Genomic DNA, 55,444 nt, shown 5'->3' on the forward strand with positions numbered 1-55,444 from the left:
CCCACAACGCCCCCTTTGACGTGAGCTTCATGGACTATGAGTTCAGCAAGCTCGGTCTGAACTTCAAGACGGCGGATATCTGCGGCATCACGGATACCCTGGCGATGGCGCGGGATCTCTTCCCGGGCAAGCGCAACAACCTGGACGTGTTGTGCGATCGCTACGGCATCGACAACTCTCACCGTACCCTGCACGGCGCCTTGCTCGATGCGGAGATCCTGGCGGACGTCTACCTCCTGATGACGGGTGGCCAGACCAAACTCAATCTGGCGAGCGAAACCAGCGAGAGCGAGACCAGCCAGGATACCGGCATTCGTCGTCTGGAGAGCAATCGCCCGCCGCTCAGGGTGGTGCGCGCCAGCGACGAGGTGGCGGCTGTCCATGAAGCGAGGCTGGATCTGGTACAGAAAAAAGGAGGTGCCTGCCTGTGGCGGCAATGAGATCGCTTTGGGGGCTGCTGCTGCTGGCCTCCCTCCCGGCCGCGGCCAACGAGGTGTTTGCGCCTTCCGACATTCCTCTGCTCGACAACCGCTTTCGCATCGATTACGGCGTGAAGGAGATCACCTTCATCATCAAGCGCAAGCCGGGGACGCCCTCGGTGATCCTGGTGCGACCCGATGGCAGCAAGCTCTATGTGGGCAAGGTCAAGCCGCCCGACGTGGGCTGGTTGCCCCTCAAGGATCAGGATCTCATCACCATCCGCGACCCCATGCCCGGCCCCTGGCAGGCGATCGGAGAGGTGGACCCCGACAATCGGGTGCGCCTGCTCACCGACATCCAGGTCGAGAGCGAGCCGCTGCCGGCCCGCCTCTATCAGGGTGAGCGTGTCAAACTGCAATCCCGTCTGCTGATCGATGGCGCGGCGCCTGGGGCGGGTTACTACCTCACCGATCTGGGCATGACCGTCAAGCTGCAGCAGTTCAACGATGCCAGCCAGAGCGGCGATCCCGTGTTCGAGGAGACCCTGGGACGCTACATGGATGATGGCAAGGGGGTGGACGAAGTGCCGGGGGACGGTATCTTGACCGCCGAGGCGGTACTGGACGTCCCTGCGGGAAAATACCGAGCCCTCTTCAGCACCGGCAATGAGGTCTTCTCACGAGCCCAGTCACAGCAGGTGCTGCTCTACCCCTGGCCGGTCAGCTATTCCCTGAATCCCCCCTCCGGGGAGGGGGGAGCCAAGCTCTCTCTGGTCATCGATGTGGATGAACTGGATCCCGCCTCCGTGGTCATCCAGGGCAAGGCCATCGACGGCAGCGGCAGTAGCATGACGTTCAACGAGGTGGCGACAGCGCCGCGTTTTGGCGTGGATCTCTCCGCCCTCAAGGCGGCAGGGCAGTACAAGGTGGAGGCCACCCTCTTTGGAACAACCCGGCTCGGTCGCGAGGTGCAACTGCAATTGCCGGCCAAGTCGTTCACCATAGCACCGCCTCCCCCCCCTCCCGCACCCTCTGCGGCCATGCCTGCATCCGCCGCCACCCCCGACCGGTTCGAGGAGCGGGAGAGTCCGGTCTGGCTGCCCTGGGCGCTGGGGGGAGGTGGCGTGTTGCTGCTCTTGCTGGGGGCCGGTGGTTTCATTCTGCTGCAAAAGCGCCGCACCCTGCACAAGGCGATGGCGGCGCAGAAGGCGCAACTTGAAGAGACGCCAGCAACCCCCAAACTGGATCTCAATCTGCCGGAGCAATAATTCCGCGCACATTGCAAAGAAGCCGCCCAATGGGCGGCTTCTTCATGGTGGCAAGTGGATGGGGTGAACTCGATATCAGTGAGCGCCGATATAGATGTCTTTGTACTGCTCGCGAATATCGAGGAACTTCTCCAGATTGGCCAGCATCAGGTCCACCAGGAGGGGGTCGAAGTGCTCTCCTTTCTCCTCCTTGATCAGCGCCAGCACCTGATCCAGCGGCCAGGCCTGCTTGTAGCAACGATCCGAGCCCAGGGCATCGAACACATCCGCCAGGGCGACGATGCGTCCTTCAAGCGGAATGTCCTCTCCCTTCAATCCGCGGGGATAGCCGCTGCCATTCCACTTCTCGTGATGGTTGCCCGCGATGGTGGCGCCTATCTGGAACAGGGCCAGGTCACTGCCGGAGAGCATGTCCTGCCCAAGCTGGGCGTGGGTTTTCATGATCTCCCACTCCTCGGGAGTGAGTTTGCCCGGTTTGTGCAAGATGGCGTCCGGGATCCCCACCTTGCCGATGTCGTGCAGGGGAGAGGCACGCTTGATGAGCTCGCACCTGTCCTCATTCATGCCGAGCAGCTTGCAGAACAATTCGGTGTAGAGGGCCACCCGCTTGACGTGCAAGCCGGACTCTTTCGAGCGGCTCTCCACCAGTTCGCCGATGCGATAGATGATCTCTCGCTGGTTGTCACCGATCACCTCGTTGAGCCGGATATTCTCCAGCGCCACTATGATGTTTTCGGTGAACAGGCTCAGCAGCCCGGTATCCATCTGGCTGAGCGGGCGAGTGGTCTCGATGTGGAACAGCAGGTGATGACGGGCATTCTGGCAATAGAGCACCATCTGGTTGCCATCGTAGACATTGGCTCCCTTGGCCATGGCACAGCGCAGGATTTCCGGCGCATCGACGAGGCGCAGCATGGGACCATCGCTGAGCAGAGGCTCGAGCACCTGATCCCGCACCTCATACGCCAGGTGCTTCACATCGTAAATCTGGGACTCTTCCAGATTGAGCAGGGCGCTGAGCTGGGTCTGGGCTCCTTCGACGAACTGGCGCAGGGCACGCTGCTCGAAGATCCCCTTGGACGCCTCAATGACCTTCTCCAGTCCCTGTCGATTGCTCTCAAGGGTTCGGATGTCCCGGTAAGAGCGCAGGCTGGCGCGCAGCAGGGTGCGCAGTTTCTGGGAGGTAAGCTCGGTCTTGTCCTTGTAGTCGTTGATATCGTAGTTGGTCACCACGTCATCTTCCGGGGCCTGACCGGGCTGACCGGTTCGCAGCACGATGCGCACCATCTTGTTTTGCAGCTCGTCGCGCACGAACTTGACCACCTCGAGACCGGCATGGTCGACCTCCATGACGACGTCGAGCAGCAGCAGGGCGACATCCGGGGTGAGGGCGAGCAAGGCTTTGGCTTCAGCCGCAGAGTAGGCGTGCAGAAAATCGATCGGCTTGCCGTCGAATTCAAACTTGTTCAGGGTGATTTTGGTGATGCGATGCACTTCGGGTTCATCGTCCACTATCATCACCTTCCAGCCGGCGGGACGCGGTGCTGATTGGGGAAGATCTTCATCATCAATAATCAGGATTTGATCATCCATTATGCAATCCTGTGTGTGATCCTGTGCTTACCTTAACCGCTTCATTCAATATAGGAAACGGATTGATATCCAAAATATGATCCAGTCGGTTTCTCTTTCTTCGTATCGAATGCCATCCACCAGCCCTTTCATGAAAAACGCCTCCACAAGGGAGGCGTTCTGGCATCAGAGGCATCAAGCTGCCCTGTGATAGGCGGAGGCTTCAAACAGTGCCTTGTTGGCCACCAGGTCGACGGGATCGAAATCATCGACGTTGATGGTGCGAAGACGACTCTCCTCGGCACGCCGCAGCAGATCCGCTTCGACCTGGTTGATGACACCGAGGTTCAGGCCTGCCTCTGCCACCTTGTCGAGCTGGGTGAAGGGGCGTTTGCTCCCTTCGGCCTTGCACACCTTGTCAAACAGCGGCTCTGCGGTCAGCACATCGTCCAGCGCCTGTTCCAGCAGCCCGAAGGGGTTGCCCTCCTCGCGCGTCAGATATTGACCCTCGGCCAGACGGCTGCGAGTGGCACTTGGCACCTGGAGCAGGCGGGCCACCTGGCTGTCGAGCTTGTCGGAGGGACGCTTCAGGTCGCGACCAAGGGGCAGCACGATGGCGCGCAGGGCCAGACCAATCCAGAGGTTCGGGAAGTTGCGCAGCAACTCGTCGATCGCTTCCTGAGCCTTGAACAGGGCGTCTTGCAGTGCCCAGTGCAGCAGCGGCAGGTCGGCCTGCTGGCGTCCTTCATCCTGATAGCGCTTGAGGGCGCTGGAGGCCAGATAGAGCTGGCTCAGCACATCGCCAAGGCGGGCAGAGACCCGCTCTTTGCGCTTGAGCTCGCCACCCAGGGTGCCCATCGCCATGTCTGACAGGAAGGCCAGGTTGGCGGAGAGGCGAGAGAGCTGCTGATAGTAGCCCTTGGTCTGATCCTTGTAGGGCGCGGCGGCGAAGCGGGCACCGGTCAGCCCCAGCCAGAAGCTGCGCACCAGGTTGCTGATGGCAAAGCCCACGTGGCTGAACATCGCCTTGTCGAAATCTTTCAGCGCCTGCTCTTTGTCGGGGTGGCTGGCGGCCAGCATCTCCGGCAACACGTAGGGGTGGCAACGGATGGCTCCCTGGCCGTAAATGATCATGCTGCGGGTCAGGATATTGGCTCCTTCGACGGTCACGGCGATGGGCGCACCCTGATAACCACGGGCCAGATAGTTGTTAGGCCCCATGCAGATGGCCTTGCCGCCATGGATGTCCATTGCATCGATGATGCACTTCTGGGCGCGGTCGGTGAGGTGGTACTTGACGATGGCGGAGATGACCGAGGGTTTTTCACCGAGATCGATGCCGGTGACCGTCAGTTTGGCGGCGGCGCCCATGATGTAGGCGTTGCCACCCAGGCGTGCCAGCGGCTCTTCAATCCCTTCCATCTTGCCAATCGGCAGCTTGAACTGGCGACGGATGCGGCTGTAGGCACCGGTGGCCAGGGCCAGCATCTTGACGCCGCCCGTGCTGTTGGAAGGCAGGGTGATGCCGCGACCGACGGAGAGACACTCCACCAGCATACGCCAGCCCTGACCGGCCATGGCCGGACCGCCGATGATGAAGTCGAGCGGGACGAACACGTCCTTGCCGCGGGTCGGGCCGTTCTGGAACGGCACGTTGAGCGGGAAGTGGCGACGGCCGATGTCGACCCCCTTGATGTGGGTCGGAATGAGGGCGCAGGTGATGCCGAGCTCTTCTTCCTCACCCAGCAGGTGGTCAGGGTCACGCAGCTTGAAGGCGAGGCCGAGTACGGTGGCGATGGGAGCCAGGGTAATGTAGCGCTTGTTCCAGGTCAGGCGCATGCCGAGCACTTCTTCCCCTTCCCACTCGCCTTTGCAGACGATGCCGAAGTCGGGAATCGAGCCCGCATCAGAACCCGCTTCCGGGCTGGTCAGGGCGAAACAGGGGATCTCCTTGCCGACAGCCAGACGGGGCAGGTAGTAATCCTTCTGCTCGTCAGTACCGTAGTGTTGCAGCAATTCACCCGGCCCTAAGGAGTTGGGAACGCCGACGGTGGAGGCGAGCACGGCGCTGGCGCCGCACAGCTTTTGCAGCACGCAGGACTGGGCGTAGGCGGAGAACTCCAGCCCGCCATATTTCTTCTTGATGATCATGGCGAAGAACTTGTTGTCCTTCAGGTATTGCCACACCTCGGGAGAGAGATCGGCACGCTCGTGGGTCACTTCCCAGTCGTTGACCATGCGGCACACTTCTTCAACCGGACCGTCCATGAAGGCCTGCTCTTCGGCAGACAGCGTGCTGACCGGAATGGCGTGCAGCTTCTTCCAGTCCGGGTTGCCGGCAAACAGATCCGCTTCCCACCAGGTCGTCCCCGCTTCGATGGCTTCCTTCTCGGTTCGGGACATCTCCGGCATGATGGACTTGTAGATCTTGAACAGCGGCTTGGTCAGCTGGTTGCGGCGAAACTCCACCAGATTGAGGGGCAGGGCTATCACCGCGAACAGCGCCCACACCAGCAGGGGCACATGGCCATAGAAGGTGCCGGCGACCAGGGCGGCGGCCGTGGCAAGCGTGGCGGTGAACAGGGACGCACGGCGATAGGCCATGGCGCCGATCACCAGGATCACCCCGAGCAGAGTGAGGGTCGTCGTCATTGTTTGCTCCTTGCATGAATTGCCGAGGTTGGGAAATTGGCGTTAACTGATCCAGAGGTCTGACCTGTTGGATGTGGCCCCTGTTGTAATTCATACGCACAAACTTATCAAGCTGTTTACAAGCCTGTTACCTTGGCTCTGTGATCGGCATAACGCGCTACCCGCCCCATCTTGGCGGGCGGGGGGCGACGATTGGACTGGCTTGTGCGACAATGCCGCCACCCTATGTTGGACGACGAGATTTCAAGAACCATGTACCAAGAACTGATCCGCAACGAGTTGACCGAGGCTGCCAGCGTGCTTCAGGCGTTCCTGGCAGATGAGCAAAATCTGAAAAACATCGAGGCGGCGGCCAGGCTGCTCGCCGACTCCTTCAAGCAGGAAGGCAAGGTACTCTCCTGCGGCAACGGCGGCTCCCACTGCGATGCCATGCACTTTGCCGAGGAGCTGACCGGTCGGTACCGCGAGAACCGCCCAGGCTATGCCGGCATCGCCATCTCCGATCCCAGCCACCTCTCCTGCGTCTCCAACGACTTTGGCTATGACTATGTCTTCTCCCGCTATGTGGAGGCCGTCGGCCGCCGTGGTGACGTGCTGCTCGGCATCTCCACCAGCGGCAACTCCGGCAACATCCTCAAAGCCATCGAGGCGGCCCGTGCCAAAGGGATGAAGGTGATTGCCCTGACCGGCAAGGACGGCGGCAAGATGGCTGGTCTGGCCGATGTGGAGATCCGTGTGCCGCACTTCGGTTATGCCGACCGCATCCAGGAAGTGCACATCAAGGTGATCCACATCCTGATCCAGCTGGTTGAAAAAGAGATGGCCAAGTAATCAACGATCCGGGATTGAGAGGGGGTGATGGGCGACCATCCCGGCCCTCTCATCCAGCAGTGACGGTTGATTGACGAAACCAGAGTCAAGACATTCAGGGAGTGGATGGTATATGTGCGAACTGCTCGGCATGAGTGCCAATGTGCCGACCGACATCTGCTTCAGCTTTACCGGGCTGATGCTGCGGGGAGGCAAGACAGGTCCCCACAAGGATGGCTGGGGGATCACCTTCTATGAGGGGCGGGGTTTTCGCACCTTCAAGGATCCCGAACCCAGTGCCCAGTCTCCCATCGCCAAGCTGGTCCAGGCACTGCCCATCAAGAGCCGTGCCGTGGTCAGCCATATCCGGCAGGCGAACCGGGGGTGTGTCTCCCTGGAAAACACCCACCCCTTTACCCGCGAACTGTGGGGCCGTTACTGGACCTTTGCCCACAATGGCCAGTTGACCGGTTACAAGAAGCTGCCGACCGGGCGCCACCGTCCGGTCGGCGACACCGACAGCGAGCACGCCTTCTGCTGGCTGCTCGACAGGCTGGAGCACAAGTACCCCAAACGGCCGGCAAATTTCCCCGCCATGTTCCGTTACCTCGCGACCCTGTGCGACGAGCTGCGCGGGCTCGGGGTGTTCAACATGCTGCTGTCGGACGGAGAGTTCGTGATGACCTATTGCAGCAACAACCTTTACTGGTTGACGCGCAGGGCTCCCTTTGGCGAAGCCCGTCTGCTGGATGAGGATGTGGCCATCGACTTTCAGAGTGAAACCACGCCGAACGATGTGGTGACCCTGATCGCCACCCGGCCGCTCACCGGCAACGAGAATTGGGTGAAGATGGTGCCCGGGGAGTTCTGCCTGTTCAGGCTGGGTGAGCTGGAATATGGCAATGCAGCCAACTTGTTGAACCAGAAATAAAAAATACCAGGGTAGATGTCTACCCTGGTTCTTCGCAGCAGCCATACAGGCAAAAAGGGATGAGAGAGGTGTTGCTGAGCCGCATCATTCTCATGGGTTGCATTGTTACTTTAATGTTAATTTTGTGACAACCTTTATCTCTCTCCATTCTGACTGACATACCGATAACTTGAAGCTGCTCACATTCTGGTGTCGCAAGAGCATCCGGAGCGATACGGGCATGCCCGAAGGACGGGTGACAGCGGGGCTGTGGGTCCGCTATATTGTGGTCTGTTTGAATACCATCATAGGGAAGAGAAGATGGAGTGGCTGGATCAGAAAGTGCTACGACAACTGGCAGATGATATCGGTCACGAGATGATGCCAGTCGTCATCTCGGTGTTTGTCGAAGAGGTAGGCGAGCAGTTGGCCCAATTAAGACCGCTTTTTGAGCAGCGGGACTGGTCAGCCCTGGCGCGTCTTGCCCACAGCATGAAGTCGTCCTGTGGCAGCTATGGCGCCAAACCCAGCTATCAGCAGGTGATGGATCTGGAGTCCGCCTGTCGCCGGGAAGATGAGCAAGAGGCCGGCAGACTGCTGGCTGAGCTGGAGCACTCCCTGCCCCAGGTCTTCACCCATCTGGCCCAGTTTCACTGAGCCAGAAGGGCATCAGCCCGCCATGTCGCGTTCGCCAAGCCTGCTCAGGATCACTGTGTCGAGTGCCAGCCGCAGCTTGAGGCGGTCGTGGCGGTGGGGGAGGGCTGCTTCACCCAGCTCGGCCCGAACGAGGCAGTGCTGCAGCTCGGGTACCTGGGGGCCCTCGGGAGCCAGAATAGCATCGATCCGGCCGTTGCCTATCCGCTCTTCCAGCCAACGATGCTGACTGGGCAGTGACAACTGGCCTGCCGGACCCTCTTCGTCCACCAGATTGTTGATGAACACGACGATGGCGCGGCTGCTGCGGATCGCCTCCGCAATCTCGCGCAGTAGCAGAGGAGGCATGATGGAGGTGAGGAAGCTGCCCGGCCCCAGGATGATCATGTCGGCCTGGCTCAGCGCCTCGACCGCTTCGCGCGTGGCGGGCACGACCGGTTTCAGGCTCAGGGCCCGTGGCGGCGTGGTGAGCTGATCGATGGAGACCTCCCCCAGGATCTGATCGCCACAGACGGTGTGGGCGCACAGATCGGTGGGGTGCTCGGACATGGGCAGCAGATTGGGCTCAATTTCCAGCATGTCGCTGATGAGCCGGATGGCATCCAGGGGGCGCACGCAGAGGTTGTCGAGGGCCAGCAGCATCAGGTTGCCGAGGTTGTGGCCCGCCAGCTCGCCGCGGCCGGTAAAGCGGTGCTCGAACAGCTGGCTACCGATGCTGGGTGTGGTCACCAGCTGGTTGAGGCAGTTGCGCAGATCCCCCCAGGCGATGCACTCCTGGCTTTTGCGCAGGCGTCCGGTGGAGCCGCCATCATCCGTGGTGGTGACGATGCCCGTCAGCCGGGATCCCAAGAACGACAGGGAAGAGAGCACCCGGCCCATACCGTGCCCGCCGCCGATGGCGACAACCCGGTCGAAGTCATTGATATTTTTCTGCCACATGCAGTGATCCCGTGGGAGGCCAGTGAGCACCATTCTAGTCTCCATGGCCAGGTAATTGTTTGATAAGGGTATGATTTTTGCTTGATGCCAGCATTCCGTACCCCTAGGAGACGATGTTGAACTTCCTGACGGCTCACTCGCTTGCCGAGACGACCCCACTGGCCGCCCAACAAGTTACAGAGCGGTTGCATGCCCAGTCATCCCATGTTCCATCGCTGTTGCTGGTCTATTTTACCCAAGCACACGAGGCGGCGGAACTGCGCCGTGCGCTCAAGGCACGTTTTCCCGATACCCGGCTGATCGGTTGCAGCTCCTGCGGCGGTATCCTGACCCAGGATGGCCATCATGGTCGGCATGGCTGGAGCCTGTCGGTCGCCGCCCTTTATGATGACAAGGGGGCCTATGGCGTGGCTGGCCAGATGGGGGATCAACCGGATGTGCGGGCATTGCTGCGCCGCGCCATCGCCGATGGTGGCCGACCGGGAGAGCTGCCGCAGCTCGTGTTGCTGCACACCAGCCCGGGGCTGGAGGAGATTGTGCTCGCGGGGATCGACGCCGAGTTTGGCGCGACCGTTCCCGTCGTCGGCGGGTCGGCGGCAGACGACGGCGTGGCCGGGCAGTGGCAGCTGTGCTGGGACGAAGGGGAGGGATCACAAGGGTGCGTGTTGGCGGTGCTTTACCCCGATTGCCAACTGGCGTTCCAGTTTCATTCAGGCTATGTACCCACCGAGTGTCGCGGCATCATTACCGGGATAGACGGGCGGGAGGTGCTGACGATCGATCACGAGCCGGCGGCCCGGGTCTATGGTCGCTGGACCGAGCGTGCGACGCCCTGGCCGGTGGGCCCCATCCTCAGGGAGACGACGCTCTCGCCACTGGCCCGTCAGGTCGGCATGCTCGATGACCTGCCCTACTACAAGCTCTCCCATCCCGAGGCGGTGACGGCGCGGGAGGGGCTGCGCCTCTTTACCGAGACCCGACTGGGAGAGCGGCTGCTGCTCATGTACAGCAGCCAGGAAGGGTTGTTGCAGCGTAGCCTGAATGCGGTGAATATCGAGCCTGAATATGGCATGGCGAGCAATATGCGCCCCTTTGGCGCCCTGGTGGTGTTTTGTGCCGGTTGTCGGCTGGCACTGGGGGACAGGCTGGGGGACATCGTCAGTCAATTCAGTCAGAGGCTGGGTGAGATCCCCTTCATCACGCCCTTTACCTTCGGTGAACAGGGACGATTACCCCATGGTGAGCTGGCGCACGGCAACCTCATGGTGTCGAGCGTAATCTTCCTCGAGAGCTGACACTGTGCTGGATTCAAGATGATAGGCAATAGCGAACTCGAAACCCTGGGCGACAAACTGCAAACCACGCTGGTGGAGCTGATGCGTTGCCGGGAGCGGGAGGCCAGATATCGGGAGGAGTCTCAAGCCCTGCTGTGCGGGGTGGCGACCCTGGCACAGGCCCAGAGTCTGGAGCAGGTACTGGAGAGTCTCATTCTTGCTCTCAAGCCCTTTATCGGATTCGAGCAGGCGGATGTGGTTGCCTGGGAGGCCGTAGGGGGCAGCACCCATCTGAGCACCCAGCCGGACGAGGTAGGCCGGACCTGGTCGCTGACACCGCTCTTCTCCAGGGCCATCGAGGGGGAGACCCTGGTCATCTATGATCCCGCCCAACTGCCTGAGCTGGCGCCGCTGGCGGGGGCGCCGGGCTGGGCCAGCGTCATGATGACAGGCTTGCAGGGACCGGGGTTTTCCGGTGTGCTCATCTGCCGGCACGGCGTGGCGGGCACCTTCGATCTCAAGAGCAAGGCGGCGATGCAGCGTTGTCGCCCGCTCATCTCCCAGGCCCTGGTCAACATCGCCTATCGGGCTCGCCTGCAAGAACAGGTTGACCTCAAGACCCTGGCCCTGCAGGCCAGCGAACAGCGTTTTCGCAGTTTTGCCGCCATGGCCTCCGATTGGTTCTGGGAGACCGATCCCCAGCACAGGCTCAGCTATGTCTCTGCCCCTGGCTATCAGGGGGAAGTGCTGGCCCGCCAGACGGGGAGAAGCCTCTATGATTTTGCCCACGACAAGCAGGACCCGGCCTGGAGCCACTACCGGCACCTGATCGCCCACAATCTGCCGGTGCGGGGAATGCGGGCCCAGGTGATGCTGGCGGGCGGGCCTTGCTGGATGGAGATCAATGCGGAGCCTTGCCATGATGCCGGTGGCCGCTTCCTCGGCTATCGGGGCACGGCGCGGGAGATAGGCAGCCAGATCCGCCGCGAGCAGGAGCTGGCGCGGGCGCGGGACGATGCCGAGACGGCCAACCGTGCCAAATCCCAGTTCCTCGCCATGATGACCCACGAGATCCGCTCTCCCATGAACGCCGTGCTGGGGATGCTGGATCTGCTGCAGCACGGCCGGCTCGACACTCCGCAACAGACCCTCATCGGCCATGCCACCCACTCTGCGCATCTGTTGCAGACCATCATCGACGATGTGCTCGATTTCTCGAAAATAGAGTCACATACCCTGACGCTGCACTGTGAACCCTTTCAGCCAGCCGAGCTGTGCCGTGCCCTGGTGGAGCCCTTGCAGGCACAGGCCAGTGCCAAGGGCATCACACTGCACTGGCATCTGGATGAGACGCTCCCTGAACGCCTTCAAGGGGATGCCGTCCGCCTCTCCCAGGTGATAGGCAACCTGCTTGGCAATGCCGTGAAGTTCACCTCCGCTGGCAGCGTGCGTCTGGCGTTGACCTGGGAGGAGGAAAAGCTGGGGGTCATGGTCAGCGACACGGGGATCGGCATCTCCACCGAGGATCAGGCGTTGCTGTTCGAACCCTTCTATCAGGTCGACAGTTCGGCAACCCGCCGCTTCTCCGGCTCGGGGCTCGGGCTGGCCATCTGCAGGCGGCTGGTGCAGCTGATGGGGGGAGATATTTGCGTGCAGAGCACGCCTGGGCTGGGAAGCTGCTTCTGGTTCGAGCTGCCCGGGATGGCCTCTCCCTGTGCTCCGGCCACCGCCCCCGGCAGTGAAGAGTGCGCCAGACTGGAGCTGGATGTGCTGGTGGTGGAAGACAGTCCGGTCAATCAGCTGGTGGTATCCCTGATGCTGCAGAAGCTGGTGTGCAGGGTGAGGCTGGCAGGCAATGGTCTGGAGGCCCTGGCACAAGTGGCGAAGCAGCAGCCGGACCTTGTCCTGATGGATATGCGCATGCCGCAGATGGATGGGCTGGAGGCGACCAGGCGCCTGCGGGACATGGGGTGCGAGGTGCCCATCGTCGCGTTGACGGCCAATGCCATGATGGAGGACAGGGCCCGCTGCCTTGCCCAGGGCATGAACGATTTTCTGGCCAAACCCATCAGTCTTGCCAGGCTGCGAAGCTGCCTGCTCCGCCATTGCAGGTGATGCCGGCCGATTTTGGGTAAAAAAAATGGTCAACCTGGTGGTTGACCAATTCTTCAGCAAATACTGAAGAGAGCACGGGATAAATCGGGTTGTACGGTTTTATATGAAAAAGTCGTGCCAACTTTTCAAAACCTGTTATTTGCGGCCTGTAGCTGAATTGTGTGTTATTTATCGCTACCGTGATTGCAAAATGCAATTCTCATTTTTTCATTATAAGAATGCAGTGCCGAGAATTCGCGTTTTGCAAACCAACCGTTGACTCACTCTTTGACTCACTGTGCGATCAGTCGGCGCAAGAACTGGCGCGCCGCTTCACTGTTCTGTTTGGCAATCAACATCTGTTTTTCATAGATCGGCATGGGCAGGATCTCGAGCCAGCGTTGGCAGAGCCAGGCTGCATCGTCGAACTGCTTGTCCGGGTAGAGCTCATCCAGTTCCGGGTATTGTGCAAAGACCTCTCTCAATCGGCTGACCAGCTGGTTGTCGCTGACATCAGAATCCGCACTCGGCCAGTTGGGCAGTGGCTCGACCTGGGCGTGCCTGAGGCCTGCGTCATCCGTTTCCATCTCGTGGATGCAGAAGCGTTCAAGGCCGAGCACGGTGACCCCGAGCAAACCGTCGTTGAGGGTATAAAAATCAGTCACCTTGACGCGGGTTCCGACCGGGAGAATCCGTCCGCAGGTACCCGTGCTGGTAGTCTCTTCCATCACGATGCCAAAACCCCGATCCTCGAGGAAGGACTCCTTGAGCATCTGCAGGTGGCGCGGCTCGAACAGGCGAAGGGGGAGCTTGCCGCCGGGCAGAATATGGGACGGCAAGGGGAACAGTGCCAGTTGTTGAAGTTTCATGTTCCATCCTCCTAATCAGTCATTGCTGAATGTGACAATGCAGTGACCGTGCCAGAGAGAGGTGGCGTGGCGAAGGGGTGAGCTATTTCCCGTGGTTATTTTTAATATCCATTTAAAATCAATCTATTGTGATTTGATGTCGCGAATGCAAGCAAGGTAGTGCGAAAGGGATTCAGGTGAGGTGTTAGGGCGCCGAACATACCCCGTGTGCAGAATGAGTCTATTTTCGCATATTGCAAATTTGATTCATGCAAAATGCCTGTTACAGACCCATTCAGCGATTGGGGGCAAAGGCCAGGGGATCAGGTGGTCAATTCGGTGTGCTGTGTCATGCCGTCCAGCATCAGGGCGGCTATCTCGTCATACATCTGCGACCAGGCCTGTGCCAGTGCCGGGGTAAAACCACTGCCGAGACGCCGTGCCAGTACCTGGGTCAGCGCCTGTTTGAGCAGCGCAAACTGGTGGGGTTGAACGTTGAATCGCTGGTGACGCCTGCCGAGATCGCGAATGATGAAACCCAGTGCATCCAGCTGGGAGAGGCTGGTGATGACGGTGTTCAGGGTGTCCGACACCTTGGCAACGGGCAGCTCCTGATGTGGGGGAAAGAGGGCCCTGAGTTCGGGGGACAATCTGAACAGCTCTTCATACACCTCCTGGACATAGCTGTTGTTCAGGGCACTCACCCTGCCCCAGGCTTTCTGGACCAGCTCTATCTGCTCAAAGGTCATGTCGATGTTTCCTTCCCGTGCGATGTCATGAAAATAATAATCCATCTACTCAATAGAGCACCGGGTTCCGCGCCATTTGGGGAAAAGGAGAGGGGGGCAGCAAGGAGGCACGGATGGTGACCCCTTGCTGGCAGGAGGCCGGGACCTCAGTTGCGCTGTTCCAGGTACATGACGGCTGCTTCGACGCGGCTTTGGGCCTCGAGCTTTTTCAGCAGGCTCTTGACGTGGACCTTGACGGTTCCCTCGGAGATATGGAGCACGGAGGCGACCTGCTTGTTGGACAACCCCTTGGCGATTTCACGCATGATCTGCATCTCGCGTCGGGTCAGGCTCTCCAGCTTCTGCTGCAGGTGGTCCAGCTCGTAGATGTTCTCGAGATAGGGACGTAGCGGCTCGCTCAGGATCTGCTTGCCGGTCATCACGTCAGCCAGCTGGGCCAGCAGCATGTCAGGCTCGGTGTCCTTGAGCAGATAGCCGTCCGCGCCTGCCTTGAGCAGGGCAACCACATCCTGGCGGGCGTCAGAGACGGTCAGGATCACCACGCGGGAAGTCACCTCTTCGGCCCGCAGCGCCTTGAGGGTATCGAGACCTGACAACCCCTTCATGTTGAGGTCGAGCAGGATGAGGTCCGGTTCGGACTCCTTGGCCATGGCCACGGCGTCGGTGCCGTTGGAAGCCTCGCCAACCACGTCGATGTTATCTTCCAACTCCAGCAGTTGCACAATTCCCTTGCGCATCAGGGGGTGGTCATCCACGACCAGAACACTGTATTTCATCTCGTCCATCAGGCGTCTCTTGTTAGGCTGGTGGGAAAGGTCAGGTGTATGCGGGTGCCCCCGGAGGGCGGTTCACTGATGGTCAACTGGCCGCGCAATTTGTTGGCGCGTTCATTCATGATGCTGAGACCGTAGTGATTCACCGCCGAGCTTGCGCCCCTTATTCCAACACCATCGTCTGCAATCTGAACCTGGATGTTACCATCAGCCAGGGTCTCACAGCTAACGTCAATGTGCCGCGCGCTGGCATGCTTGATGGCATTGAGCACTGCCTCACGGATCAGCTGCAGGATGTGGATGTGCTGCCCCGCTTCCAGGTCGGTGTCCGTCAGTCCGTACTGGAGCCTGATGTCGGAGTGCGTCTGGGGTTTGAGCTGCTCGAGCATGACCGCGATGGCTTCACCCAGGTTGGCATCGCCGATGCTGAGGCGGAAGGTGCCGAGCAGTTCGCGCAACTGGGTATAGGCATTGCTGAGTCCCTCGTCGATCTGCTCCATGGCTGCCTCGGTCTTGGCCCTGTCCCCCTTGGCGAAGGAGCGCTTGAGCAGCGTGGCCTGGATCTTCAGGTAAGAGAGGGCCTGGGCGAGGGAGTCGTGCAGTTCACGGGCGATGACGGCGCGCTCTTCCATCAGCAGCAGGCGCTGGTGCTGCAGCAGGGTCTGATCCTTGTGCAGCACCTGGGCCAGCAACATGGAGAAGTTCTTCATCAGCCGCTCGTCGATGGGGTGGTCGCTTATCATGTCGAGCCGGCCGTACTCCTCGTCATCCATCTGCAGGTAGAAGCTCACCACGGCGTCCAGATCCCCCGGCCACCCCTTGCGACCTGTGATGTAGACCGGCATCGCATTGTGCTCGAAGCGGGTGAGGCGGATGTACTCGATGTGCTGGTGGGCGGCGGCCCGCTCCAGCAGCTTTTGCAGGGTGCGGCGGCTGAGGGGCGCCGCGTGCAGTTTCTGGGCGGTGGAATAGAGGAAGGAGAGGGTGTCGTTGGCCTGTTGCAGCTTGGCCGTTTTCTCCTCCACCTTGCTCTCCAGCTCCCGGTAGAGTTTGCCAAGCTCGTCGGCCATGGTCGCGAACGCTCCCGACAGCTCTCCCAGCTCGTTCTCACAGTGGGGGGGCAGGGTGAGATCGAATTCCTGACGCTGGATCTGGCGTGCGCAATAGACCAGCTGATTGAGGGGCGCCACCACCTGCTGGCGGGTGAAGCGCACCGTGCACCAGGCGATGGTGATGATGGCGAGCAGCCCTAGCCCCTCGGCCAGGGCCAGCATGCGCACCTTGAACTCCACGTGGTACTGCATCTGGTTGACGAAGTCATCGATGGCGGCGACGAACTGTTCCGTATTATCGGTATAACGGCTGGGAGTGGCATTCTCGATGTGTTCGCGCATCACTTGCCATTGCAAGAGGACTTCACCATAGGTGCGGCGCAGGGAGGCGGGCGTGATCCAGCGCTGGGTCTCCTGCAGCTCGGGGGCATGAAGGGTCTGTTCAAACTGGGCGAGCCGACCGAGGACGACCTGCTCCTTCTCGATTTCATAGGCCATGCGGTAGGCTTGCATGCGCAGGGATCCCGACAGGTTGATGGCCTTGGCATCGGGAACCGAATAGAAGAGGGTGACCATGGCCACCACGGCGATCAGGCTGGCCATGAACAGGATCAGCACCATGGAGCGACCGATGGCGCTGCTGACCGACTGCACTCTGAACCATTTTCCCATGCCGACCGGCTCCCTTTTCACCCACAAAGACCCCACAAAGTAGCATGGGAGTGTACTCCAAGTTGTGCTAGCATCGAAAAACTAGATGAACTCCGAGCGATTTTGCCTAAGTCATTGAGATAGGGGGAGATCGCCGTCAGCCGATGTTCGAGCTGAAAGGGTCAGGAAAGAAATGCCCTGGCCTCCCGTATTTGGAAAGGTGTTTATGTTGCCACTTGAAGATGGTTTTTCCCGTCGCTTTTACTATTTGCGTCTGTCGGTCACCGACGTCTGCAATTTCCGCTGTACCTACTGTCTGCCGGACGGCTATCACCCGCCGAAAGGAGATGGTGAGGGGCGCCAGTCCTTCCTTTCCCTGGAGGAGATCCGTCGCGTCGTCTCCGGGTTTGCGGCCATGGGGACGCGCAAGGTGCGTCTGACCGGAGGCGAGCCCTCCCTGCGTCGCGACTTCACGGCCATCATCGAGACCGTGGCCAATACCCCCGGCATCGAGAAGGTGGCCATGACCACCAACGGGTATCGCCTCAAGGAGCGTGCCCGCGAGTGGTTCGATGCGGGGCTGACGGCCCTGAACGTCAGCGTCGACAGCCTGGATCCCCGTCAGTTCCACCAGATCACTGGCGAGAACAAGCTGGCGGAGGTGATGGCGGGGATAGACGCCGCCCTGAGTGCCGGTTTTCGGTCGGTCAAAATCAACGCCGTGCTGCTCAAGGGGCTCAATGATCATCAGCTCGAGACATTCCTCGCCTGGATCCGCGACAAACCCATCGAGCTGCGTTTCATCGAACTGATGCAGACCGGCGAGATGGACGCCCTGTTTCGCGATCACCATACCAGCGGTGAACTCATCAAGCAGCGCCTGCAAGAGAGCGGCTGGGTGCAGCAGCTGCGCGGCCTCGATGATGGCCCTGCCCAGGTGTTCACGCATCCGGACTCGAGGGGCGGGGTGGGGCTCATCATGCCCTACAGCAAGGATTTTTGCGCCGGTTGCAACCGGCTGCGGGTCTCCTCCAAGGGCAAGCTGCACCTGTGTCTCTTTGGCGACAACGGGGTGGAACTGCGGGATCTGCTCACCGATGACAGCCAGCAGGAGGCGCTGCAATGGCGTATTCGCCAGGCGCTGACCGGCAAGGCCGCCACCCATCGCCTCCATGAAGGCAATGCAGGCATGACCCCCCACCTGGCCTCCATCGGCGGCTGACAGCCGCCGTGCACCTCAAATAACCTTCGATTAATTATCAATCCTCACATAGGGGTAATTTACCTTGCCCCTGCTGTGTCTAATTGCGCCAAGGGTTTGATCCAGCGCAAGAATCCCCCCTGTTTATCTCCCTGGTGGTATATCCCCTGACTTGTCAGGGCCGCAATATACACCCACGCTTATAATTGGTATTGAAAATGCCAGTCACGGGATCCGCGCGGGGGCATCCGTCCCCGAAAAGAGGAGTCGATATGACCGACGGGGTCAACTTGTCACGCAGAGGCCTGTTTCGGGGACGCCTGAGCGCCCCCAAGGCCGGGATCCAGTTGCCCTGGTCCGTCTCCTGGGACGAGTTCGTGGCTGGCTGCACCCGCTGCGGCGACTGTCTGGCGGCCTGCCCGGAGCAGATCCTGATCAAGGGGGACGGGGGCTTCCCCACGGTGGATTTTCACCGCGGCGAGTGCACCTTCTGCACCGAGTGCGTCAGCGCCTGCCAGGCGCCGGTGTTCAAGCCGACAACCCAGACACCCTGGGAGTATGTGGCCCATATCGAGGCGGGCTGTCTGGCCACTGCCCAGGTGTTCTGCCAGCGCTGTCAGGACAGCTGCGAGCAGCAGGCCATCCGCTTTTCCCCCCAGCTGGGCCGCGTACCCACCCCCAGCATCCATGCCGAGTCGTGCAACGGCTGCGGGGCCTGCGTGGCGGATTGCCCGGTGGGCAGCATCAGCATCGGTCTGTCTCGTGGCGAGGCTTCGCGATGACCCAAGAGACGAACAAGTTGGAAAACGGTGATATGACGCGAGAAGAGTTCCATGTATCCAGCCTGGTGGTGCTGACCCAGCCCGATCTGCGCCACGCCCTGGCAGAGCGGATTGCGACCCTGGACGGGGCCGAGATCCACGCCGTCAGCGAGGAGGGCAAGCTGGTGGTGACCCTGGAGGGGCCGAGCCAGCGCCCCATCATGGCGGCCATCGACACCATTCAGGGGTTGCCCGGGGTGCTCTCTGCGGCCCTGATCTACCACCAGTTCGATGAAATGGACGCCGAAGATGGGGAATAAGGCGTCATGTGGCAGAAGCGCAAGAGTCGTTCGCTGACCGCCACGGGTAATACACGGGATGCCGGGTCTGTTGTCTGCGTTCGATGAACGAAAAGCCCAGAGCAAAGGAATAAAGCGCCATGGAGCTGAGCCAGCGCGGCTCGTCACAATGGCTGTCATTGATGTGATTAAGCAATGCGAGGATATGTCATGAAGCTGAGTCGACGCGACTTTATGAAGGCCAATGCGGTGGCGGCAGCCGCTGCCGTGGCCGGTGTCAGTGCCCCCACTCTGGCGGCGAACCTGATCACCAGTACCGACAAGACCGCCATCACCTGGGACAAGGCGCCGTGCCGCTTCTGCGGGACCGGCTGCTCCGTGCTGGTGGGCTCCCAGGCTGGCCGCGTCGTGGCGACCCAGGGGGATCCCGATGCACCGGTCAACCGTGGCCTGAACTGCATCAAGGGCTACTTCCTCTCCAAGATCATGTACGGGGAGGATCGCCTGACCCAGCCCATGCTGCGCATGACGAACGGCAAGTTCGACAAGAACGGCAACTTCGCCCCCATCAGCTGGGATCAGGCCTTCGACATCATGGCCGAGAAGTTCAAGGCGACCCTGAAAGAGAAGGGCCCGACCGCCGTCGGCATGTTCGGCTCCGGCCAGTGGACCGTCTGGGAAGGCTATGCCGCCGCCAAGCTGATGAAGGCAGGCCTGCGCTCCAACAACCTGGATCCCAATGCCCGTCACTGCATGGCCTCCGCGGTAGTGGGCTTCATGCGTACCTTCGGCATGGATGAACCCATGGGCTGCTACGACGACATCGAGCAGGCCGACGCCTTCGTGCTGTGGGGCTCCAACATGGCCGAAATGCACCCCATCCTCTGGTCACGCATCTCCGATCGCCGTCTGTCCCACCAGGATGTGCAGGTGCACGTGCTCTCCACCTTCGAGCACCGCAGCTTCGAGCTGGCGGACAACGGGCTGGTGTTCACCCCCCAGACCGATTTGGCGATCCTCAACTACATCGCCAACTACATCATCCAGAACGACAAGGTGAACTGGGAGTTCGTCAACAAGCACACCCAGTTCCGCAAAGGGGTGACCGACATCGGTTACGGCCTGCGTCCCACCAACCCGCTGCAGCAAAAGGCCAAGAACCCGGACAGCGGCGACTCCACCCCCATGAGCTTCGAGGACTTCGCCAAGTTCGTGGCGGATTACGATCTGGAGTCCGTCTCCAAGCTCTCCGGCGTGCCCAAGGACAAGCTTGAGAAGCTGGCCCAGATCTATGCGGATCCGGACAAGAAGGTGGTCTCCTACTGGACCATGGGGTTCAACCAGCACACCCGTGGCGTCTGGGCCAACAACCTCTGCTACAACATCCACCTGCTGACCGGCAAGATCTCCCAGCCGGGCTCCGGCCCCTTCTCCCTGACCGGCCAGCCCTCCGCCTGTGGTACCGCCCGTGAAGTGGGTACCTTCGCCCACCGTCTGCCGGCGGACATGGTGGTCACGGATCCCAAACACCGCGCCATCGCCGAGAAGATCTGGAAGCTGCCGGAAGGCACCATCCCGGAGCAGGTGGGCTACCACGCCGTGCTGCAAAACCGCATGCTGAAAGACGGCAAGCTCAACGCCTACTGGGTGATGTGCAACAACAACATGCAGGCCGGCCCGAACATGAACGAAGAGGCGCTGCCCGGTTATCGCAACCCGGCCAACTTCATCGTGGTCTCCGACCCTTATCCGACCGTGACCGCCCAGGCGGCCGACCTCATCCTGCCCACCGCCATGTGGGTGGAGAAAGAGGGGGCCTACGGCAACGCCGAACGTCGCACCCAGTTCTGGCACCAGCAGGTGAAGGCACCGGAAGGCGCCAAGTCCGACCTGTGGCAGCTGATGGAATTCTCCAAGCGCTTCACCGTGGAAGAGGTGTGGCCGGCTGAGTTGATTGCCAAGATGCCGGAAGTGAAGGGCAAGACCCTGTTCGACGTGCTCTATGCCAACGGCCAGGTGAACCAGTTCCCGAAAGAGCAGAGCAAGGGGGCCCTGAACGACGAGGCCGAGCACTTTGGCTTCTACGTCCAGAAGGGGCTGTTCGAGGAGTACGCCTCCTTCGGTCGCGGCCATGGCCACGACCTGGCGCCGTTCGATCAGTATCACGAGGCCCGTGGCCTGCGCTGGCCGGTGGTGGACGGCAAGGAGACCCTGTGGCGCTATCGCGAAGGGTTCGACCCTTACGTGAAAGCGGGCGAAGGGGTGCGCTTCTACGGCAAACCCGACGGCAAGGCGGTGATCTTCGCGCTGCCCTATGAACCCGCCGCCGAGGCACCGGACAAAGAGTACGACATGTGGCTCTCCACCGGTCGCGTGCTGGAGCACTGGCACACCGGCACCATGACCCGCCGTGTCCCCGAGCTCTATCGCGCCTTCCCGGATGCGGTGCTCTTCATGCACCCGGAAGATGCCAAGGCCCGTGGCGTGCGCCGTGGCGAAGAGGTGATCGTCTCCTCCCGCCGGGGCGAGGTGAAGACCCGGGTCGAGACCCGCGGCCGCAACCGTCCGCCCAAGGGATTGGTGTTCATGCCCTTCTTCGACGCGAGCCAGCTGGTCAACAAGCTGACCCTGGACGCCACCGATCCGCTCTCCAAAGAGACGGATTACAAGAAGTGCGCCGTCAAGGTCGTCAAGGCATAAGGCGGGGGAGCGCGAGATGAGTCGTAGTCGGCGCCAGTTTCTGGCCGACATGGCCAAGGGGGCCTGCGGTGTGGGCCTGCTTGGTGTGGGGCTCGGCGGAGTGGCGCGCCAGCAGGTGCAGGCTTTGCCTGCCCAGGCGCTGCGCCCGCCGGCCGCCCTCGACGAGGCCGAGTTTCTCGGCGCCTGCGTGCGCTGCGGGCTCTGTGTCGAGGCATGCCCCTACGACACCCTCAAGCTCGCCCGGCTGTTTGAACCCGTGACCACCGGCACCCCCTACTTCAAGGCGCGCGCCGTCCCGTGCGAGATGTGTGACGACATCCCCTGCGTGGCGGCCTGCCCGAGCGGGGCGCTGGATCGGGCCATGACCGATATCGATCAGGCGCGGATGGGGGTGGCGGTGCTCATCGATCACGAGACCTGCCTCAACTACCTGGGGCTGCGCTGCGACGTTTGCTACCGGGTCTGCCCCCTCATCGACAAGGCCATTACCTTGGAGCTGCAGCACAACCCGCGCACAGGCAAGCACGCCATGTTCCTGCCCACGGTGCATAGCGATCTCTGCACCGGCTGCGGCAAGTGCGAGCACGCCTGCGTGCTGGAGGAGGCGGCCATCAAGGTGGTGCCTCGCCAGCTTGCCAAGGGGGAGCTGGGTCACCACTACCGGCTCGGGTGGGAAGAGAAGGAGAAGGCGGGCAAGTCCCTCATCGGCGACAGGCTCACTCTGCCGACCCGCAAACCGGAGGGTCTATGAGTCGGTATCCGGGAGCCGAGGCCACAGCCAGGCTGGGGTGGTGGCGTGCCCACCGCTTCCTGCTGCTGCGCCGGCTCTGCCAGTTCGGGGTGCTGGGGCTGTTCCTGCTGGGGCCGCTCGCGGGCATCTGGATCCTCAAGGGCAACCTCTCCAGCTCCCTGCTGCTGGAGACGGTGCCCCTCACGGATCCCCTGACCCTGTTGCAGTCGGTGGCGGCGGGCCAGTGGCCCATCCCCACCCTGTGGCTCGGGGCCGGGCTGGTGCTCGCGGGTTACTGGCTGGTCGGGGGGCGGGTGTTCTGCTCCTGGGTCTGTCCGGTCAACCTGGTCACCGATGCCGCCGCCTGGCTCAGGGGGCGGCTCGGGCTCAAGGGCAATGGTCAGTTCAACCGCGCTACCCGCTACTGGCTGCTGGCCATGGTGCTGGTGGCGCCGGCCATCACAGGCGTGCTGGTGTGGGAGCTGGTCAATCCGGTGTCGCTCACCCTGCGGGGCCTGCTGTTTGGCATGGGGGCGGGCTGGGGCCTGCTGGCGGTGCTGTTCCTGTTCGACCTTTTTGTGGTGGAGCGGGGCTGGTGCGGCCACCTCTGTCCGGTGGGGGCCTTCTATGCCCTGGTCAACCGGGTCGGGTTCATCAAGATTGCAGCCTCGGGGCGCGAGCGGTGCAGCAACTGCATGGATTGTTATGCGGTCTGCCCGGAACGTCCCATCCTGCGCGGCCCCGTTCACGGTGCCAGGCGTGGTCACGGGCCCTTGATTGCGGCTCAGGAGTGTACCAACTGCGGCCGTTGCATCGATGTCTGCGCGGAGCAAGTTTTTGAAATCACTGTAGGTTTTGCCGTCAAGGCAGAGAAAACGTCGGAGAACACATAATGAAGAAGCTGATTGGAGCAATGCTGGCCTGCCTGATGGCGGGTTCCTTGATGGCGGCCGTCCCCGAGATCACCAACAGCACGGGGGGCATCAAGTCGGAGCGGGGAAGCACGGATCTGGTGACGGATGCCGACGCGGCCCCTCTGAAGAACTTTCGCAAGGATGGCGACCTCTACGATCGCCAGTACATGCACCAGCCCCCGCTGATCCCCCACGACACCCGCAACTATGAAGTGGACAACAAGGTCAACAAGTGCCTGGCCTGTCACAGCTTCAAGAACGCCAGTGCCATGAAGGCCCCCAAGATAAGCCCCACCCACTTCGAGACCCGCGACGGCATGACCCTGGGCGAAGTCTCTCCGCGCCGCTACTTCTGTCTGCAGTGCCACGTGCCGCAAGCGGACGCCAAGCCGCTGGTGAACAATACCTTCAAACCGGTTGAAGCGCTGAACTGAGGAGCCCATAGATGAAATTACCCGGCTTTGTGAAGCGTCTGTGGACCACCTTCAAGTCACCGTCGAAGGCGGCCCTCTGGGTCATCCTGCTGATGGGCTTCTTCGGTGGCGTCATCTTCTGGGGCGGGTTCAACACCGCCATGGAAGCGTCCAACACCGAGGCCTTCTGCACCGGTTGCCACGAGATGAAGGACAACGTGTTCGTGGAGTACCGCGACACCATCCACTACGCCAACCGCTCCGGCGTGCGGGCCAGCTGCCCGGATTGCCACGTACCCCACGAGTGGACCTACAAGATCATCCGCAAGGTGCAGGCCTCCAAGGAGCTGTGGGGCATGATCACCGGCAAGGTGGATACCCGCGAGAAGTTTGAATCCCACCGGCGGGAGATGGCCGAGCGGGAGTGGCAGCGGATGAAGGAGACGGATTCGCGCGAGTGCCGCAACTGCCACAACTTCGAGTACATGGACTTCTCCCTGCAAGGGCGTCGGGCCGCCCAGATGCACTCCACCAACCTGGCAAGCGGGGCCAACACCTGCATCGACTGCCACAAGGGGATTGCGCACCAACTGCCTGACATGAAAGGGGTGCCAGGCTTCTGATGGGAAGGCCGCCGGATCCTCGGGATCCGGCGGCCTTCGAGATTAATGGGCAATGACGCCCCCCAGCCAGACATCTTTTGATAGAATCCCTTCCCGGCAACGCGGCGCCCACCGGCTCCTTTCATGGCTGGCACCACGGTGCGGCGCGTTCACCTCATCCTCTCGTGGTCAATGATTGACAGGAATGGCCCCAATGGCACCCAAACACAGCGAATTCATCCCTCTCAAGATCGCCGTCCTGACGGTTTCCGACAGTCGCACCGCTGCCGATGACAGCTCGGGGGACTATCTGGTCGAGGCCCTGACCCAGACCGGCCACGTGCTGGCCGATCGGGCGCTCTGTCCAGACAACCTGTTTCGCATCCGCGCCCAGGTGAGCGACTGGATTGCCGACGAGGGAGTCCAGGTGGTGCTCATCAACGGCGGCACCGGCTTCAACGAGCAGAACCGGGTGCCCGAGGCGGTCGGCGTGCTGTTCGAGCGCACGGTGCAGGGTTTTGGCGAGATGTTCCGCCAGCTCTCGTTTGCCGAGATAAAAGGCTCCGCCATGCAGAGCCGTGCCCTGGCCGGGCTCGCCAATCGCACCCTGATCTGCTGCCTGCCCGGCTCCACCGGCGCCTGCCGCCTGGGCTGGGAACAGCTTATCCGGGATCAGCTCGACGCCCGTACCCGGCCGTGCAACTTCGTGACCCATCTGTGATCCCGGGAGTAAACCCGGATCATCCATCTTATTTTTCGATAGGGGCATAGATGAACCTGACCCATCTCAACCAGAGCGGCGAGGCCCACATGGTGGATGTCACCGACAAGCAGGTGACCGAACGCGAGGCCCGCGCCGAGGCTTTCGTGACCATGGCCCCCGAGACCCTGGCGTTGATCCTGAGCGGTCAGCACCACAAGGGGGACGTGTTCGCCACCGCCCGCATCGCCGGCATCATGGCGGCCAAGAAGACCGCCGACCTCATTCCCCTGTGCCATCCCCTGGCCCTGACCCGGGTGGAGGTAGAGATAGCCCCCCAGGCGGCGCACAATCGGGTCCATATCCGCACCCTGTGCAAGCTCTCGGGCAAGACCGGGGTGGAGATGGAGGCGCTCACCGCCGCCTCGGTGGCGGCCCTGACCATCTACGACATGTGCAAGGCGGTGCAAAAGGACATGGTGATCGAGCAGGTGCGGCTGGTGGAGAAAAAGGGCGGCAAGTCCGGTCATTTCCAGCTGGGTGCGACCAAAGGAGAGCAGGCATGATCAAGGTTCTGTTTTTTGCGCAGGTGCGTGAGCTGGTCGGCTGCGACGAGCTGAGCCTGCCTTGCGACTACGCCAGTGCCGATGCCCTTCGCGCCGCCTTGAGCGAGCGGGGTGACAAGTGGGCGCTGGCGCTCGAATCCGGCAAGCTCCTGGTGGCGGTCAACCAGACCCTGGTGCCGCTGGATACCCCCCTCCATGACGGGGATGAGGTCGCCTTCTTCCCGCCGGTGACCGGAGGTTGAGCCATGAGCGACGTAGCCATCACAGATCGCATTCTGGTGCAGCGGGATGACTTCTCGCTGGCGGACGAATATGCCCGCCTTGCTGCCCGGCAGGACACAGGCGCGATTGTCAGCTTTGTCGGCAAGGTGCGCGACTTCAATCAGGGGGAGCATGTGAAGGGGCTGGCCCTCGAACACTACCCCGGCATGACCGAGAAGGCGCTGACGAACATAGTGGCCGAGGCCCGCAGCCGCTGGCCCCTGCAGGAGTGTACCCTCATTCACCGCATCGGCGAGCTGCTGCTCGGGGATCAGATCGTGCTGGTGGTGGTGAGCAGCGCCCACCGCGAGGCGGCTTTCGAGGCCTGCCACTTCATCATGGATTTCTTGAAGACCCGGGCGCCGTTCTGGAAAAAAGAGCTGACCGCCGACGGGGTGCAACGCTGGGTCGAGGCCAGGGCGAGCGATGACGCCGCCCTGGCCCGCTGGCAACAAGGGGAGTGAGCCTCGGGCTCGCGTCAATCGATCCGGCTGTGCCGGAACATAAGGAGCAAAGGAATGAAGAGATGGGTATCCGTGTTGTTGCTGGGGACCGGCGCCATGTACAGCGGGACTGTGCTGGCTGACGAGGTCAAGGTGGCGGTGGCGGCCAACTTCAAGGGCACCATAGAGCGCATCGGCAAGGAGTTCACCGCCAAGACCGGCCACAGCGTCGTCATCAGTTCGGCGGCCACCGGCGTGCTCTATACCCAGATCACCCACGGTGCGCCCTTCGATCTCTTCCTCTCGGCCGACGTGGCGACCCCTCAAAAGCTGGAGTCGGAAGGCAAGGGGAGCGAACGCTTCACCTATGCCATCGGTCAGCTCGGCCTCTGGCAGAAGGGGGGGCCTGCTCCCGACGAGGCCACCTTGCGCCACTGGCAGGGGGAGCTGGCCATCGCCAACCCCAAGACAGCGCCCTATGGCACCGCCGCCATGGCGACCCTGGCTCATCTCAAGATCGATCCCAAACAGTATCGGGTGCTGACCGGCACCAACATCAGCCAGACTTGGCAGTTCGTCGACACCGGCAATGCGAAGCTGGGCTTTGTCGCCTGGGCCAATCTGGTGGAGGCGGGCAAGACCGGCGAAGCCTGGGCGGTGCCGGCCAGCTTCTATCCCCCCATCGAGCAGCAGGCCCTGGTGCTGAAGAAAGGGGCGGCGGTGGATGCCCTGGTCGCCTGGCTCAAGGGGCCGGGACAGGCGCAGATCAAGGCGGCGGGTTACGCCCTGCCGCAGTAAGCGCCCGGCGTCTGCCGGGGGCCGGCCAGCCCCGTGCTGGCCAGATCCGGTGCCTGACGTGTCCCAAGGCGGCGCCCGTCATGACGGCGCCCTGTTTTTTATCGACACCCGAGAGGGGACCCTATGAGTGAAGGGGATCTGCTGGCGGTCTGGCTGACCCTGAAACTGGCGGCCAGCACCACTGCCATCCTGCTGCTGCTGTCGCCGCCGCTCGCCTGGTGGCTGTCTCGCAGCCAGCACCGGCTGCGCCCCCTGGTGGAGGCCATGGTGGCCCTGCCGCTGGTGCTGCCGCCCACCGTGCTCGGTTTCTATCTGCTGCTGGCCTTCTCCCCGGAGTACGGCCTGGGTGGCTGGTGGCGGGAGACCTTCGGGGCCCCGCTCGCCTTCAGTTTCCTCGGCCTGCTCATCGCCTCCGTCATCTATTCGCTCCCCTTCGTGGTACAACCCCTCACCTCCGCCTTCGTCAACATGGGCAACAAGGAGCTGGAGGCTGCCGCCACCCTGGGGATGGGCCCGTTTGAGCGTTTCTTTCGCATCATCCTGCCCATGACGCTGCCGAGCTTCGTGATGGCGGCGGCGCTGGGCTTTGCCCACACCCTGGGGGAGTTCGGGGTGGTGCTGATGATCGGCGGCAACATTCCCGGGGAGACCCAGGTGCTCTCCATCGCCCTGTTTGATCACGTGGAGGCGATGGACTACGGCCACGCCCATATTCTGGCAGGCGGCCTGATGGGCTTCTCCCTGGTGATGCTGGTGCTGGTCTACGGCGTGCTGCAACGCCGGCAACGGAGGCTGTTCGGATGAACCTCTACCTCAAGGCCAGACGTGATTTCGGCCCCTTCACCCTGGCGTGCGATCTGGCACTGCCCCCCAGCCGCATCCTCGGCCTGTTCGGTCCTTCGGGCTGTGGCAAGAGCACCCTGCTGCGCATCATCGCCGGGCTCGACAAGGCCCCGGGCGATGCCCTGCGCTGGCAGGGGCGCGAGCTTGCAGCCCTGCCCCCCGAGGCGCGGCGCATCGGGCTGGTGTTTCAGGATGCCCGTCTCTTCCCCCACCTGAGCGTGCTCGGCAACCTGCAACTGGCGGCTCGCAAGGGGAGGGGGCGCTGGCAGCCAGAGGATCTGGCTGCGCGCCTCGGCTTTGCCGAGCTGCTGGGGCAACCGGCCCACGGCCTCTCCGGCGGTCAGCGTCAGCGGGTGGCACTGGCCAGGGCCTTGCTGGCCGAGCCCGACTTGCTGCTGCTGGATGAACCCTTCTCGGCGCTGGACAGGCGCAGCCGCATCCATCAGGCCCACGTGCTCAAGGACTTGCAACAGGAGAGCGGCATCCCCATGATCTTCGTGAGCCATGCCATGGAGGAGGTGAGCCTGCTCTGCGATGGACTGGTGCTGCTGGCAGAGGGACGGGTGGAGGCCCAGGGCACCCCCGAGGAGATCTTCGCCCGCACCGACCTGTCGCTGGCCAGTCGCGACGACGTCGGGGTCATGCTCTCTGCGACCCTGGCCCACTACGACGAGCACGAGCAGATGGCGACCCTGCGACTCGGGGAGCAGACCCTGATGGTGACCATGGAGCATGCCCCCGATGAAGCAGGCCCCTTGCAGATCAAGGTGGCGGCGCGGGATCTGGTGATCGCCACCGAGCCCATCGTGCACTCCAGCCTCTCCAACTGCCTCGAGACCCGGCTGCTGGAGGTGCGGGAGGTGCGACCGGGGCAGACCCTGTTGCAGTTGGCTCTCGGGCAGCAGATACTGCTGGCCCGGATCACCAGCCGCTCCGCGCAGCGGCTCGCCCTGACGCCGGCCATGCGCCTCTACGCCTACATCAAGGCGGTGAGCCTGGTGGGAGAGGGGTAGACAGGGGACCGGAGTACGGATTGGCTGGCCATGAGTGGCCGGCATGGCGTCGAGAAAGGGGGACGGGTGCGTCGCAATCAGGTAATGAAATCCCATGGCTTGGCCCTGCGCAGTGCGGGGGAGGGGCCCTTGCTGCTCTTGCTGCACGGGCTGGGCTCTTCCAGCCTCGACTGGCAGGCGCAGATCGAGCGTTTTTCCGAACGCTACCGGGTGGTGGCCATCGACTTGCGCGGCCACGGCCAGAGCATGCAGGAGGGGCCCTTTGACGTGCCCACCCTGGCGGCGGATGTGGCCCGCTGGCTCGACGAGCAGCCCGAGCCTGCCTGGGTAGTGGGGTTGTCGCTCGGTGCCATGGTGGCGCTGGAGCTGGCGCTGCAACTGCCCCACAAGGTGCAGGGGCTGGTGCTGGTCAACGGCTTCAGCGAATTTCTGCTGGAGACGCCAAAGGAGCAGGAGCGCTATGCCATGCGCCTCAAGTGGCTGCGCTGGTTCGGCATGCGGCCGCTGGCGTGGTGGCTCGGTCGCGAGCTCTTTCCCGGCCCCGATCTCGCCCAGGTGCGCCACACCTTCCGGGGGCGCTTCGTGCGCAACAAAAAGAAGACCTACAAGGCGCTGCTGGAGGCGCTGCCCGGCTGGTCGGTGCGGGCTCGTCTCGGCACCCTCTGGCAGCCGGTGGCCATCATCTCCACCAGTCACGACTATCTGCCCCTGGCGCGGCGGGTGGAGCAGTTCGCCTCCCTGCCCAATGCCACCATCCACACCCCGGATGGTCACCACGCCTGGCCGGCGGAAGATCCCGCCGGGTTCAATCATTTGCTTCACCGGATTTTAGAAACCCATTAGACTTGTCGCCTTTTGACCTTGATCCCCCGTGTATGTATTGGTCCGATCGCCTTGCCAGTGGCAGATGGCAAGGCAATCGGACCCATCTTGCCCTATTGAACAGGTATTTCCTCATGTCTGAAGTAATGAAAATGGCCATCGACGATGGTTCAACCAACGTCAAGGTGAGCTGGATTGAGAACAAGGTGCTCAAGACCATCATCTCCCCCAACTCCTTTCGCAAGGATTGGAAGAGTGCCGCCTTGCGCAAGGACAAGAAGATCTACAACTACGAGATAGGCAACACCAAGTACACCTACGACGCCACCTCCGACAAGTCCCTGGCCACCACCCACGTGGAGTACCAGTACGACGATCTCAACCTGCTCTCCGTGCACCATGCCCTGTTGCAGACCGGCGTGACCCCCTGCGATGTGGCCATCACCGTGACCCTGCCCATCACCGAGTTCTACAACCCGGATGACTGTCAGCGCAACGAGGAGAAGATCGAGAAGAAGCGCCGCAACCTGATGCGGGCCATCAGCCTCAACAAGGGTGAGCTGTTCAACATCGTCAGCGTGGAGGTGATGCCGGAAAGCCTGCCGGCGGCGCTCTCCCGCCTGATTGGCTCGGGCTGCAACGAGTTCACCAAGACGCTGGTGATCGACTGCGGTGGCACCACCCTGGACATGGGGATCATCGTCGGCGAGTTTGACGACGTTTCCGATGTGTATGGCAACAACGAGATCGGCGTCTCCATGGTAACCGACGCGACCCGCAAGGCGCTGGCGGCGGCAGACAGCGATTCGAGCTATCTGGTGGCCAACGAATTCATCAAGCGCCGCCACGACATGAGCTTCGTGCGTGACGTGGTGAACGACGAGAGCCAGATCCCGAAGATCCTCGAGAAGATGCAGAACAAGATCGACGAGCTGGGCTCCCAGGTGGCCCACGAGGCGAAGAAGTTCGCCAAGAACCCGAACCGGATCTATCTGGTCGGTGGCGGCGCGTCCCTGATCGTCGATGCCATCAAGGCTGCCTATCCGACCCTGGGGGAGCGGGTGGAGCTGCTGGACGATGCCCAGTCCGCCCTGGCGCGAGAGATCTGCCTCTACACCACGGAAGAGGAAGAGGTGTACCGTGAGGCGCCCGTGATGGCCGAGGTCGGCGATGAGTAGTCAACTCAAGCGCATGACCTTCTCCATCTTCATGGATCCGGGTGCGCTGGAGTCTGATCGCTATGCGGCCGGGATCTTGCAAAGCTGGTATCAGCGGGCGCGCAAGATCCAGGACGACGTGGAGGAGTTCGACTTCTCCAAGAGCCGTTTTCACAAGGACATCTACCTCAGCGGCATGTTCCTGTACGTGCTGGCTCCGAGCCTTTGCAAGGGGATGGCCAATGCCTTCGGCCCGGAGCAGGTGAACCTCTCGACCCTGCGCCATGTCTTCGCCAGTTGCGGCTTCGATCTGGGGAAAGAGACTGCACCCGTGGCGACCGATACCCTGATCGATGAAATCGTGGCCAGGCTGGCTCCCCAGCTGGGGCAGGGGGACAACCGGGGGCTGGCGGATGAAATCGTTCAGCGTCTGGGTCAGCAGGCGGCGGCGCCACTTCCGGACAGCCTGGTGGACGAGATTGTGAGCCGCATCGGCGAGCAGCAGCCCACCGGGCTCTGGGACGAGCTGAAGCAGGGGCTGCCGGCCCCGCTCGATCACGATCTGCTGGCAGAGGCCATCGCGGGCAAGCTGCCGACGGCGGGGGGAGAGGCGGATCTGGCCCCTCTTGCGGGCAGCATCCAGCTGCTCTCCCGCCAGTTGGAGGAGCAGTCCCGGCTCATTCGCGAGCAGCACCGCCTGATCCAGCGCCTGGCCAGCCAGCCCGCCCGGGGGGCTGGCTCGTCCGAGCTGGCGGAGCCCCTCATCGAGGATCTCTCGAACCAGGTGGCGAGCATGAAGAAGGTCAAGGCGAAGGGGATCTTCTAGGCCCTTTGTGACGACCCGCAGCCCAATGAAAAAAGCCGAACCCCGGGGTTCGGCTTTTTTGTGGGCGCTGCTCAGGGCCTTGAGCAGACCGGGCAGTCGGGGCGTTTGGGAAGCTTCAGCTCGCGAAAGCTGCCACCCAGACCGTCGATCATCAGCAGGCGGCCGCTGTAGCTTTTGCCCATGCCCGCCAGCAGCTTGATGGCCTCGAGCGCCTGCAGGCTGCCCACCAGCCCCACCACGGGGGCCAGTACCCCCGCCTCGACACAGGTGAGGGCCTGATCGCCAAAGAGGGCGCTGAGACAGGCGTAGCAGGGTTCATCCTCCTGCCAGGTGAAGCTGCAGAGCTGCCCTTCCAGCCGGATGGCGGCGCCGCTGACCAGGGGCACCTTGTGCTGGCGGGCACGCTGGTTGAGGAGGTTGCGGATGGCGACGTTGTCGGTGCAGTCGAGCACCAGCTGATGGCCTGGCAGCAGGGCATCGAGCAGCGCCTCGTCGGCGAGGGCGGCGTGGGTTTCCACCTCGAGCCAGGGGGTGAGGGCGCGCAGGGACGTCGCCGCGGACTCCACCTTGAGCTGGCCGATGCGCGCGTCGCTGTGAAGCACCTGGCGCTGCAAATTGGAGAGCTCCACCCGATCGAAATCCACCAGGGTGAGGTGGCCGACCCCGGCCACCGCCAGATACTGGCTGGCGGCGCAGCCGAGGCCCCCGGCGCCGATGACCAGCACGCGTGATTGCTTGAGCGCCTCCTGTCCCTCGAAGTCGAAGGATTTGAGCACGATCTGGCGGTTGTAGCGAATGAGCTCGGCGTCGCTCAGGATCTCGCTCACAGCAGCAGCCCCGAGAAGGGCTCGACGGTGACCGTCTCACCGGCGGCTACCTTGCCGCGCTCCTGTTCGAGCACGATGTAGCAGTTGGCCCGGGAGAGGGAGCTGAACACCCCGGAGTCCTGGGAGCCGGTGCTGCGTACCTCGAGGCCATTCGGGCCCACGCTCACTATGCCGCGCTGGAAGTCCAGGCGCCCCGGGCTCTTCTTGAGCGGCTCTGTCGCCAGGGCCTGGAGGGGGTGCGGGCGTGCAAACTGCTGACCGGCCAGTCTGGCCAGGGCCGGTTGCACCAGCTGATCGAAGGTGACCATGGCGGAGACCGGGTTGCCCGGCAGACCGAAGAACCAGGCGTTTGGCAACCGGCCAAAGGCGAAGGGTTTGCCCGGCTTGATGGCGAGCTTCCAGAAGCCAATTTCCCCGAGCTCTTCGAGCAGTTGCTTGGTGAAGTCCGCTTCCCCCACCGAGACTCCCCCGGTGGTGATCAGGGCGTCGGCCTCGCGGTCGGCCTGCAAGAAGGCGGCGCGCAGGGCCGCCGGATCATCGGGAATGATGCCAAGGTCCAGGCACTCACAGCCCATGCGGCTCAGCATCGCCTTGACCCCGTAGCGGTTGGAGTCGTAGATGTCCCCGTGCTGGAGCGGGGTGCCCAGAGGCTTGAGCTCGTCCCCTGTGCTGAAGATGGCGACCTTGAGGGGACGGCGCACCGTGACGTTCGCGATGCCAAGGGAGGCGAGCAGCGGCAGCTCCCTGGGGCTCAGGCGCAGGCCGCTTTCGAGCACCCGGGCGCCCTGCGCCAGATCCTCGCCGCGGCGACGGATGTTCTGGCCAGGCGTGGGCGCGGTCAGAAAAGTGATCCCGTTGTCGCCGGCTTGCGTTTCTTCCTGCATCACCACAGCGTCTGCACCCGAGGGCACAGGGGCCCCGGTCATGATGCGGATGCAGTGGCCGGCGGGCCACTCCCCCTCATAGGGCTGGCCCGCAAAGGCCTTGCCCGCCACGGGGAGCGGCATCCCGGCGGCGAGATCCGCCAGGCGCACGGCATAGCCGTCCATGGCGGCGTTGTCGAAGGGGGGGACGAACAGAGGGGAGCTTATCTCCTCGGCCAGGATCCGATCCAGCGCCTGGGGCAGGGGCAACCGCTCCGTCTCGCAGCAGCAGGTGAGTTGTTCCAGCATCCCTTGCAGGGCCTTGTCCAAGGGGAGGAGTGCACCGGTATCGAATCCCATCATCATGACCTCTCTGGTGTGTAGGGGGCGGATTATCCCAAAAATCCGCTCCGATGGGCAGGCCGAAGGTGCGGTAATGGGGGGCAGATGCCCCGGTGTGATCGGATTCTGGGGCGCTATCCCGTTGAATTACCTCCTGATGGGTAACCAGGGCGAGGCTTGCGCGGGATGGCAGGTGGGGAAGAGGCGGCACGGCCGTGCGCCTTGCCCCCGAATGGGCAGGCCGGTGCGGACAAAGCGGGGTGGTTTGGCATAAAGTCGGGCACCGGGCTTGAGTTAGACAGAATTATGACAATAATCGCCCTGTAAGATTGCGCCGCGGCACCATGCCGCAGGCCAGCACAGTCCCTGAGCGTGGGAGAGAAACACGATGACGAGCTTAAGCCAGGAAGCCCTGTTGGTCAGGGCGGCGCTCGAGGCCGAGGGCCTTGAGACACCTCTGGTGGCCAATGAATTGAGCGGCCAGCAGAAAAAGGAAAAAATCGAAGGTCATATGCGCGCCATCATGGAGACGCTGGGACTGGATCTGGCCGACGACAGTCTGGCCGAGACCCCGCACCGTATTGCCAAGATGTACGTGAACGAGATCTTCTCCGGCCTCGACTATGCCACCTTCCCCAAGGTGACGGTGATCGAGAACAAGATGAAGGTGGACGAGATGATCATGGTGCGGGACATCAGCCTCACCAGCACCTGCGAGCACCACTTCGTCACCATAGACGGCTTTGCCCACGTGGCCTACATTCCCCGCGGCAAGGTGATTGGCCTGTCGAAGATCAACCGCATCGTGCAGTTCTTCGCCCGCCGTCCCCAGGTACAGGAGCGGCTGACCCAGCAGATCCTGCTGGCGTTGCAGACCCTGCTTGGCACCAGGGACGTGGCCATCAGCATCAAGGCGACCCACTTCTGCGTGAAGGCCCGTGGCGTGATGGACTCCACCTCCTACACCACCACCACCTCCCTGGGCGGCGTCTTCAAGACCCAGCCCGACACCCGCGCCGAGTTCCTCGGTGGTCTGAAAGGGTAGTGCTCCCGGGGCCTGTCGCCGACAGGCCCCGTCTCCTTTCCCTCACTTTTTTTGAAAAATACCTAAAGTTGTGACCGTGCCGGTCGCTATGGCTCTGTGTGTTGTCGGACGGTCTGGTTGACGCCGACACCCCCGGGCCCGCCCTTGTGCGCGCCAACAGGGACGAGATGTGCTGCCAAGGAGGGTAGTGAAGGCGCAGGCCAGGCCTGCGCCCAGCAATGCCACTTGTTTTCCCCATGCAGGACATGCCATGAACACCATGACGATAGGCAAAAAACTTACCGCCGGCTTTGCCGTACTCGGCCTGATGATGGCCTTTATCGGCGGCTTCTCGCTGTTTGAATTCAGCAAGATGAACCGCGCCGCCATCGGCTTTACCGACAGTATCCTGCCCGCCGTCGTGCGCACCAGCACCCTCGGCGAGACCATCAATGCCCTGCGCCGCTACGAACTGGATGTCTTCCTGGTGGCGGACGATGCCCAGCAGAAGGCCCGCTATCGCAACGAGAGCGAGAAGAGCCTGCAAGAGGCTGCGCGCCAGATAGTGGCCCACGATGGCACCATCTGGGCGGAGGATCGGGAGGAGCGCCGCGCCTTTGACATCGTCAAGGCGGACTGGGAGCGATATGTCGCCCTGCACCAGCGCATCCGGCAGATGCAGGACTCGGGACAGATGGCCGAAGCCCGGCACCTCTTCATGGGGGAGGGGGTCACCCTCTACACCACCCTGAGCAAGTCGGTGGGGGATCTCATCCGCATCAACCACGGCTACTCCGTGGGCTCCCGCGCCGAGGTGATCGCCGCCTTTGACAGCGCCAAGCTGAGCGTGACCCTGGCCCTGGTGATCGGCCTGGCCCTGGTTGTCGCCCTCTCCGTGGTGCTGACCCGCCAGATCCGTGACCCGCTCATCATGCTGGCCCGTCAGGCCCAGCGCATTGCGAGCGGCGATCTCGGTCGGGGCGAGCTGCAGGAGTGGATCCGCGGCAACCGCTTCAACCGCGACGAGCTGGGCCAGCTGGGGTCGGCCATCGACCGGATGCAGGGGGCTCTGGCGGAGCTGGTGAGTGAAATCTCCGGTTCGGTGAGTCAGCTCAGCAGCGCGGTAGAGGAGGTGAGCGCCATCTCCGAGCAGTCCGCCAAAGGCATGGCAAGCCAGCAGGGAGAGGTCTCTCAGGTCGCCACCGCCATGAACGAGATGCAGTCCACCGTCAATGAGGTGGCTCGCAACACCACGGACGCCATGGGGGCGGCCAAGCAGGCTTCCCGCACCTCCACCCAGGGCAACCAGGTGGTGCGCAGCGCCATCGGCAGCATAGAGCAGGTTTCCCGCCAGATAGAGCAGGCCGGGAGCGTGGTGCAGCAACTGGAGACCGACAGCGCCAGCATCAGCATGGTGCTGGACGTGATTCGCGGCATCGCCGAGCAGACCAACCTGCTGGCCCTCAACGCGGCCATCGAAGCGGCCCGGGCCGGCGAGCAGGGGCGTGGCTTTGCGGTGGTGGCAGACGAGGTGCGCAGTCTGGCCCAGCGTACCCAGGCATCCACCGCCGAGATCAGCAAGATGATCGAGGTGCTTCAGGAGCGCACCGCCGAGGCGGGCAGCGCCATGCAGCTGAGCCGTCAGCAGATGCAGGAGAGCGTGGAGCTGGCGCGGGAGGCGGGGAGCAGCATCGACAGCATCAACGGTGCCGTCACCCAGATCACCGACATGAACACCCTGATCGCCACCGCCACCGAGCAGCAGAACGCGGTCACCGAGGAGCTCAATCGCAGCATCGTCAAGATCCACACCGCCGCCGACGAGAATGCCCAGGGGGCGCAGCAGACCGCCCAGGCCTGTGTCGAGCTGAGCAAGCTGGCCAATACCCTGCACCATATGACCCAGCGCTTCACCCTCTGAGTCTTGCTGCCACCCGGCACAGCGCAGAAGGCCCCGCCGATTGGCGGGGCCTTGTTGTTTCTGGCTGGACCTGGGCGCCGTCAGCTCAGGCCGACAATCTCCCCGTCATCGTCGATGTCGATATGGTGTTCAGGGACGGCAGACTGCCAGCCTGTACGTCAGCTCAGGCCGACAATGTCGCCGTCATCGTCGATGTCGATATGGCGATAGGCCGGCAGACTGCCCAGGCCCGGCATGGTCATGATGGGGCCTGCCAGGGCATAGACGAAGCCTGCCCCCGCGCAGAGTTTCACCTCCTCGATGGGCACCTCGAAGTCCGTCGGCACGCCCTTCCTGGCCGGGTCATGGCTCAGGGAGAGCGGCGTCTTGGCCATGCAGACGGGCAGGTGATCCTGGCCCTCTGCCGAGAGTCTGGCCAGTTGCTGGCGCGCCTTGTCCGAGATGGTGACACCCCGGCCGCCATAGCCGCACTCCACCAGGGTGGCGAGCTTGGCGGCAAGGCTCATCTCATCGGGGTAGAGCAGCCTGACCTCACTGGGCTGCTTGCAGGCCGCCACCACGGCGTGAGCCAGATCCGCCGCGCCCGCGCCACCGTCAGTGAAGGCCCGGGAGAGGGCGACCCCACAGGCACCGGCCTGGCGCGCCGCCGCCTCCAGCAGGGCCAGCTCGGCATCGCTGTCGGTGGGGAAGCGGTTGATGGCGACCACCACGGGCACCCCGTAACGGCGGGCGTTGTGAATATGCCAGGCGAGGTTGGCGCACCCCGCTGTCAGGGTGGGCAGATCTTCCCCTTGCAGGCTGGCCGGCAGCGGCTGGCCAGGCCGGATGTCGAGCAGGCCGCTGTTGGCCTTGAGGCCGCGCACCGTGGCCACCAGCACCACGCAGGCGGGGGCGAGGCCGGATTGGCGATACTTGATGTTGAAGAACTTCTCCAGCCCCATGTCGGAGCCAAAACCCGCCTCGGTCACCACGTAGTCGGCAAGACCCAGCGCCATGCGATCGGCGATGACGGAGGAGTTGCCGTGGGCGATGTTGGCAAAGGGGCCGGCGTGGACCAGCACAGGGGTCTGCTCCGTGGTCTGCATCAGGGTGGGCTTGAGGGCCTCTTTGAGCAGCACCGTCATGGCCCCCGCCACTTCCAGCTGCTCGGCGGTGATGGGCTTGCCGCGCTGGTCGAGGGCGAGCTGGATGCGGCCGATACGCGCGCGCAAGTCCTTGAGATCCCTGGCCAGGGCCAAAATGGCCATCAGCTCGGAGGCGGCGGTGATGACGAAGCGATCGGGGCGCTCGACACCATCGGCAGCGCCGCCTTGGCCGAGGGTGAGGTGGCGAAGCGCCCGGTCGTTCATGTCCAGGGTGCGGGGCCAGAGGATGTTGGCCGGGTCGATATCGAGCCGCGCCAGGCCGGTTCTGGCGCTGAACTGGTCACCGAGTTTGCGTTCATGGAACAGGCGGGCATCGAGGGCGGCAGAGGCCAGGTTGTGGGCGGCGGTGAGGGCGTGAAAATCCCCGGTGAGGTGGAGGTTCATCTCCTCCATCGGCACCACCTGGGCCATGCCGCCCCCGGCGGCGCCCCCCTTGACCCCGAAGACGGGGCCGAGGCTCGGTTGGCGAATGGTGGCGATGCTGGGCTGGCCGATGTGGTTGAGCCCCATGGAGAGGCCGATCGTGGTGACTGTCTTGCCCTCCCCAAGGGGGGTGGGCGTGATGGCGCTCACCAGCACCAGCTTGCCGGGCTCGCGGGCGGGGGCGTGATGGAGCAGCGCGAGGTCGAGTTTGCCTTTGTAATGGCCGTGGGGGTGGAGATGGGCGGCCGCTATGCCGAGCTGTGCTGCCACCTCGGCGATGGGCAGGCGGGGGGACTGGCGGGAGATCTCGATATCGCTTAGCATCAGCACCTCGTTGGCATGTCAGGTCAAATATGCGGCGAAGTCTAGAGGAATCAACAGGGTAATCCAATGAGCAATACTATTTTATCCGGCAGTCGTGAGCCCCATCAAAGCCCCATCCTGCTGGATCTCAACGCCCTCTATCACCCGCCCAAACGGCCCCTCACCGCCCTTGGCATCGTCAGCGCCTTCATTCCGCTCTTTGGTTACGGCTGGCAGGCGATGACCCAGGATCCCGAGACCCACTTTCGCCACGAGCTCGGCAAGCGCATCAACAAGCACAAGAGCGACGAGGCAAACCTCGCCCTGATGATGCAGTTGGCGGCCATGCTGGATTGCTACTGCCTGCACGTCACCCTGCCCTATGCGCTGGGGGAGGCCGAGCTCGCCGCCTTGCGCCAGCGTCTGCCACGCTGGCAGATGAGCCAGCAGGATCACCTGCTGGTGGCCGAGCTGATGCCCACCCCCTGAGCCCGGGCTCAGGTCTCCCTGTCCCAGTAGTGGGGCGCCAGATAGCGCTCCTGCACGAATTCGATGAAGCAGCGCACCTTGGCCGACACGAAACGGCGGTGCGGATAGAGGGCATAGAGCCCCACCTGCCCCTTCTCCCACTCCAGCAACAAGGGGACCAGCGCCCCCGAGCGCAGCGCATCCCCCACGATGAAGGTGGGCTGCAAGATGATGCCCTGGTGGTCGCAGGCGGCCCGGGTCAGGGCCACCCCGTTGTTGGCGCGAAGTGGCCCCTGGGGACGGATGCTGTGCTCCTCCCCATCCCGTTTGAAGACCCAGTCCGGCTGGGTCAGGGTGTAGATGAGGCAATCGTGCTGCTTGAGATCCTCCGGGGTCTTCGGCCTGCCCCGGCGGGCCAGGTAGTCGGGGCTGGCGCACACCACCATCTTCATCATGGCGAGCGGCTTGGCCACCAGGGAGGAGTCCGGCAGGTTGCCGATGCGCAGGGCCAGATCGAACCCCTCCTCCACCAGGGCCACCCGCCGGTCGCTGTACTCAATCTCGAGCTTCAAGTCCGGGTAGCGCTCGCGAAACAGGGGCAGGGCGGGGGAGAGGTGCAGGTAGCCGAAATCCATGGGCACCGAGAGCTTGAGGGTGCCCTGGGGCTGCTGGTTGTTGTGGGTGAGCTGGCTGTGGGTCTCTTCCAGCTCCGCCAGCAGGGCCAGGGAGCGCTGGTAGTAGAACTGGCCCGCCTCGGTGGGGTTGACCTGGCGGGTGGTGCGCGACAGCAGCCGGGTGGAGAGGGACTCCTCGAGCTGCTGCATCAGCTTGGAGGTCATGGCGACCGAGATCCCGAGCTGATGGGCGGCCTTGGTGAAGCTCTGGCACTCCACCACCTTGATGAAGGTGCGCATGGCGGCTATCTGATCCATATTCCACTCTCGGTTGATAATTATTTTAATAAATCGATGATTATCTATTCTCGATAGGAGGTTAGCATTTTGGACACCGTTGTGAACCCCCAATGAAGGAACGATCGGAATGAAAATGACCAAGGCCCTGCTGGCCTCCTGCCTGTTTATGGCGGCTCCCCTGATGGCTGCCGATTACGATGTCGATGCAGCGCACACCACAGTCCAGTTCAAGGTGGGCCACCTCGGCTTCTCCGAACTGGTCGGCCGGTTCAACACCTTCAGTGGCACCTTCAGCATGGACGACGCCAACCCGGCGGCGGCCAAGGCGAACTTCGAAATCGATGCCGCCAGCGTGGATTCCAACCACGAGGCCCGCGACAAGCACCTGCGCAGCCCCGACTTCCTGGACGTGAAGCAGTACCCCAAGATGACCTTCGTCAGCACCGGCTATGAAGGCACCAAGGACAAGGGCGTACTCAAGGGCACCCTGACCCTGCACGGCGTGTCCAAGGACGTGGCCTTCGACCTGGTCCACATCGGCGAAGGCAAGGATCCCTGGGGCGGCTACCGCAGCGGCTTCAACGCCACCACCACCATCAAGCGCAGCGAGTTCGGCGTGAACTACATGGTGCCGAACATCCCTGACGAGATGACCATCAACCTGTTCGTTGAAGGCGTGCGCAAGTAATGGGCGCAGCACTCCTGCTTCAAACCCTGGCGGCTCCTTTAGGGGCCGCTTTGCTGTCGTGGCGCTGGCCGCGGCTGGGCTATCTGTGGGGCGCCCTGGGGATCTGGCTGGTGGGCTGCCTGCTGGGCGGTGCCTATGGCCTGCCGGTCAAGGCGTGGCAGTGGCTGCCGCTGACCCTGCTGGTACCCGCTCTGATCCAGGGTACCAACAAGGGGATCGCCCTCGCGCTGTTCGGGGTGCTGGGCGCCCTGGTGTGGTGGCAGGGGCTGGCCTCCGTGCTGGCGAGCGAGCCCGGGATCTGGCTGGCCCTGCTGCCCGCCATCCTCTGGTCTGGCTGGACGAGCTGGCGTGGTGACAGCGAGGAGGGGCTCGGCTTCGCCCTGGCCTTCATCTGGCTGGCGCTGGTCATCGGCATCGATGGCAGCCTGCTCATCGCCCAGCTGACGGGGGCTCTGGCCGCGTTTGCCGGATTCCGTGCCCTGCTCGGCGCCTTTGCAGGGGTCAAGGTGACCCCGGCTGCCCTGGGGCTTTCACTCGCCTTCGTGCAGATGCTCGCCTGGCAGTACGTGGAAGTGCCCCTGCTGGTGCTGCTGCCGGTCTGGCTGTTGCCGCTGCTGGAACGTGCCCTGCACGGGCGCCCGGGACTCTCTCGCTGGGGGGTCTTGATCCTGGTGGCGGCCGTCGGTGCCGGAGTGAGTCTGTGGTGGGTATGGCCAGAGGCGTCACTTTACTGATTTCTGCATGAAAAACAGGCTATTACCTTAGAAATTGATGGGCTTGTCAAAGTCTGGACAGATAAAGATTGAGACCCATGGTGCTTTCGGATAAAAAGGATTTTCAATTATCTGGATACACACAGAACCCGGCTATGCCGGGTTCTGTTTGCCTGCTTTCCCGCGGCACGCTAAGGAGGCCACAGTTGCACAGTCAGGGATCTGAGCATCTGTTTTTTCGCCATTTCACCGAACAGGGATGTCTTGGGGATCTCTGCATCCTGCTGGTGACCCACCTGCTTCCCGACAGACCCGACTTCATCCAGGTGCTCGATGGGGTGGGCCGGGTCGGTGCCATCCTGCCCAAACCCAAGTCCGTGCACGGGCCGACGCTGGCCTGGGCCCAGCAGCACTACCCCGTGCTGCCCCTCAATCGCCACTGGACCTCGGATCCCGGTGAGGTGATCGCCCAGATTGCCCCCCTGGTGATGTCCCACGAGCGGCTCATCATCCTCGACATCGGCGGCTACTTCGCCAAGAGCCAGGCGGTACTGGCCGAGCACTTTGGCGCCCGCTTCATCGGGGTGGTGGAGATGACCGAGAACGGCCATCAGCGCTACGAACAGGAGTCCCTGGCGGCCCCCGTCATCTCGGTGGCCCGCAGCCCCCTCAAGCAGGCGGAAGATATCCAGATCGGCCTGAGCGTGGTCTACTCCGCGGAGTCCCTCGCGCGTACCCTGAGGCGTACCTTCAATGTCTGCCAGGCCGCCCTGTTCGGCTATGGCAAGGTGGGGCGCAGCATCGCCCGGGAACTGCGCTGTCGCAACCTGCATCTGGAGCTGGTGGAGACGGATGCCCTGCGCCAGGTGGAGGCGCTCTCCCACGGCTTCAAGCTGGTGAACAAGGCCGAAGCCCTGGGCCGCGCCGAGCTGGTGATCTGCTCCACCGGCAACGGCTCCCTCGACATCACCGATCTGCAGGCCCTGCGCCCCGGCGCCATGCTGGCCTCGGTCACCTCCGCCGACGACGAATTCGCCTTCAGCCTCGCCCAGCTGCCCTGGCCGAGCGAGGAGGTGTGTCCCCATGTGCTGGCGCTGACCCGGCCGGACGGCAGCACCATCTTTTTGCTCAACCGGGGGGAGGCGGTCAACTTCGTCCACGGCGCCGTCATCGGCGAATATGTCTACCTGGTGCTGGCGGAGATCATTGAAGGGGTGCACCAACTGGCCCATCAGGCATCCACCCCGGGCCTTCACGAATTGCCCCAGGCCACCATGCAGCGCATCGCTCGCCACTGGTTGACCGATTTTCACGGAGTCACCCCATGACAGACACCCATTTGCCCCTTGCGAAACCGCGCATCGAAATCCGTTACTGCACCCTCTGCCGCTGGATGCTGCGGGCCGCCTGGCTCGCCCAGGAGCTGCTCTCCACCTTCGACGGCGAACTGGGAGAGGTGGCCCTGGTGCCCGCCAGCAAGGGGGAGTTTCGTATCCTGGTGGACGGGGTGCTGGTGTGGGACAGGGTGGCCGACGAGGGCTTCCCCGAGGCCAAGGAGATCAAGCAGCGGGTGCGGGATGTCATCGCCCCGGAGCGGGATCTCGGCCATGCGGATCGCAAACCCGCAGCCGAGTAGGCGGCATCACCCATAATGTGAAAGAGGGAGGCGCAGGCCTCCCTCTTTCGTTGCGGCCCCCGGTCAACGGTCGCCAGATGTGACCAGCGCTTCCCCGGCGGGGAGGCCGATATAGCGGGCCCGCTTGTGGGGCTTGATGCGGCTCACGTCCACCCACACCAGGCCGTCGATGCAGTGGTTGAAGTCCGGGTCGATGCCAAAGTCCATGAACTGCACGCCCCCCGGCTCGCACAGCTCGGCGTACTGCTTGTAGAGGGTGGGAATGGCGCAGCCCAGGTTGTCGAGCCCGGCCTTGAGCACCTTGAGGTCGTCCCCGTAATCGCGCCCCTCGAACAGCGTCGGCGTGGCGGGATAGGGGCGGCGGGAAGGGGCGAGGGCAAGGGTGGGGGCGAAGTGCTGGCGATAGAAGCTCACCAGCAGATCCTTGGCCGCCGGCGGCAGGCTGCCGGAGAGGGTGACGGGCCCGAACAGGTAGCGGTATTGGGGATAGCGGGCCAGATAGGCCCCGATGCCGAACCAGAGGTAATCGAGCCCCCGCTTGCCCCAGTAGGCGGGCTGGATGAAGCTGCGGCCAAGCTCGATGGCCTGTTCCAGCCGGGGCAGCAGCTTCTCTTCGAAGCCGAACAGGGTGTGGCTGTAGAGGCCATCCAGCCCCTTGCTGGCCAGCCGTTCGGCCACCGGGGCGAAACGGTAAGCGCCGATGATGTCGAGGCGGGCGGGATCCCAGAGGATGAGGTGGTGGTAGTCATCGTCGAAGGCATCGAGATCCCGCCGCTTGCCCGAGCCTTCCCCCACCGCCCGAAAGGCAATCTCCCGCAGGCGCCCCAGCTCACGCAGGATCACCGAGTGGCTCTGCTCGTGGCGGCGATAGAGCAGGATGCGCTGGCCGTCCGGGGTCTGGCCGAGCAGCTCGCACCCGTCGATGGCCTGTTTCAGCAGACGGCGATCCTCCGGCAGGGCGATGGGGGCCTCGGTCTGCAACCGTCCCGCCTTGCCCCGAGCGATTCGGTAGAGGTGGCCGCGCACCAGCCGGGCCGCCGTCTTGGCCGGCAGCTCCTGAAAACTGGCGAGGGGAATGCGCGCCCCTATGGTGACCGGGAGCGTCCGCCCCTGCTGGCGAAACAGCTGGCGTACCAGCAGCAGGGCGGAGGCGGGCTTGTTGAGCCAGGAGGCGAGATAGAACCAGAGGCTGTTGCGCCCTCCCAGGTGAATGGGCACCAGGGGCGTTCGGCTGCGCTGGGCCAGCTTGATGAAGCCGGCCTGCCAGGGGCCATCCTTTACCCCCTTGGGGCCGAGGCGGGAGACCTCGCCTGCGGGGAAGATAACCAGGGCCCCGTCGGCGGCAAGGTGTTCGTTCATGGCGAGGATGGCCTGCCTGTCGGTCTTGCCCCCCAGGTTGTCCACCGGCAGCAGCAAAGGGCGCAGCGGTGCGAGCTGGGCCAGCACCTGGTTGGCCACTATTTTGACGTCGGGGCGGATGCGCCCGATGAGGCGCAGCAGGGCCAGCCCGTCCAGGGAGCCGATGGGGTGATTGGCGACAAGAATGACCCGGCCGCTGGCGGGAATGTGCTCGAGCTCGGCCTCGCTCACCCGGTAGTCGAAGTGGAGCTCGGTGAGGGCCTGCTCGACGAAGTCCAGACCGCGCAGGTGGGGATGGCGCGCGGCAAAGCGGGTGAAGGCCTCCTCGTGCAGCAACCAGCTCAGCCCCTGCCTCATCAGGGGACGGAGGAGGGGCTGGCTGGCGAGGCGGGGCAGGTGCTGCCCCAGCAGGGTATCGACGTCGAACATGGGCAAGGCTCCGCTGAATTTTGCCCCAGCTTGACGCCCCTGCGTGCCTTTCGTGTGTCGGTTGGGTGACGGTTTGATGACGGGGCGAGCCCCGTCCTTGCCCCCTTACTCTGCCCGCCAGGCAGAGGTGAGGCGCACCAGCGCCACCAGGGTGGCGACCGCTTTTTCCATGGATTGCAGGGGGATGAACTCGTGCTTGCCGTGGAAGTTGTGGCCGCCGGTGAACAGGTTCGGGCAGGGCAGCCCCATGAAGGAGAGCCGGGCGCCATCGGTGCCGCCGCGAATGGGTTTGATCTTGGGCACCACGTCGGCGGCCTCCATGGCGGCTTTGGCCAGCTCGACGATGTGGGGATGGGGCGCTATCTGGCTGCGCATGTTGCGGTAGTTGTCCGCTATCTCCAGGGTGATGCGCGCCCTGGGGGCGTCCAGCTGCAGGGAGGCGACCCGCTCCTTGAGCTGGGCCTTGCGGGCGGCGAAGCAGTCATCGTCGAAGTCGCGGATGAGGTAGTGCAGGGTGGTCTCCTCCACCGTGCCCTCCATCCGGGCCAGGTGGAAGAAGCCCTCATACCCCTGAGTGCACTCCGGGGTCTGCTCGGCGGGCATGGCGGCATGGAAGCGGGCGGCCAGGGTCTGGCTGTTGATCATGCTGCCCTTGGCGGTGCCGGGGTGGACGTTGTTGCCTGTGATGCGCACCGTGGCGCTGGCGGCGTTGAAGTTCTCGCATTCGAGCTCGCCGAGTTCGCCGCCATCCACCGTGTAGGCCCACTTGGCCGGGAAGCGGTCCAGCGGGAAGCGGTCGGCACCGCGCCCTATCTCCTCGTCCGGGGTAAAGCCGACCCAGACATCGCCACGGGGGATCTCGGGGTGAGCCTGCAGGTATTCCACGGCGGTGAGGATCTCGGCGATGCCCGCCTTGTCGTCGGCCCCCAGCAGGGTGGTGCCGTCGGTGGTGATGAGATCCTGCCCCAGGTAGTTTTTCAGGAAGCGGTACTGGCGGATGGCCAGCACCTCGTCCCCCTTGCCAAGGCAGATATCGCCCCCCTGATAGTTCTCGACTATCTGGGGAACGACGCACTCGGCCTCGTAATCGGCGGTGTCCATGTGGGCGATGAGCCCGATGGCGGGGGCATCCGGCTGGTTGCCCGGCAGGCAGGCGGTGAGGTAGCCATGCTCGTCCAGGGTGACCTGGCTCAGCCCCATCCGCGTCATTTCGTCGCGCAGGGCCCGGGCGAAGAGGCGCTGTCCCTCGCTGCTGGGGCAGGCAGGATTGGTCGCATCGGAACGGGTATGAAAGGTGAGGTAGTGGAGAAAGCGCGAAAGCAGGGTGTTCATGGGCAAGCCTCGGGTCACGAAAGAGGAGTCATTGTGGCCAAGACGGCGGCGCCGCTTATTGCGTCAGCGCAGTTTTTGATGATTTTGTGGGAGAGAGGAGGGCCATCGAGGGGGAGGGGCAGGGATCATCGCTCGGCAGTTTGCATAAAAATTCCAAAATAAAAACTGGTTAAGCAATTGCGAAAAAGCTGAATTTCCCCTCGGCCCAGCGCTGGCAAGGGGTGACCCAAAAAGCGTGACGTGTTGGTTATTTTCATCGCCTCGCCCACGCACTCCCATCCCCCGCCATCCCAGAGCCCGCCTTGCTGGCAGCGAGATTTTGCCCCCCGATGAAAACCCGTTTTTTAACACGATTTTTTATTGTCACTGGCTGCGGTAAGTGTGTACACTCCGCGCCGATCCGAGGGCAACCCTGCGCAGGCCGTGTCCGCCAGACCCGCAGGATCATGACGCCTATAGGGCGAGGCACGCAGAAACGACAGACACTGCTGGGGAATGGTTTCTTTAATACCGGTTAGGCTCCGGTATCAGGGAGAACAACGGACTCTCATCTTTCAGCTGACCGAGTGGGCTTCGGGCTCATCATCTCCCTTGTCATGGGCGGTCACTGGCGTTGAGCGGGTCGTAGTGGTTGTCGTCCATCAACACGATGCGTGCTGACGTCTTCCCTTCTCTTCCTTGAAACCCTCTCCTGTCCGTCGGGATGGCTGCCGAATGATGAACAAACGGCGTGGCTGATGCCGATTGTCATCAAAGTACCGCGGTACGCCGGCAAGGTGTTACCGCATACCGTTGAGCTTGATGTAAAGCCACCAGCCCCACATCAAGACTCGTTACTTCCCAAGATCCACCAGGCAGCCTTGGCTTGCCGCGATGTGCAATGAACAGGATGTGGCGGAGCATGCTCCGTTGCGGGTCCAACGTCAGCAGGCCGCTCTGGCTTGCCGCATTTTGCAATCAATGGTCTGGATGTGATTGAGGGTAACGAAGGCGGCCCACGGCCGCTCATTTGCGAGGCATAGCCCATGACTAACTGGTCCAGCAAGGACTCCTTGAAGGTCTACAACGTTCCCTACTGGGGTGCGGGTTTTTTCAATATCAATGACGCCGGTCATGTGACCGTCTCTCCCGACAAGTCTCGCCCCGAGGCTCAGATCGTGCTGTCCGAGGCCATCGAGCAACTGCGCCAGTCCGGGCTGACCACGCCGGTGTTGCTGCGTTTCCCCGACATCCTCAAGAGCCGGGTCGATGCGCTGTTCAACGCCTTCGGTCAGGCCATCGAAAAGTCAGGCTATGAAGGGGATTACCTGTGCGTTTACCCGATCAAGGTAAACCAGCAGCGCCGCGTCATCGAGACCATCAGTCAGTCCTACAGCGACAAGCCGAGGCTTGGGCTGGAAGCGGGCTCCAAGCCCGAGTTGCTGGCCGTGCTGTCCCATCATCATGAGCAAGGGTCCGTGATCGTCTGCAACGGTTACAAGGACCGCGAATACATCCGCCACGCCCTCCTGGGCAACCTGATGGGCCACAAGGTCTACATCGTGGTGGAGAAGCCCTCCGAGCTGGAAATGGTGCTCGACGAGTCAGCTCGTCTCAACATCAAGCCCAACATCGGGGTACGCGCCCGTCTGGCGTCCACCGGCTCCGGCATGTGGGAATCGAGCGGCGGTTCCATGTCCAAGTTCGGCCTCTCCGCCTCCCAGATCCTGGCGCTGGTGGAGCGTCTGCGCAGCCTCGGCAAGCTGGACTGCCTGCAACTGCTGCACTTCCACCTGGGCTCCCAGATCGCCAACATCCGCGACATCCAGGGCGGCATCCGCGAGTGCGGCCGCTTCTACGCCGAGCTGTGCCGTCTTGGCGCCAAGGTCGAGGTGGTGGACGTGGGCGGCGGCCTGGGTGTGGACTACGAGGGCACCCGTTCCCAGAGCCACTGCTCCGCGAACTACAGCCTCTCCGAGTACGCCAACAACGTGGTCTGGGGCATCGGCGATGTGTGCCGCGAGTTCGACCTGCCGCACCCGACCATCATCAGCGAGTCCGGCCGTGCCCTGACTGCGCACCACGCCGTGCTGGTCACCAACATCATTGGTGCCGAAGGGGTGGAGGTGAACGACATCAGCGCCCCGGACGAAGACGCGCCCACCATTTTGCAGAACATGTGGAAAGGCTGGCTGGACCTGCGCGGTGAAGATCCCTCCCTGCTGGAGATCTTCCACGACTCCGTGGCGGATCTCGGTGACGTCAACGCCCAGTACACCATGGGCCTCTTGAACCTGGAGCAACGTGCCTGGGCCGAGATGCTGCACCAGAACACCTGTCTGGCGCTCAAGGAGCTGCTCAACCCGGTCAACCGCAACCACCGCGCCCTGGCCGACGAGCTCTCCGAGAAGCTGGCGGACAAGTGCTTTGCCAACTTCTCCCTGTTCCAGTCCCTGCCGGATGCCTGGGGTATCGGTCAGGTGTTCCCGGTGATGCCGCTGGCCGGCCTCGAGCGTCCGCTCACCCGCCGCGGCATCCTGATGGACATCACCTGCGACTCCGACGGTCAGGTGGAGCACTACGTCGACGGTCTGGGGGTGGAAAGCACCCTGCCGATGCCGGTCTACGGTGAGCACGAAGAGTGCCATGTCGGCTTCTTCCTGGTGGGTGCCTATCAGGAGATCCTGGGGGATCTGCACAACCTGTTCGGTGACACCCACTGCGCGGAAGTGTGGCTGGATGAAGAAGGCAAGATGGACATCCGCAACGTGGTGCGTGGCGACACCGTCGACCAGCTGCTGCGTTACGTCAACATCGACCCGTCCGTGATCCGCGAGAACTACCAGCGCATCGTCTCCCACCCGGCGCTGGACGACGAGACCCGCAAGGCCCTGCTCGACGAGCTGGAGCTGGGTCTGCAAGGCTACGCCTACCTGGAAGACGAATAAGCCAGCGGCTTGTTCCCCGTCGGTCAAATGACGGACATGAAAAACGGCGCCTTCGGGCGCCGTTTTTGTTGCGCTGTTGCCTGGCTGGGGCCGGTTGGTGGGCTCTGTCATCCGGGCTGGCGACATCCGGCCCCGGCCAGATCCGGCCCCGGCCAGATCCGGCCACTGCCCGCTTCTGCCCGCCACCTCCCTTGATCCAGGTCAAGGGGGACTCGGGCCGCTTATTTTACGGTCAAGAGTGATGTTGGTGAATGACACATAAGGATGTGCGTATGGAACTCAAGAAGGACCCGAGATGCTATACCGACGTCTGTATCGACGGTAAGTGGTATCACTACGATCACTGCAGCACTCACGTTTATATGCTGATGGGGGGCGCCGCCCCCAGCCTGCAGCTTGCCCATGAACCCGGCAGTGAAGAGGAGCTGGTGGAGATGCTCCGCCAGCACCCCCAACGCTGACTGCCCGCGGGCCATCGGGGGTATCGTCCCGGCGGCCCGCCTTGTTCAGCCCGCCTTGCGGCCCAGGATCTTCTTGCCCATCTCCAGCAAGGCCGTTGCCGCCGCATAGGTCTCGTCTGACTTGCCTATCTCGTCCGCCACGTAGAGAAAGCCGGATCTGTACTTCTCCACCGCCTCGCGGGGAGTGGCCGCGTCGATGAAATCCTCTTCCACCTCGAACCCTTGTGTCAGCAGCGCCTCCTTCTCCGTGAGGAAGGTGGGGGAGGCCATGTCGACATAGGTATATTGCTGACGGCGGGAGGCGGGGACGCTGAAGAACTGGTATCTGGCCATGGATGTGGCTCCTCTGAACGGGTGATCTGCCATGGGGGCGCTCGATGCGCCCGGCAAGATAAAGGAGCATTCGAGTCTTGCAGCAGACTACCTTGAGTCGTGAAGGGACGCAATCGGGCTGGTGATGACCCTGGCGACACGGGCGCTGCGGCTCACCTGCTTGTCAGGCAAGCACATCTTCCAGCACCTGTTGGGGAGTCTCGGGAGCGCAGTGGACAAGCAGTTGCTCCCCGGTCATGGGACGCCCGAGCAGGTAGCCCTGCAAGGTGTCGCAGCCCAGCTCGGTCAGCAGGTCCCGCTGCTCCGGGGTTTCCACCCCCTCTGCCACGATGCGCATCTCCAGGGCCTGACCCAGGGCGATGATGGCGGCGATGATGGTGGCATCATCGCCCCCCCGCTCCAGGGTAGTGACAAAGCCCCGGTCAATCTTGAGCTCGTTGGCGGGGAAGCGCTTGAGGTAGAGCAGGCTGGAGTAGCCGGTGCCGAAGTCGTCGATGGAGATGCCAAGGCCGAGCTCGGCCAGACGGTTGAGGATGGCGAGGCTCTCCTCGGCCTTCTGCATGGCGGTGGATTCGGTGATCTCCAGGGTCAGGTGACGGGCCTCGAGCCGATGGCGGGCGAGGGCGCCCTGCACCTCCTCCAGCAGCCCGGGGCTGGCGAGCTGGATGGTGGAGAGATTGACCGCCACGCTCCAGTCGTGATGACCCGCCGCCCGCCAGGCGCTCATCTGGCGGCACGCCTCGTCGATGACCCAGTTGCCGATGGGGATGATGAGCCTGCTCTTCTCCGCCAGCGGCAGGAAGCTGGCCGGCGAGACGGCACCATGCTCCGGGTGCTGCCAGCGCAGCAGGGCCTCGGCGCCGACCACCTGGCCGCTGCGGGCACAGTATTTGGGCTGGTAGTGCAGGGCCAGTTCCCCCCGCTCCAGGGCGTGTTGCAACTCTTTGTGCAGCAGGAACTGCTGGTGGGCGTTGGCGTTCATGGCGCTGTCGAAGTAGTAGTAGTCGTTGCGCCCCTGCTCCTTGGCGTAATACATGGCGGCATCGGCGTTGAGGGTCAGCTCGTGCAGGCTGGTGCCATCCTGGGGATAGACGGCAATGCCGATGCTGGCGGTGATGTGCAGGCTGTGGTGCTCCCACTCATAGGGCTGGGCCAGGGTGGCCAGCAGCCGCTCGGCGAAGGCCGTGGTCTGGCTCACATCCCCCGGCGCCAGTGCCAGCACGAACTCGTCCCCGCCAAAGCGTGAGGCGGTGTCGCTGGCTCCGAGCAGGCCGGTGATGCGCTGGGCCACCTCGGCCAGCAGCAGATCCCCGGTGTGGTGGCCGTGGGCATCGTTGATGATCTTGAAGCCGTCGAGATCGAGAAACAGCAGGGAGAAGCTGCGCTGGCTGTGCTGGCACTCCTGGATGCGCTGCTCCAGCCGGTCGGCAAACAGCAGCCGGTTCGGCAGCCGGGTCAGGCTGTCATGGAGCGCCAGCTTGAGCAGCTCGTCGTGGGCCTGATGCAGGGAGGTGGAGAGCCTGGCGGCGTGGGCATCCAGCATGGAGAGCACGAAGGCGATGGCGAACACCGCCAGGGTCACTATGATGACCACGGTTGCCAGCCACTGGGTATTGAGACCGGTGTAGAGGGCCCCGCACAGGCTCTCTGCGGGGAACTGGGCCGCCGCCATGCCGGTGTAGTGCATGCCGATGATGGCCGCCCCCATCACCAGGGAGGCGAGGGCCTTGCTGAAGAAGGCGCGGGGCGAGCTGTTGCGCAGGCGAAACGCTATCCAGAGCGCGGCACCCGAGGCGAATACCGCGATGAGGATGGAGAGGATGAAAAGCCCAGGCAGGTAGTGGATGCCGGGCGCTATCTTCATGGCCGCCATGCCGATGTAGTGCATGGTGGCGATGCCGGCCCCCATCAGCACGGCCCCGAACAGGATCTGGTGCCAGGGGAGCTGGGGACGACTCACCAGCCAGAGCGCAAAAGCCGAGGAGCCGATGGCCGCCACTAGGGAGAGACCGGTGAGGGTCAGATCGTATCCCAGCGCAATGGGCAGGTTGAAGGCGAGCATGCCGATAAAATGCATGGACCAGATGCCGAGCCCCATGGCGAAGGCTCCCCCCGCTAGCCAGAGCACGGCGGCCCGTCCCCGGCTCTGGCTCACCCGGCTGGTCATGGTCAGCGCCGTGTAGGAGGCGAGCACCGCCACCAGGATGGAGAAGAACACCAGATCCTGGCTGTAATAACTGTCGAGCATGGGGTGGGTTGGGGTCACGTTCATTTACTCTGGGGTACATCAGGGCCTGAGCCTGGGCCGGGTCAGGGGAAATCGGGTGGCAGATTGTACACCAGGCGTCCCTGTCGTGAGCCAGAGATACGTACCAAAATGGCCCCCGGATCAGAGCAAAAACTCTGTCTTTTCTGGCATTGGCCGTCATCTTGTGACCGATAAACCGGCACATCCCCATTTTATCCCGTCTGAACAACAAGATAGGGGGCATGGGGCGCTTGCCACGGTGCGCCGGGTCCGTGGCGAAGGCGTGTGGTATGCGCACAGGGCGCCTGTACGATAAAGGCGCGCAGCCTCTGTCGTCCTTTCACGATAGCCGCAGGCCATGCGCTCAAGGAGTCAGCACAAGCCTGCATCCTCCGGGTCTTGGTTGACCCGGTACATCTGCTATCATCTTCCCCCTGTTTTCTTATCTCGTTGACTCTGCTGGAGAAACCATGTCTCGAACCCTCTATTTGCTGCGCCACGGCCAGACCCGTTACAACGCCGAATTGCGGTTGCAGGGGCGGTGCAACTCCGAGCTGACCCCCAGGGGAGAAGCCCAGGCCCTCGCCATGGGGGCCCGTCTGGCCAAGCTCCTGGCCGAGCCCACCGACTGGACGATCTACGCCAGCCCCCTCGGCCGGGCACGGCAGACGGCGGAGCGGGTGTGTCAGCAGCTTGGCTTGGACCAGGAGCGCATCATCTGGGACGAGCGGCTGGTGGAGCTAGGGATGGGGGAGTGGGAGAGTCGCCGGGTACCCGAGCTGCTGGCGGCCTACCCCGAGCTGGATCTGGAGGAGCCGGACTGGTATCTGCGGGCCCCCCATGGCGAGAGTTTTGAGAGCATTCAGCGCCGGGCCCGGCAATGGCTTGAGGACGAGCACATTGCCGAGCAGGCCATCGTGGTTTCTCACGGTCTCTTTGGCGCCATGCTGCGCGGTGCCTATGTGGATCTGGACTACACCACCACCTGGCTTCAGGAGCTGCCGCAGGATGCCTTCTTCAAACTCAGTGGCGGCCGCATAGAGCGGATTGCCTGCTGACCACACGAAGGCGGCCCGCAATGGGGGCCGCTTTGAGGGCTGGGGATTATTCTCTCTTCAGCCTGGGTAGCTTTCGATAGAGTGCATCGCGTTTCTCTACCTGATTGGCGCCATAGTGAAGCTCGCGATGGCAGTTAGGGCAGAGCGCCACCGTATTGTTGATGGTATCCGAGCCTCCGTCAGCCAAGGTGCGCAGGTGATGCACCTCGAGAAAAGGTTCTCCGGTTGCCGTGGTAAAGGGGGCTTGTGCATCACAACCCTCACATTTCGCGGCTGCGGCCACCAGCACCCAGGCTTTGACCTGGGGATCCCTCACATAACTTGTTGTGGTCAGGTAGCGCAGGGATGGCTCTTCTATACCTGGGGGATGAGGAGAGATGGGTTTCTCCTTGTATTGGATGACCTGATGTTCGAATTCTGCTTGTCCGCTAAACGGTTGTCCGTCTAACTCACAGATCAGGCGTTCAATAATAGACGCATTCTGCGCCCCTACATTCTTGGCAGGTTTTAGCCCAGAGACCCAGGCTCTGCCCATCAAGACGCAGACGTAAGAGATATTTTGCATCCGATATTCAAACGACTTATCGGACCGTTGGAATCGAGCCGCTAACTCTGCGTAATAGTGCTTTTTGACAAAGGTAGTGCCTTCCAACTCCTTCTTGTACATCTCCAGATAGGCGGTCACCGTCGCCCTTAACTCTTCTTCTGTCCATATGTTGCGCAAAGCCGACTCGTCCGAGTTGTATTTCATTGCAAGAAGGTTAACTCAATCGAAGCCGAAGTTCAGTAGAAAGGTTAATAAACCCTCATATTATCAATACATTGATGATGCCAAGCAGTAGTTGGGTCTTCTTGGCTTCTTTCAGTTGGGCAATCAGGACGAAAGGCTTTGCGGGCCAAGGCACAGTCTCTGCCAAGGGAACTGGGTATGATGGTGCGGCAATCACCATGACAGGGAGCAAGCATGATAAGTCATATCGACCATCTGGTATTGACGGTCAGCGACATTGAGCGGGCGGTGGCGTTTTACAGCGGCGCCTTCAAGATGGAGCCCATCACCTTCGGGGCGGGGCGCCGGGCGCTGCGCTTTGGCAACCAGAAGATCAATTTGCAGTTGCTGGGGGAGGAGGCGCGCAATCGGGCGCAGGTGGGGTCGGGGGATCTCTGCCTCATCACCCGCTGGCCCCTGGATCAGGTGATGGCCCAGCTGGCGAGCCAGGGGGTCGAGATAGTGGAGGGGCCTGTGATGAAAAGCGGTGCCTGTGGCCCCATCGAATCGGTCTATTGCCTGGACCCGGATCAGAACCTCATCGAGATCAGCCGTTATTGCTGAGCTCCTGGCACCTTGCGATTTGTGTCATTGCTCCCTGGTGCGCCCCTTGCGCAGCAGAGGGATCACGGTGAGCACCATGCCGGTAAAGAGCAGCAGATAGCCCAGGGGCAGCAGGGCAAAGGGCTCGTGCAGGAAGCCCTGGGCATCGAGGGTGGAGCCCAGCAGGTTGAATGCCAGGAAGCAGCCGAGCCCGGCCAGGATCAGCAGGGCACCTATTTTCATCGTCATCTTGTTATCCTCGTCAGCGAGATGGAACGGATGGGAGACTTTCATGCCTGGGTGAAGAGAGTGTGAAGTCGCGCCAGGCACCAAACACAACGGCAGCCCGAGGGCTGCCGTTGTGTTGAGGGGGAAGCCCCGGGCCAAGGCGCTCAGCAGACCCCTTGCGCCAGCATGGCGTCGGCCACCTTGACGAAGCCGGCAATATTGGCGCCGCTTTCGTAGTTCACATGGTCAGCATCCTGACCGTAACGGACACAGGTGGCGTGGATGCTGGTCATGATCCCCTTGAGGCGAGCGTCCACCTCCTCCCGGCTCCAGGAGAGGCGTTGGGCATTCTGGCTCATCTCGAGGCCCGAGGTGGCAACCCCGCCGGCGTTGGCCGCCTTGCCCGGGGCGAACAGCACCTTTGCTTCGTGGAAGAGGCGGATGGCGGCGGCGCTGGAGGGCATGTTGGCTCCCTCGGCCACCAGCTGCACGCCGCTCGCGATAAGCTGCACCGCATCTGCGGCATCCAGCTCGTTCTGGGTGGCGCAGGGGAGGGCGACGTCGGTCGCCAGGTGCCAGGGGGTACGGCCGCTGAAGAACTCGAGCCCGAGCTCATGGGCGTAATCGGCGACCCGCTTGCGCTGCTCGTTTTTAAGCGCCATCAGGCGGGCCAGCTTCTCGGGGGTGAAGCCGTCCGGATCATAGACGGTGCCGCCGGAGTCGGAGGCGGTGATGACGCGGGCGCCGAGGGCCATCGCCTTCTCGATGGCGTATTG

54 protein-coding genes and 1 riboswitch (2 of these 55 only partly in view) are annotated in these 55,444 nt (G+C 62.9%); of the genes, 36 read left to right on the forward strand and 18 right to left on the reverse strand.

Annotated elements, in window-relative coordinates; genetic code table 11:
• Together dnaQ and AB7E19_RS10625 are read left to right on the forward strand one after the other, a co-directional pair.
• Positions 1–440: the 3' portion of a DNA polymerase III subunit epsilon gene (dnaQ, locus tag AB7E19_RS10620; RefSeq protein ID WP_128296902.1), read on the forward strand. It extends 295 nt beyond the left edge of the window; only the last 440 of its 735 coding nucleotides appear in the window; its start codon lies off the left edge, out of view; the stop codon is at positions 438–440.
• Positions 437–1,687, forward strand: coding sequence for a TIGR03503 family protein (locus tag AB7E19_RS10625; RefSeq protein ID WP_171864876.1), 1,251 nt, complete (start codon positions 437–439; stop codon positions 1,685–1,687). Before dnaQ ends, AB7E19_RS10625 begins: the two co-directional genes overlap by 4 nt.
• A 75-nt stretch (positions 1,688–1,762) precedes the next feature.
• On the opposite strand, the gene AB7E19_RS10630 is transcribed toward AB7E19_RS10625, so the two are convergent.
• Both AB7E19_RS10630 and fadE read right to left on the reverse strand, forming a co-directional pair.
• Positions 1,763–3,280 (reverse strand): HD domain-containing phosphohydrolase, encoded by a 1,518-nt coding sequence (locus tag AB7E19_RS10630; RefSeq protein ID WP_039038835.1) that lies wholly within the window; start codon positions 3,278–3,280, stop codon positions 1,763–1,765.
• 174 nt (positions 3,281–3,454) lie between these two features.
• Positions 3,455–5,911: an acyl-CoA dehydrogenase FadE gene (fadE, locus tag AB7E19_RS10635; protein WP_427935206.1), complete on the reverse strand. Its 2,457-nt coding sequence runs from the start codon at positions 5,909–5,911 to the stop codon at positions 3,455–3,457.
• A 252-nt stretch (positions 5,912–6,163) separates the two neighbouring features.
• Between fadE and lpcA the strand changes: the two genes are divergently transcribed.
• The 3 genes from lpcA to AB7E19_RS10650 all read left to right on the forward strand — a co-directional run bounded on the left by lpcA (position 6,164) and on the right by AB7E19_RS10650 (position 8,288).
• Complete coding sequence (gene lpcA / locus AB7E19_RS10640; protein ID WP_010674142.1) at positions 6,164–6,742, forward strand: D-sedoheptulose 7-phosphate isomerase; 579 nt, start codon at positions 6,164–6,166, stop codon at positions 6,740–6,742.
• 112 nt (positions 6,743–6,854) lie between these two features.
• The gene (locus tag AB7E19_RS10645) at positions 6,855–7,652 is read left to right on the forward strand and encodes a class II glutamine amidotransferase (protein ID WP_043154215.1); all 798 of its coding nucleotides are present in this window, start codon (positions 6,855–6,857) and stop codon (positions 7,650–7,652) included.
• A 300-nt stretch (positions 7,653–7,952) separates the two neighbouring features.
• Positions 7,953–8,288 (forward strand): Hpt domain-containing protein, encoded by a 336-nt coding sequence (locus tag AB7E19_RS10650; protein ID WP_010674144.1) that lies wholly within the window; start codon positions 7,953–7,955, stop codon positions 8,286–8,288.
• 12 nt (positions 8,289–8,300) lie between these two features.
• On the opposite strand, the gene AB7E19_RS10655 is transcribed toward AB7E19_RS10650, so the two are convergent.
• Positions 8,301–9,224 carry a uridine diphosphate-N-acetylglucosamine-binding protein YvcK gene (locus AB7E19_RS10655; protein WP_322131755.1) on the reverse strand — a complete coding sequence of 308 codons (924 nt, stop codon included), beginning with the start codon at positions 9,222–9,224 and terminating at the stop codon, positions 8,301–8,303.
• A gap of 113 nt (positions 9,225–9,337) precedes the next feature.
• On the opposite strand from AB7E19_RS10655, the gene AB7E19_RS10660 reads away from it, so the two are divergent.
• Together AB7E19_RS10660 and AB7E19_RS10665 are read left to right on the forward strand one after the other, a co-directional pair.
• The gene (locus tag AB7E19_RS10660; protein WP_239053262.1) at positions 9,338–10,519 is read left to right on the forward strand and encodes an FIST signal transduction protein; all 1,182 of its coding nucleotides are present in this window, start codon (positions 9,338–9,340) and stop codon (positions 10,517–10,519) included.
• Between the two features lie 18 nt (positions 10,520–10,537).
• Complete coding sequence (locus AB7E19_RS10665) at positions 10,538–12,613, forward strand: ATP-binding protein (protein ID WP_323928395.1); 2,076 nt, start codon at positions 10,538–10,540, stop codon at positions 12,611–12,613.
• Between the two features lie 272 nt (positions 12,614–12,885).
• Here AB7E19_RS10665 and AB7E19_RS10670 read toward each other — a convergent pair whose 3' ends face one another.
• The 4 genes from AB7E19_RS10670 to narQ all read right to left on the reverse strand — a co-directional run bounded on the left by AB7E19_RS10670 (position 12,886) and on the right by narQ (position 16,686).
• Positions 12,886–13,461 (reverse strand): LON peptidase substrate-binding domain-containing protein, encoded by a 576-nt coding sequence (locus AB7E19_RS10670; RefSeq protein WP_041212730.1) that lies wholly within the window; start codon positions 13,459–13,461, stop codon positions 12,886–12,888.
• 302 nt (positions 13,462–13,763) lie between these two features.
• Positions 13,764–14,189: a globin domain-containing protein gene (locus AB7E19_RS10675; protein ID WP_041215516.1), complete on the reverse strand. Its 426-nt coding sequence runs from the start codon at positions 14,187–14,189 to the stop codon at positions 13,764–13,766.
• A gap of 146 nt (positions 14,190–14,335) precedes the next feature.
• Entirely contained in the window at positions 14,336–14,974 is a 639-nt protein-coding gene (narL, locus tag AB7E19_RS10680) for a two-component system response regulator NarL (protein WP_039038841.1), read from the reverse strand.
• Positions 14,974–16,686 (reverse strand): nitrate/nitrite two-component system sensor histidine kinase NarQ, encoded by a 1,713-nt coding sequence (gene narQ / locus AB7E19_RS10685; protein WP_427935212.1) that lies wholly within the window; start codon positions 16,684–16,686, stop codon positions 14,974–14,976. The genes narL and narQ overlap by 1 nt, the downstream gene beginning before the upstream one ends.
• 78 nt (positions 16,687–16,764) lie before the next feature.
• A riboswitch (molybdenum cofactor riboswitch) is annotated at positions 16,765–16,904 on the forward strand.
• Between narQ and moaA the strand changes: the two genes are divergently transcribed.
• From moaA to AB7E19_RS10775, 18 genes are all read left to right on the forward strand, one after another.
• Positions 16,892–17,887 carry a GTP 3',8-cyclase MoaA gene (moaA, locus tag AB7E19_RS10690; protein WP_010674152.1) on the forward strand — a complete coding sequence of 332 codons (996 nt, stop codon included), beginning with the start codon at positions 16,892–16,894 and terminating at the stop codon, positions 17,885–17,887. (Overlaps the previous riboswitch by 13 nt.)
• Positions 17,888–18,138: 251 nt before the next feature.
• Positions 18,139–18,648: a ferredoxin-type protein NapF gene (napF, locus tag AB7E19_RS10695; RefSeq protein WP_427935214.1), complete on the forward strand. Its 510-nt coding sequence runs from the start codon at positions 18,139–18,141 to the stop codon at positions 18,646–18,648.
• Positions 18,645–18,947, forward strand: a complete 303-nt coding sequence (locus AB7E19_RS10700) for a chaperone NapD (RefSeq protein ID WP_010674154.1) — start codon at positions 18,645–18,647, stop codon at positions 18,945–18,947. The genes napF and AB7E19_RS10700 overlap by 4 nt, the downstream gene beginning before the upstream one ends.
• Positions 18,948–19,136: 189 nt before the next feature.
• Entirely contained in the window at positions 19,137–21,626 is a 2,490-nt protein-coding gene (gene napA, locus AB7E19_RS10705; protein WP_167824927.1) for a nitrate reductase catalytic subunit NapA, read from the forward strand.
• A gap of 16 nt (positions 21,627–21,642) precedes the next feature.
• Positions 21,643–22,377: a ferredoxin-type protein NapG gene (gene napG / locus AB7E19_RS10710; protein WP_427935217.1), complete on the forward strand. Its 735-nt coding sequence runs from the start codon at positions 21,643–21,645 to the stop codon at positions 22,375–22,377.
• Complete coding sequence (napH, locus tag AB7E19_RS10715) at positions 22,374–23,249, forward strand: quinol dehydrogenase ferredoxin subunit NapH (RefSeq protein WP_069652763.1); 876 nt, start codon at positions 22,374–22,376, stop codon at positions 23,247–23,249. The genes napG and napH overlap by 4 nt, the downstream gene beginning before the upstream one ends.
• On the forward strand, positions 23,249–23,704 hold the full coding sequence (locus AB7E19_RS10720) for a nitrate reductase cytochrome c-type subunit (RefSeq protein WP_041212738.1): 456 nt from the start codon (positions 23,249–23,251) through the stop codon (positions 23,702–23,704). The genes napH and AB7E19_RS10720 overlap by 1 nt, the downstream gene beginning before the upstream one ends.
• Positions 23,705–23,715: 11 nt before the next feature.
• Positions 23,716–24,306: a cytochrome c3 family protein gene (locus tag AB7E19_RS10725; RefSeq protein WP_010674159.1), complete on the forward strand. Its 591-nt coding sequence runs from the start codon at positions 23,716–23,718 to the stop codon at positions 24,304–24,306.
• Positions 24,307–24,499: 193 nt separating this feature from the next.
• Positions 24,500–25,006, forward strand: coding sequence for a molybdenum cofactor biosynthesis protein B (moaB, locus tag AB7E19_RS10730; RefSeq protein ID WP_039038846.1), 507 nt, complete (start codon positions 24,500–24,502; stop codon positions 25,004–25,006).
• 50 nt (positions 25,007–25,056) lie between these two features.
• Positions 25,057–25,551 (forward strand): cyclic pyranopterin monophosphate synthase MoaC, encoded by a 495-nt coding sequence (gene moaC / locus AB7E19_RS10735; RefSeq protein WP_039038847.1) that lies wholly within the window; start codon positions 25,057–25,059, stop codon positions 25,549–25,551.
• Positions 25,548–25,793, forward strand: coding sequence for a molybdopterin synthase sulfur carrier subunit (gene moaD, locus AB7E19_RS10740; protein WP_010674162.1), 246 nt, complete (start codon positions 25,548–25,550; stop codon positions 25,791–25,793). Before moaC ends, moaD begins: the two co-directional genes overlap by 4 nt.
• Positions 25,794–25,796: 3 nt before the next feature.
• Positions 25,797–26,276, forward strand: coding sequence for a molybdopterin synthase catalytic subunit MoaE (moaE, locus tag AB7E19_RS10745; RefSeq protein ID WP_427935221.1), 480 nt, complete (start codon positions 25,797–25,799; stop codon positions 26,274–26,276).
• 54 nt (positions 26,277–26,330) lie between these two features.
• The gene (gene modA, locus AB7E19_RS10750; RefSeq protein ID WP_427935223.1) at positions 26,331–27,053 is read left to right on the forward strand and encodes a molybdate ABC transporter substrate-binding protein; all 723 of its coding nucleotides are present in this window, start codon (positions 26,331–26,333) and stop codon (positions 27,051–27,053) included.
• Between the two features lie 123 nt (positions 27,054–27,176).
• A complete protein-coding gene (modB, locus tag AB7E19_RS10755) occupies positions 27,177–27,857 on the forward strand; it encodes a molybdate ABC transporter permease subunit (RefSeq protein WP_323903090.1) in 681 nt (226 codons plus the stop codon).
• Positions 27,854–28,909 (forward strand): molybdenum ABC transporter ATP-binding protein, encoded by a 1,056-nt coding sequence (gene modC / locus AB7E19_RS10760; RefSeq protein WP_427935225.1) that lies wholly within the window; start codon positions 27,854–27,856, stop codon positions 28,907–28,909. The genes modB and modC overlap by 4 nt, the downstream gene beginning before the upstream one ends.
• Before the next feature lie 66 nt (positions 28,910–28,975).
• Complete coding sequence (locus AB7E19_RS10765; RefSeq protein ID WP_042017457.1) at positions 28,976–29,752, forward strand: alpha/beta fold hydrolase; 777 nt, start codon at positions 28,976–28,978, stop codon at positions 29,750–29,752.
• A gap of 113 nt (positions 29,753–29,865) precedes the next feature.
• Positions 29,866–30,909 (forward strand): plasmid segregation protein ParM domain-containing protein, encoded by a 1,044-nt coding sequence (gene parM / locus AB7E19_RS10770; protein ID WP_223302530.1) that lies wholly within the window; start codon positions 29,866–29,868, stop codon positions 30,907–30,909.
• Positions 30,902–31,714 (forward strand): hypothetical protein, encoded by an 813-nt coding sequence (locus tag AB7E19_RS10775; RefSeq protein ID WP_427935228.1) that lies wholly within the window; start codon positions 30,902–30,904, stop codon positions 31,712–31,714. The genes parM and AB7E19_RS10775 overlap by 8 nt, the downstream gene beginning before the upstream one ends.
• A 71-nt stretch (positions 31,715–31,785) precedes the next feature.
• Here the strand turns inward: AB7E19_RS10775 and moeB are convergent, their stop codons facing one another.
• Together moeB and moeA are read right to left on the reverse strand one after the other, a co-directional pair.
• The gene (gene moeB / locus AB7E19_RS10780) at positions 31,786–32,541 is read right to left on the reverse strand and encodes a molybdopterin-synthase adenylyltransferase MoeB (RefSeq protein ID WP_427935230.1); all 756 of its coding nucleotides are present in this window, start codon (positions 32,539–32,541) and stop codon (positions 31,786–31,788) included.
• Positions 32,538–33,764: a molybdopterin molybdotransferase MoeA gene (moeA, locus tag AB7E19_RS10785; protein ID WP_427935399.1), complete on the reverse strand. Its 1,227-nt coding sequence runs from the start codon at positions 33,762–33,764 to the stop codon at positions 32,538–32,540. Before moeA ends, moeB begins: the two co-directional genes overlap by 4 nt.
• A 370-nt stretch (positions 33,765–34,134) precedes the next feature.
• On the opposite strand from moeA, the gene folE reads away from it, so the two are divergent.
• Both folE and AB7E19_RS10795 read left to right on the forward strand, forming a co-directional pair.
• Entirely contained in the window at positions 34,135–34,791 is a 657-nt protein-coding gene (gene folE / locus AB7E19_RS10790; RefSeq protein ID WP_010674171.1) for a GTP cyclohydrolase I FolE, read from the forward strand.
• 250 nt (positions 34,792–35,041) lie between these two features.
• Complete coding sequence (locus AB7E19_RS10795) at positions 35,042–36,691, forward strand: methyl-accepting chemotaxis protein (protein ID WP_043154240.1); 1,650 nt, start codon at positions 35,042–35,044, stop codon at positions 36,689–36,691.
• A 158-nt stretch (positions 36,692–36,849) separates the two neighbouring features.
• On the opposite strand, the gene AB7E19_RS10800 is transcribed toward AB7E19_RS10795, so the two are convergent.
• Positions 36,850–38,583, reverse strand: coding sequence for a formate--tetrahydrofolate ligase (locus AB7E19_RS10800; protein WP_427935233.1), 1,734 nt, complete (start codon positions 38,581–38,583; stop codon positions 36,850–36,852).
• Between the two features lie 66 nt (positions 38,584–38,649).
• Here AB7E19_RS10800 and AB7E19_RS10805 point away from each other — a divergent pair, with 66 nt between their 5' ends.
• Complete coding sequence (locus tag AB7E19_RS10805) at positions 38,650–39,051, forward strand: hypothetical protein (RefSeq protein WP_427935235.1); 402 nt, start codon at positions 38,650–38,652, stop codon at positions 39,049–39,051.
• Positions 39,052–39,059: 8 nt separating this feature from the next.
• Here AB7E19_RS10805 and AB7E19_RS10810 read toward each other — a convergent pair whose 3' ends face one another.
• Positions 39,060–39,962 carry a LysR family transcriptional regulator gene (locus AB7E19_RS10810; RefSeq protein WP_039038856.1) on the reverse strand — a complete coding sequence of 301 codons (903 nt, stop codon included), beginning with the start codon at positions 39,960–39,962 and terminating at the stop codon, positions 39,060–39,062.
• Positions 39,963–40,071: 109 nt separating this feature from the next.
• On the opposite strand from AB7E19_RS10810, the gene AB7E19_RS10815 reads away from it, so the two are divergent.
• From AB7E19_RS10815 to AB7E19_RS10830, 4 genes are all read left to right on the forward strand, one after another.
• On the forward strand, positions 40,072–40,632 hold the full coding sequence (locus AB7E19_RS10815; RefSeq protein ID WP_053288582.1) for a YceI family protein: 561 nt from the start codon (positions 40,072–40,074) through the stop codon (positions 40,630–40,632).
• On the forward strand, positions 40,632–41,366 hold the full coding sequence (locus tag AB7E19_RS10820) for a hypothetical protein (protein ID WP_053288581.1): 735 nt from the start codon (positions 40,632–40,634) through the stop codon (positions 41,364–41,366). The genes AB7E19_RS10815 and AB7E19_RS10820 overlap by 1 nt, the downstream gene beginning before the upstream one ends.
• 185 nt (positions 41,367–41,551) lie before the next feature.
• On the forward strand, positions 41,552–42,673 hold the full coding sequence (locus AB7E19_RS10825; RefSeq protein ID WP_202014330.1) for an adenosylhomocysteinase: 1,122 nt from the start codon (positions 41,552–41,554) through the stop codon (positions 42,671–42,673).
• On the forward strand, positions 42,670–42,981 hold the full coding sequence (locus AB7E19_RS10830) for a SelT/SelW/SelH family protein (protein WP_010674179.1): 312 nt from the start codon (positions 42,670–42,672) through the stop codon (positions 42,979–42,981). The genes AB7E19_RS10825 and AB7E19_RS10830 overlap by 4 nt, the downstream gene beginning before the upstream one ends.
• A gap of 63 nt (positions 42,982–43,044) precedes the next feature.
• Here AB7E19_RS10830 and AB7E19_RS10835 read toward each other — a convergent pair whose 3' ends face one another.
• Positions 43,045–44,769, reverse strand: a complete 1,725-nt coding sequence (locus tag AB7E19_RS10835) for a lysophospholipid acyltransferase family protein (protein ID WP_322131063.1) — start codon at positions 44,767–44,769, stop codon at positions 43,045–43,047.
• A 105-nt stretch (positions 44,770–44,874) separates the two neighbouring features.
• Entirely contained in the window at positions 44,875–46,101 is a 1,227-nt protein-coding gene (pepT, locus tag AB7E19_RS10840) for a peptidase T (protein ID WP_316286618.1), read from the reverse strand.
• A 1,025-nt stretch (positions 46,102–47,126) separates the two neighbouring features.
• Here pepT and speA point away from each other — a divergent pair.
• Together speA and AB7E19_RS10850 are read left to right on the forward strand one after the other, a co-directional pair.
• Positions 47,127–49,028 (forward strand): biosynthetic arginine decarboxylase, encoded by a 1,902-nt coding sequence (gene speA / locus AB7E19_RS10845; RefSeq protein ID WP_042882536.1) that lies wholly within the window; start codon positions 47,127–47,129, stop codon positions 49,026–49,028.
• A 272-nt stretch (positions 49,029–49,300) separates the two neighbouring features.
• Entirely contained in the window at positions 49,301–49,489 is a 189-nt protein-coding gene (locus AB7E19_RS10850; protein WP_043154249.1) for a hypothetical protein, read from the forward strand.
• 45 nt (positions 49,490–49,534) lie between these two features.
• Here AB7E19_RS10850 and AB7E19_RS10855 read toward each other — a convergent pair whose 3' ends face one another.
• Together AB7E19_RS10855 and AB7E19_RS10860 are read right to left on the reverse strand one after the other, a co-directional pair.
• Entirely contained in the window at positions 49,535–49,822 is a 288-nt protein-coding gene (locus AB7E19_RS10855; RefSeq protein WP_042882535.1) for a hypothetical protein, read from the reverse strand.
• Between the two features lie 163 nt (positions 49,823–49,985).
• Positions 49,986–52,094, reverse strand: coding sequence for a putative bifunctional diguanylate cyclase/phosphodiesterase (locus AB7E19_RS10860; protein ID WP_322131065.1), 2,109 nt, complete (start codon positions 52,092–52,094; stop codon positions 49,986–49,988).
• A gap of 446 nt (positions 52,095–52,540) precedes the next feature.
• Between AB7E19_RS10860 and AB7E19_RS10865 the strand changes: the two genes are divergently transcribed.
• Complete coding sequence (locus tag AB7E19_RS10865) at positions 52,541–53,128, forward strand: histidine phosphatase family protein (protein ID WP_069652752.1); 588 nt, start codon at positions 52,541–52,543, stop codon at positions 53,126–53,128.
• Positions 53,129–53,174: 46 nt separating this feature from the next.
• Here AB7E19_RS10865 and AB7E19_RS10870 read toward each other — a convergent pair whose 3' ends face one another.
• A complete protein-coding gene (locus tag AB7E19_RS10870) occupies positions 53,175–53,879 on the reverse strand; it encodes an HNH endonuclease (protein ID WP_109113302.1) in 705 nt (234 codons plus the stop codon).
• 213 nt (positions 53,880–54,092) lie between these two features.
• Between AB7E19_RS10870 and AB7E19_RS10875 the strand changes: the two genes are divergently transcribed.
• Positions 54,093–54,461, forward strand: coding sequence for a VOC family protein (locus AB7E19_RS10875; RefSeq protein WP_041212762.1), 369 nt, complete (start codon positions 54,093–54,095; stop codon positions 54,459–54,461).
• Between the two features lie 24 nt (positions 54,462–54,485).
• Here AB7E19_RS10875 and AB7E19_RS10880 read toward each other — a convergent pair whose 3' ends face one another.
• Together AB7E19_RS10880 and gdhA are read right to left on the reverse strand one after the other, a co-directional pair.
• The gene (locus AB7E19_RS10880; RefSeq protein WP_069652751.1) at positions 54,486–54,689 is read right to left on the reverse strand and encodes a DUF3955 domain-containing protein; all 204 of its coding nucleotides are present in this window, start codon (positions 54,687–54,689) and stop codon (positions 54,486–54,488) included.
• 143 nt (positions 54,690–54,832) lie between these two features.
• On the reverse strand, positions 54,833–55,444 hold the end of the coding sequence (gene gdhA, locus AB7E19_RS10885; RefSeq protein WP_069652750.1) for an NADP-specific glutamate dehydrogenase. It continues 732 nt past the right edge of the window; only the last 612 of its 1,344 coding nucleotides appear in the window; its start codon lies beyond the right edge, outside the window; the stop codon is at positions 54,833–54,835.

It is taken from the genome of Aeromonas sp. (assembly GCF_050252055.1).
Classification (GTDB): domain Bacteria; phylum Pseudomonadota; class Gammaproteobacteria; order Enterobacterales; family Aeromonadaceae; genus Aeromonas; species Aeromonas caviae.

What these genes read in the sequence shown, in the direction of transcription:
- AB7E19_RS10725 (WP_010674159.1), top strand. Translation starts at nt 23,716, where the DNA reads ATGAAATTACCCGGCTTTGTGAAGCGTCTGTGGACCACCTTCAAGTCA.
- AB7E19_RS10720 (WP_041212738.1), top strand. Translation starts at nt 23,249, where the DNA reads ATGAAGAAGCTGATTGGAGCAATGCTGGCCTGCCTGATGGCGGGTTCC.
- napH (WP_069652763.1), top strand. Translation starts at nt 22,374, where the DNA reads ATGAGTCGGTATCCGGGAGCCGAGGCCACAGCCAGGCTGGGGTGGTGG.
- napF (WP_427935214.1), top strand. Translation starts at nt 18,139, where the DNA reads ATGACCGACGGGGTCAACTTGTCACGCAGAGGCCTGTTTCGGGGACGC.
- AB7E19_RS10855 (WP_042882535.1), bottom strand. Translation starts at nt 49,822, where the DNA reads ATGGCCAGATACCAGTTCTTCAGCGTCCCCGCCTCCCGCCGTCAGCAA.
- modC (WP_427935225.1), top strand. Translation starts at nt 27,854, where the DNA reads ATGAACCTCTACCTCAAGGCCAGACGTGATTTCGGCCCCTTCACCCTG.
- AB7E19_RS10670 (WP_041212730.1), bottom strand. Translation starts at nt 13,461, where the DNA reads ATGAAACTTCAACAACTGGCACTGTTCCCCTTGCCGTCCCATATTCTG.
- napA (WP_167824927.1), top strand. Translation starts at nt 19,137, where the DNA reads ATGAAGCTGAGTCGACGCGACTTTATGAAGGCCAATGCGGTGGCGGCA.
- AB7E19_RS10700 (WP_010674154.1), top strand. Translation starts at nt 18,645, where the DNA reads ATGACCCAAGAGACGAACAAGTTGGAAAACGGTGATATGACGCGAGAA.
- modA (WP_427935223.1), top strand. Translation starts at nt 26,331, where the DNA reads ATGAAGAGATGGGTATCCGTGTTGTTGCTGGGGACCGGCGCCATGTAC.
- folE (WP_010674171.1), top strand. Translation starts at nt 34,135, where the DNA reads ATGACGAGCTTAAGCCAGGAAGCCCTGTTGGTCAGGGCGGCGCTCGAG.
- AB7E19_RS10645 (WP_043154215.1), top strand. Translation starts at nt 6,855, where the DNA reads ATGTGCGAACTGCTCGGCATGAGTGCCAATGTGCCGACCGACATCTGC.
- AB7E19_RS10630 (WP_039038835.1), bottom strand. Translation starts at nt 3,280, where the DNA reads ATGGATGATCAAATCCTGATTATTGATGATGAAGATCTTCCCCAATCA.
- AB7E19_RS10655 (WP_322131755.1), bottom strand. Translation starts at nt 9,224, where the DNA reads ATGTGGCAGAAAAATATCAATGACTTCGACCGGGTTGTCGCCATCGGC.
- fadE (WP_427935206.1), bottom strand. Translation starts at nt 5,911, where the DNA reads ATGACGACGACCCTCACTCTGCTCGGGGTGATCCTGGTGATCGGCGCC.
- AB7E19_RS10880 (WP_069652751.1), bottom strand. Translation starts at nt 54,689, where the DNA reads ATGACGATGAAAATAGGTGCCCTGCTGATCCTGGCCGGGCTCGGCTGC.
- AB7E19_RS10865 (WP_069652752.1), top strand. Translation starts at nt 52,541, where the DNA reads ATGTCTCGAACCCTCTATTTGCTGCGCCACGGCCAGACCCGTTACAAC.
- narQ (WP_427935212.1), bottom strand. Translation starts at nt 16,686, where the DNA reads ATGGGAAAATGGTTCAGAGTGCAGTCGGTCAGCAGCGCCATCGGTCGC.
- AB7E19_RS10800 (WP_427935233.1), bottom strand. Translation starts at nt 38,583, where the DNA reads ATGCTAAGCGATATCGAGATCTCCCGCCAGTCCCCCCGCCTGCCCATC.
- AB7E19_RS10835 (WP_322131063.1), bottom strand. Translation starts at nt 44,769, where the DNA reads ATGTTCGACGTCGATACCCTGCTGGGGCAGCACCTGCCCCGCCTCGCC.
- AB7E19_RS10775 (WP_427935228.1), top strand. Translation starts at nt 30,902, where the DNA reads ATGAGTAGTCAACTCAAGCGCATGACCTTCTCCATCTTCATGGATCCG.
- moaD (WP_010674162.1), top strand. Translation starts at nt 25,548, where the DNA reads ATGATCAAGGTTCTGTTTTTTGCGCAGGTGCGTGAGCTGGTCGGCTGC.
- pepT (WP_316286618.1), bottom strand. Translation starts at nt 46,101, where the DNA reads ATGAACACCCTGCTTTCGCGCTTTCTCCACTACCTCACCTTTCATACC.
- AB7E19_RS10815 (WP_053288582.1), top strand. Translation starts at nt 40,072, where the DNA reads ATGAAAATGACCAAGGCCCTGCTGGCCTCCTGCCTGTTTATGGCGGCT.
- moaC (WP_039038847.1), top strand. Translation starts at nt 25,057, where the DNA reads ATGAACCTGACCCATCTCAACCAGAGCGGCGAGGCCCACATGGTGGAT.
- moaA (WP_010674152.1), top strand. Translation starts at nt 16,892, where the DNA reads ATGTTGCCACTTGAAGATGGTTTTTCCCGTCGCTTTTACTATTTGCGT.
- moaE (WP_427935221.1), top strand. Translation starts at nt 25,797, where the DNA reads ATGAGCGACGTAGCCATCACAGATCGCATTCTGGTGCAGCGGGATGAC.
- AB7E19_RS10860 (WP_322131065.1), bottom strand. Translation starts at nt 52,094, where the DNA reads ATGAACGTGACCCCAACCCACCCCATGCTCGACAGTTATTACAGCCAG.
- AB7E19_RS10810 (WP_039038856.1), bottom strand. Translation starts at nt 39,962, where the DNA reads ATGGATCAGATAGCCGCCATGCGCACCTTCATCAAGGTGGTGGAGTGC.
- napG (WP_427935217.1), top strand. Translation starts at nt 21,643, where the DNA reads ATGAGTCGTAGTCGGCGCCAGTTTCTGGCCGACATGGCCAAGGGGGCC.
- AB7E19_RS10805 (WP_427935235.1), top strand. Translation starts at nt 38,650, where the DNA reads ATGAGCAATACTATTTTATCCGGCAGTCGTGAGCCCCATCAAAGCCCC.
- AB7E19_RS10875 (WP_041212762.1), top strand. Translation starts at nt 54,093, where the DNA reads ATGATAAGTCATATCGACCATCTGGTATTGACGGTCAGCGACATTGAG.
- moaB (WP_039038846.1), top strand. Translation starts at nt 24,500, where the DNA reads ATGGCACCCAAACACAGCGAATTCATCCCTCTCAAGATCGCCGTCCTG.
- moeA (WP_427935399.1), bottom strand. Translation starts at nt 33,764, where the DNA reads ATGGGATTCGATACCGGTGCACTCCTCCCCTTGGACAAGGCCCTGCAA.
- modB (WP_323903090.1), top strand. Translation starts at nt 27,177, where the DNA reads ATGAGTGAAGGGGATCTGCTGGCGGTCTGGCTGACCCTGAAACTGGCG.
- AB7E19_RS10870 (WP_109113302.1), bottom strand. Translation starts at nt 53,879, where the DNA reads ATGAAATACAACTCGGACGAGTCGGCTTTGCGCAACATATGGACAGAA.
- narL (WP_039038841.1), bottom strand. Translation starts at nt 14,974, where the DNA reads ATGGACGAGATGAAATACAGTGTTCTGGTCGTGGATGACCACCCCCTG.
- AB7E19_RS10795 (WP_043154240.1), top strand. Translation starts at nt 35,042, where the DNA reads ATGAACACCATGACGATAGGCAAAAAACTTACCGCCGGCTTTGCCGTA.
- AB7E19_RS10625 (WP_171864876.1), top strand. Translation starts at nt 437, where the DNA reads ATGAGATCGCTTTGGGGGCTGCTGCTGCTGGCCTCCCTCCCGGCCGCG.
- AB7E19_RS10650 (WP_010674144.1), top strand. Translation starts at nt 7,953, where the DNA reads ATGGAGTGGCTGGATCAGAAAGTGCTACGACAACTGGCAGATGATATC.
- AB7E19_RS10850 (WP_043154249.1), top strand. Translation starts at nt 49,301, where the DNA reads ATGGAACTCAAGAAGGACCCGAGATGCTATACCGACGTCTGTATCGAC.
- speA (WP_042882536.1), top strand. Translation starts at nt 47,127, where the DNA reads ATGACTAACTGGTCCAGCAAGGACTCCTTGAAGGTCTACAACGTTCCC.
- AB7E19_RS10665 (WP_323928395.1), top strand. Translation starts at nt 10,538, where the DNA reads ATGATAGGCAATAGCGAACTCGAAACCCTGGGCGACAAACTGCAAACC.
- AB7E19_RS10820 (WP_053288581.1), top strand. Translation starts at nt 40,632, where the DNA reads ATGGGCGCAGCACTCCTGCTTCAAACCCTGGCGGCTCCTTTAGGGGCC.
- AB7E19_RS10675 (WP_041215516.1), bottom strand. Translation starts at nt 14,189, where the DNA reads ATGACCTTTGAGCAGATAGAGCTGGTCCAGAAAGCCTGGGGCAGGGTG.
- AB7E19_RS10830 (WP_010674179.1), top strand. Translation starts at nt 42,670, where the DNA reads ATGACAGACACCCATTTGCCCCTTGCGAAACCGCGCATCGAAATCCGT.
- AB7E19_RS10660 (WP_239053262.1), top strand. Translation starts at nt 9,338, where the DNA reads ATGTTGAACTTCCTGACGGCTCACTCGCTTGCCGAGACGACCCCACTG.
- parM (WP_223302530.1), top strand. Translation starts at nt 29,866, where the DNA reads ATGTCTGAAGTAATGAAAATGGCCATCGACGATGGTTCAACCAACGTC.
- lpcA (WP_010674142.1), top strand. Translation starts at nt 6,164, where the DNA reads ATGTACCAAGAACTGATCCGCAACGAGTTGACCGAGGCTGCCAGCGTG.